49 protein-coding genes and 3 riboswitches (2 of these 52 running past the window's edge) are annotated in these 57,671 nt (G+C 72.2%); of the genes, 37 read left to right on the forward strand and 12 right to left on the reverse strand.

All coding sequences use genetic code 11. The features are described 5' to 3' along the window. The 5 genes from A8711_RS12480 to A8711_RS12495 all read left to right on the forward strand — a co-directional run. Window positions 1–144: the 3' end of a glycosyltransferase gene (locus tag A8711_RS12480; RefSeq protein ID WP_369830113.1), read on the forward strand. It extends 978 nt beyond the left edge of the window; the window shows 144 of its 1,122 coding nt (coding positions 979–1,122); the start codon falls outside the window, past its left edge; the stop codon is at window positions 142–144. A gap of 40 nt (window positions 145–184) precedes the next feature. Beyond that, window positions 185–1,039 (forward strand): DMT family transporter, encoded by an 855-nt coding sequence (locus tag A8711_RS12485; protein ID WP_043322834.1) that lies wholly within the window; start codon window positions 185–187, stop codon window positions 1,037–1,039. Continuing rightward, entirely contained in the window at window positions 1,036–1,170 is a 135-nt protein-coding gene (locus tag A8711_RS32025) for a hypothetical protein (RefSeq protein ID WP_255358557.1), read from the forward strand. Before A8711_RS12485 ends, A8711_RS32025 begins: the two co-directional genes overlap by 4 nt. 45 nt (window positions 1,171–1,215) lie before the next feature. Next, complete coding sequence (locus tag A8711_RS12490; RefSeq protein ID WP_158559977.1) at window positions 1,216–1,752, forward strand: phosphatase PAP2 family protein; 537 nt, start codon at window positions 1,216–1,218, stop codon at window positions 1,750–1,752. Between the two features lie 748 nt (window positions 1,753–2,500). Beyond that, window positions 2,501–2,887: a hypothetical protein gene (locus tag A8711_RS12495; RefSeq protein WP_124778765.1), complete on the forward strand. Its 387-nt coding sequence runs from the start codon at window positions 2,501–2,503 to the stop codon at window positions 2,885–2,887. Between the two features lie 82 nt (window positions 2,888–2,969). On the opposite strand, the gene A8711_RS12500 is transcribed toward A8711_RS12495, so the two are convergent. After that, window positions 2,970–4,607: a hypothetical protein gene (locus A8711_RS12500; protein ID WP_043322839.1), complete on the reverse strand. Its 1,638-nt coding sequence runs from the start codon at window positions 4,605–4,607 to the stop codon at window positions 2,970–2,972. Window positions 4,608–5,362: 755 nt separating this feature from the next. On the opposite strand from A8711_RS12500, the gene A8711_RS12505 reads away from it, so the two are divergent. Genes A8711_RS12505 through A8711_RS12530 form a run of 6 tightly spaced genes read left to right on the forward strand, consistent with a single transcriptional unit; the run spans window position 5,363 to window position 9,916 of the window. After that, a complete protein-coding gene (locus tag A8711_RS12505) occupies window positions 5,363–5,665 on the forward strand; it encodes an urease subunit gamma (RefSeq protein ID WP_043322840.1) in 303 nt (100 codons plus the stop codon). Next, entirely contained in the window at window positions 5,662–6,042 is a 381-nt protein-coding gene (locus A8711_RS12510; protein ID WP_069088292.1) for an urease subunit beta, read from the forward strand. Before A8711_RS12505 ends, A8711_RS12510 begins: the two co-directional genes overlap by 4 nt. Then, window positions 6,039–7,742, forward strand: coding sequence for an urease subunit alpha (locus A8711_RS12515; RefSeq protein ID WP_043322842.1), 1,704 nt, complete (start codon window positions 6,039–6,041; stop codon window positions 7,740–7,742). Before A8711_RS12510 ends, A8711_RS12515 begins: the two co-directional genes overlap by 4 nt. Continuing rightward, window positions 7,742–8,431 (forward strand): urease accessory protein UreF, encoded by a 690-nt coding sequence (locus tag A8711_RS12520; protein WP_064445442.1) that lies wholly within the window; start codon window positions 7,742–7,744, stop codon window positions 8,429–8,431. Before A8711_RS12515 ends, A8711_RS12520 begins: the two co-directional genes overlap by 1 nt. Next, complete coding sequence (ureG, locus tag A8711_RS12525; RefSeq protein ID WP_197494839.1) at window positions 8,421–9,179, forward strand: urease accessory protein UreG; 759 nt, start codon at window positions 8,421–8,423, stop codon at window positions 9,177–9,179. Before A8711_RS12520 ends, ureG begins: the two co-directional genes overlap by 11 nt. Then, complete coding sequence (locus A8711_RS12530) at window positions 9,179–9,916, forward strand: urease accessory protein UreD (protein WP_069088293.1); 738 nt, start codon at window positions 9,179–9,181, stop codon at window positions 9,914–9,916. Before ureG ends, A8711_RS12530 begins: the two co-directional genes overlap by 1 nt. Here the strand turns inward: A8711_RS12530 and A8711_RS12535 are convergent. Then, window positions 9,903–10,379 carry a MarR family winged helix-turn-helix transcriptional regulator gene (locus A8711_RS12535; protein WP_069088294.1) on the reverse strand — a complete coding sequence of 159 codons (477 nt, stop codon included), beginning with the start codon at window positions 10,377–10,379 and terminating at the stop codon, window positions 9,903–9,905. The two genes, A8711_RS12530 and A8711_RS12535, sit on opposite strands and share 14 nt — an antisense overlap. Before the next feature lie 96 nt (window positions 10,380–10,475). On the opposite strand from A8711_RS12535, the gene A8711_RS12540 reads away from it, so the two are divergent. The 8 genes from A8711_RS12540 (at window position 10,476) to A8711_RS12575 (ending at window position 18,681) form a co-directional block, all read left to right on the forward strand. Further along, complete coding sequence (locus A8711_RS12540) at window positions 10,476–11,558, forward strand: substrate-binding domain-containing protein (protein WP_043322855.1); 1,083 nt, start codon at window positions 10,476–10,478, stop codon at window positions 11,556–11,558. A 404-nt stretch (window positions 11,559–11,962) separates the two neighbouring features. Beyond that, entirely contained in the window at window positions 11,963–13,207 is a 1,245-nt protein-coding gene (urtA, locus tag A8711_RS12545) for an urea ABC transporter substrate-binding protein (RefSeq protein ID WP_069088295.1), read from the forward strand. A gap of 65 nt (window positions 13,208–13,272) precedes the next feature. Continuing rightward, window positions 13,273–14,160: an urea ABC transporter permease subunit UrtB gene (gene urtB / locus A8711_RS12550; RefSeq protein WP_069088296.1), complete on the forward strand. Its 888-nt coding sequence runs from the start codon at window positions 13,273–13,275 to the stop codon at window positions 14,158–14,160. Next, window positions 14,157–15,287, forward strand: coding sequence for an urea ABC transporter permease subunit UrtC (gene urtC / locus A8711_RS12555; protein WP_069088297.1), 1,131 nt, complete (start codon window positions 14,157–14,159; stop codon window positions 15,285–15,287). The genes urtB and urtC overlap by 4 nt, the downstream gene beginning before the upstream one ends. Further along, the gene (gene urtD / locus A8711_RS12560) at window positions 15,284–16,060 is read left to right on the forward strand and encodes an urea ABC transporter ATP-binding protein UrtD (protein ID WP_083296996.1); all 777 of its coding nucleotides are present in this window, start codon (window positions 15,284–15,286) and stop codon (window positions 16,058–16,060) included. Before urtC ends, urtD begins: the two co-directional genes overlap by 4 nt. Further along, on the forward strand, window positions 16,060–16,752 hold the full coding sequence (gene urtE / locus A8711_RS12565) for an urea ABC transporter ATP-binding subunit UrtE (protein ID WP_069088657.1): 693 nt from the start codon (window positions 16,060–16,062) through the stop codon (window positions 16,750–16,752). Before urtD ends, urtE begins: the two co-directional genes overlap by 1 nt. Window positions 16,753–16,934: 182 nt before the next feature. Then, window positions 16,935–18,002 carry a lytic polysaccharide monooxygenase gene (locus tag A8711_RS12570; RefSeq protein ID WP_043322864.1) on the forward strand — a complete coding sequence of 356 codons (1,068 nt, stop codon included), beginning with the start codon at window positions 16,935–16,937 and terminating at the stop codon, window positions 18,000–18,002. Between the two features lie 94 nt (window positions 18,003–18,096). After that, the gene (locus A8711_RS12575) at window positions 18,097–18,681 is read left to right on the forward strand and encodes a hypothetical protein (RefSeq protein ID WP_043322868.1); all 585 of its coding nucleotides are present in this window, start codon (window positions 18,097–18,099) and stop codon (window positions 18,679–18,681) included. 109 nt (window positions 18,682–18,790) lie between these two features. On the opposite strand, the gene A8711_RS12580 is transcribed toward A8711_RS12575, so the two are convergent. Continuing rightward, window positions 18,791–19,390: a TetR/AcrR family transcriptional regulator gene (locus A8711_RS12580; RefSeq protein ID WP_069088298.1), complete on the reverse strand. Its 600-nt coding sequence runs from the start codon at window positions 19,388–19,390 to the stop codon at window positions 18,791–18,793. 129 nt (window positions 19,391–19,519) lie between these two features. On the opposite strand from A8711_RS12580, the gene A8711_RS12585 reads away from it, so the two are divergent. Both A8711_RS12585 and A8711_RS12590 read left to right on the forward strand, forming a co-directional pair. Continuing rightward, a complete protein-coding gene (locus A8711_RS12585; RefSeq protein WP_069088299.1) occupies window positions 19,520–20,677 on the forward strand; it encodes an alkane 1-monooxygenase in 1,158 nt (385 codons plus the stop codon). Window positions 20,678–20,904: 227 nt separating this feature from the next. Beyond that, complete coding sequence (locus A8711_RS12590; protein WP_233514680.1) at window positions 20,905–22,620, forward strand: tetratricopeptide repeat protein; 1,716 nt, start codon at window positions 20,905–20,907, stop codon at window positions 22,618–22,620. Between the two features lie 92 nt (window positions 22,621–22,712). Here the strand turns inward: A8711_RS12590 and A8711_RS12595 are convergent, their stop codons facing one another. Then, window positions 22,713–25,052: a lysylphosphatidylglycerol synthase domain-containing protein gene (locus A8711_RS12595; RefSeq protein ID WP_069088301.1), complete on the reverse strand. Its 2,340-nt coding sequence runs from the start codon at window positions 25,050–25,052 to the stop codon at window positions 22,713–22,715. 119 nt (window positions 25,053–25,171) lie between these two features. Here A8711_RS12595 and A8711_RS12600 point away from each other — a divergent pair, with 119 nt between their 5' ends. From A8711_RS12600 to A8711_RS12660, 13 genes are all read left to right on the forward strand, one after another. Then, on the forward strand, window positions 25,172–25,828 hold the full coding sequence (locus tag A8711_RS12600) for a DedA family protein (RefSeq protein WP_051610836.1): 657 nt from the start codon (window positions 25,172–25,174) through the stop codon (window positions 25,826–25,828). A gap of 39 nt (window positions 25,829–25,867) precedes the next feature. Continuing rightward, complete coding sequence (gene mgtA / locus A8711_RS12605; protein ID WP_069088302.1) at window positions 25,868–28,408, forward strand: magnesium-translocating P-type ATPase; 2,541 nt, start codon at window positions 25,868–25,870, stop codon at window positions 28,406–28,408. Window positions 28,409–28,510: 102 nt separating this feature from the next. Then, a complete protein-coding gene (locus tag A8711_RS12610; protein WP_043322876.1) occupies window positions 28,511–30,103 on the forward strand; it encodes a beta-1,3-glucanase family protein in 1,593 nt (530 codons plus the stop codon). A gap of 111 nt (window positions 30,104–30,214) precedes the next feature. Further along, window positions 30,215–30,434, forward strand: a riboswitch (cobalamin riboswitch). A 115-nt stretch (window positions 30,435–30,549) separates the two neighbouring features. Next, the gene (gene metE, locus A8711_RS12615) at window positions 30,550–32,799 is read left to right on the forward strand and encodes a 5-methyltetrahydropteroyltriglutamate--homocysteine S-methyltransferase (protein WP_043322884.1); all 2,250 of its coding nucleotides are present in this window, start codon (window positions 30,550–30,552) and stop codon (window positions 32,797–32,799) included. 121 nt (window positions 32,800–32,920) lie between these two features. Further along, entirely contained in the window at window positions 32,921–34,555 is a 1,635-nt protein-coding gene (locus tag A8711_RS12620; RefSeq protein WP_069088303.1) for an Ig-like domain-containing protein, read from the forward strand. A gap of 214 nt (window positions 34,556–34,769) precedes the next feature. Beyond that, window positions 34,770–35,930 (forward strand): alkaline phosphatase PhoX, encoded by a 1,161-nt coding sequence (locus tag A8711_RS12625; RefSeq protein WP_043322890.1) that lies wholly within the window; start codon window positions 34,770–34,772, stop codon window positions 35,928–35,930. A 201-nt stretch (window positions 35,931–36,131) separates the two neighbouring features. After that, window positions 36,132–36,268, forward strand: a riboswitch (cobalamin riboswitch). 97 nt (window positions 36,269–36,365) lie between these two features. Beyond that, on the forward strand, window positions 36,366–37,409 hold the full coding sequence (locus tag A8711_RS12630) for a peptidase (protein WP_069088304.1): 1,044 nt from the start codon (window positions 36,366–36,368) through the stop codon (window positions 37,407–37,409). A 68-nt stretch (window positions 37,410–37,477) separates the two neighbouring features. After that, the gene (locus A8711_RS12635) at window positions 37,478–37,930 is read left to right on the forward strand and encodes a hypothetical protein (protein ID WP_176722815.1); all 453 of its coding nucleotides are present in this window, start codon (window positions 37,478–37,480) and stop codon (window positions 37,928–37,930) included. A gap of 85 nt (window positions 37,931–38,015) precedes the next feature. Further along, window positions 38,016–38,153, forward strand: a riboswitch (cobalamin riboswitch). A gap of 135 nt (window positions 38,154–38,288) precedes the next feature. Continuing rightward, window positions 38,289–39,743: a prenyltransferase/squalene oxidase repeat-containing protein gene (locus A8711_RS12640; RefSeq protein ID WP_069088306.1), complete on the forward strand. Its 1,455-nt coding sequence runs from the start codon at window positions 38,289–38,291 to the stop codon at window positions 39,741–39,743. Further along, window positions 39,740–40,645 carry a hypothetical protein gene (locus A8711_RS12645; RefSeq protein ID WP_069088307.1) on the forward strand — a complete coding sequence of 302 codons (906 nt, stop codon included), beginning with the start codon at window positions 39,740–39,742 and terminating at the stop codon, window positions 40,643–40,645. The genes A8711_RS12640 and A8711_RS12645 overlap by 4 nt, the downstream gene beginning before the upstream one ends. Next, window positions 40,638–41,882: a CbiQ family ECF transporter T component gene (locus tag A8711_RS12650; RefSeq protein WP_069088659.1), complete on the forward strand. Its 1,245-nt coding sequence runs from the start codon at window positions 40,638–40,640 to the stop codon at window positions 41,880–41,882. The genes A8711_RS12645 and A8711_RS12650 overlap by 8 nt, the downstream gene beginning before the upstream one ends. Beyond that, window positions 41,879–43,510: an ABC transporter ATP-binding protein gene (locus A8711_RS12655; RefSeq protein ID WP_069088308.1), complete on the forward strand. Its 1,632-nt coding sequence runs from the start codon at window positions 41,879–41,881 to the stop codon at window positions 43,508–43,510. The genes A8711_RS12650 and A8711_RS12655 overlap by 4 nt, the downstream gene beginning before the upstream one ends. Then, window positions 43,507–44,361, forward strand: a complete 855-nt coding sequence (locus A8711_RS12660; protein WP_051610840.1) for an ECF transporter S component — start codon at window positions 43,507–43,509, stop codon at window positions 44,359–44,361. The genes A8711_RS12655 and A8711_RS12660 overlap by 4 nt, the downstream gene beginning before the upstream one ends. Before the next feature lie 20 nt (window positions 44,362–44,381). On the opposite strand, the gene A8711_RS12665 is transcribed toward A8711_RS12660, so the two are convergent. After that, the gene (locus A8711_RS12665; protein WP_069088309.1) at window positions 44,382–45,923 is read right to left on the reverse strand and encodes an RICIN domain-containing protein; all 1,542 of its coding nucleotides are present in this window, start codon (window positions 45,921–45,923) and stop codon (window positions 44,382–44,384) included. A 417-nt stretch (window positions 45,924–46,340) separates the two neighbouring features. Here A8711_RS12665 and A8711_RS32440 point away from each other — a divergent pair, with 417 nt between their 5' ends. Further along, window positions 46,341–46,511: a hypothetical protein gene (locus A8711_RS32440; RefSeq protein WP_013287071.1), complete on the forward strand. Its 171-nt coding sequence runs from the start codon at window positions 46,341–46,343 to the stop codon at window positions 46,509–46,511. Window positions 46,512–46,595: 84 nt separating this feature from the next. Beyond that, complete coding sequence (gene manD / locus A8711_RS12670) at window positions 46,596–47,804, forward strand: D-mannonate dehydratase ManD (protein WP_043322904.1); 1,209 nt, start codon at window positions 46,596–46,598, stop codon at window positions 47,802–47,804. Window positions 47,805–47,815: 11 nt separating this feature from the next. Here the strand turns inward: manD and A8711_RS12675 are convergent, their stop codons facing one another. Genes A8711_RS12675 through A8711_RS12700 form a run of 6 tightly spaced genes read right to left on the reverse strand, consistent with a single transcriptional unit; the run spans window position 47,816 to window position 55,671 of the window. Further along, window positions 47,816–49,915 (reverse strand): alpha-glucuronidase, encoded by a 2,100-nt coding sequence (locus A8711_RS12675; protein ID WP_069088310.1) that lies wholly within the window; start codon window positions 49,913–49,915, stop codon window positions 47,816–47,818. Beyond that, the gene (locus A8711_RS12680) at window positions 49,912–50,601 is read right to left on the reverse strand and encodes a DUF624 domain-containing protein (RefSeq protein ID WP_069088311.1); all 690 of its coding nucleotides are present in this window, start codon (window positions 50,599–50,601) and stop codon (window positions 49,912–49,914) included. The genes A8711_RS12675 and A8711_RS12680 overlap by 4 nt, the downstream gene beginning before the upstream one ends. Then, the gene (locus tag A8711_RS12685) at window positions 50,598–52,124 is read right to left on the reverse strand and encodes a xylan 1,4-beta-xylosidase (protein WP_069088312.1); all 1,527 of its coding nucleotides are present in this window, start codon (window positions 52,122–52,124) and stop codon (window positions 50,598–50,600) included. Before A8711_RS12685 ends, A8711_RS12680 begins: the two co-directional genes overlap by 4 nt. Beyond that, on the reverse strand, window positions 52,121–53,764 hold the full coding sequence (locus A8711_RS12690) for an extracellular solute-binding protein (protein ID WP_069088313.1): 1,644 nt from the start codon (window positions 53,762–53,764) through the stop codon (window positions 52,121–52,123). The genes A8711_RS12685 and A8711_RS12690 overlap by 4 nt, the downstream gene beginning before the upstream one ends. A gap of 42 nt (window positions 53,765–53,806) precedes the next feature. Further along, window positions 53,807–54,745 carry a carbohydrate ABC transporter permease gene (locus A8711_RS12695; protein WP_233607833.1) on the reverse strand — a complete coding sequence of 313 codons (939 nt, stop codon included), beginning with the start codon at window positions 54,743–54,745 and terminating at the stop codon, window positions 53,807–53,809. Then, window positions 54,742–55,671 carry a sugar ABC transporter permease gene (locus tag A8711_RS12700; protein ID WP_064445469.1) on the reverse strand — a complete coding sequence of 310 codons (930 nt, stop codon included), beginning with the start codon at window positions 55,669–55,671 and terminating at the stop codon, window positions 54,742–54,744. The genes A8711_RS12695 and A8711_RS12700 overlap by 4 nt, the downstream gene beginning before the upstream one ends. Window positions 55,672–55,738: 67 nt before the next feature. On the opposite strand from A8711_RS12700, the gene A8711_RS12705 reads away from it, so the two are divergent. Then, window positions 55,739–56,764, forward strand: coding sequence for an acetylxylan esterase (locus A8711_RS12705; protein WP_069088314.1), 1,026 nt, complete (start codon window positions 55,739–55,741; stop codon window positions 56,762–56,764). 29 nt (window positions 56,765–56,793) lie between these two features. On the opposite strand, the gene A8711_RS12710 is transcribed toward A8711_RS12705, so the two are convergent. Then, a protein-coding gene (locus A8711_RS12710) for an ABC transporter permease subunit (protein ID WP_064445471.1) crosses the window boundary here: on the reverse strand, window positions 56,794–57,671 show its 3' portion. It continues 88 nt past the right edge of the window; 878 of the gene's 966 nt are visible here — the last part of the coding sequence; its start codon lies beyond the right edge, outside the window — the gene reads right to left on this strand; its stop codon occupies window positions 56,794–56,796.

The following is a 57,671-nucleotide window of genomic DNA, read 5'->3' on the forward strand; positions in this document are numbered from 1 at the left end:
GTCCGAAACCCCGCCGACCTGTGCCAGGAGTTGACCCGCACAGCGGCTTCCGCCCTGCCGGCGTTCACCAGCGCCGACGACATGGCCGCGATCGTGTCCGCGACCCTACGGTCCGGGGCCGGAGTGGATGGGAACCCGCGGTGACGTCCCGGCGCTCACCCGCGGACCACTCCTGCACCCAGCCATGATCTTTTACGCGCTGGCCGGGGCCTTCAGCTTCGCGCTGTCCGCCGCGCTGCATCAGCGCGCCGCGGCCCAGCAGCCGCGCTTCGCAGCGCTCGACCCGCGGCTGTTGCTGCGGCTGTTCCGCAACCGCCTGTGGCTTTCCGGCTGGATCCCGGACACGGCCGGAGTCGTCTTCCAGGTGCTCGCGTTGCGTTCCGGCGCGCTCGCGGTCGTGCAACCCATCATGGCCAGCGGGCTGTTCATGGCAGTGCTGATCGAGGCCGTCATCGCCGGCCAGCGCGTCGCGCGCCGGGACCTGCTCGCGGTTGCGGTGGGCGTGGTGGGCCTGACCGCGTTCCTGCTTCTCGCCGACGTCCGCGCCGGTGTGACCCGCCCTGCGCCGACGGCCTGGACGGTCGCCATGAGCTGCGCGGTGGCGGCCATTACGGCCTGCGTCCTGGCCGCGCGCCGCCGCCATGGCGCCGCGCGGGGCGCGCTGCTGGGCGTGGCCAGCGGCGTCGCGTACAGCTTCGCGGCGGCGCTGGTCAAGGACCTCGCCGGCGGCTCCCCGGGCTCCCTGCTGTCCGCCGTGGTCAGCTGGCGATCCGCGGCGCTGATAGTGGCCGTCGCCATCGGGCTGATCCTGAATCAGGCCGCCTTCCAGCACGGTCGCCTCGCCGCACCCCTGACAGCTCTCACGCTCACCGACCCCGTCGTCAGCGTTCTCGTCGCCATCACCGTCTTCCGGGAAACACTCTCCGACGAGCCCATCCGTATCGTCGGCCTTGTCCTGGCGGCCGTCACGGTCGGCGGCGGCGTGTGGCTCGCTGCTTCCGCCTGCTCGGCGGGATCGGTCGAACACCGCCGACGGTGACCGTCACCCTTCCCGGTGCCTTCGTGGGCGTGCTGCTCGGCGTCGGCGCACCCGTCGAGGCGGTCGCCGTCGCGGTGACCATCGAACTGGTCGCCGACGGGCTGCTTCGCCGACCGGAACGCCGCGGATAACCCGATCTCCCCGAGGTCCCGCCACCGAGTCGGCAGGATGACATGGTGAACTACCGCCTGTTCGAACTCATCAACGATCACGCCGGACGCATCGACGGTATCGACGACGCCATGGAGTTCGCCGCGACCAGGTTGCTGTATCTGATCTTCGCAGTCACCGCGTTGCTTGCCGTGGTGACACTGCGCCGCCGACGAACACGCCCGGTCGTCGAGCTCGGCGCCGCCCTGGTCCTCGCCTTTGCCGCAGCCACCGTCCTGGCGCATTCGAACAGTCAGCAGCGCCCGTTCCAGAGTCATCACGTGCACCAGCTGATCCCTCACGGTGCGGGAGTTTCGCTGCCCAGCGACCACGCCACCGCCGCGTTCGCGCTGGCGTTCGGCGCTTACGCCTTCCTGAGCCGCCGGTGGGGCGTGGTACTGGCCGGAGCGGCGCTTGTCGTCGGGGTCGCCCGCGTCTGGGTCGGCGTGCACTACCCAGGCGACATCCTCGCCGCGGCAGTCATCGCCGGCCTCGCCGTCGTGGCCGTCAGCCTGGCGGGCCACCGCCGGCGTCGACTCGGCGCACCGAGTCGACGAACATAGCGGGGCACCAGTCAGCCGGACCCTGGCTCCGATCATCACATTTACGAGGCGCCACCGCGTGAAGCCTTCGGTAACGACGAGGCCGTCACCAGTGATGACCGGCGTATGTCCCAGGACGTGCCTCATGCCGGGCTGCCGCGAGGCAGACCATGCGTTGGGCGCTCTGCTTGTGACGCCCCTGCCATGGCCGCCGCCCGCGCAGGCGATGTGCGGGGCGGTGGCTGTGCCTCGGGGAGCGGGCTGCCCGTTGGGCCCTACGAGGCGTCCGCTTGGCCTGGGCGGTCAGGGGACCCAGCAGACGGAGGTTGCCGTGGGCCGGGACGCCGGGGTCGGTGGCGCAGAGGAACAGCGTCTGGTCCGGGGTGCCCGGCATGGCGCCTCGTCAGCATGCTCGGTCCGACCGCCGGGTGGCTCATCCGCTTGATGCCGTGCCCGCGCTCGTACACGTGGTGCCTGTTGCGGCAGGTACCGGACTGCGGATTCCTGATCGGCAGCTCGCTGACGAGCTGGTTGTTCGGGTGCACGGGTCGCCCGGCGCGCCTGCACGGCCGGTGCATGTGGTCACGCACCGACCGTTCTCGGCCCGCCGGAGGTCACCCGCAGCGGTGACGCTCCCGCTTCGGTGTCTGGGATCGGCTCGTTTCGGCAAAGATCGGAGGGCGGGGCAGGCGCAGCAAGGGGCCCGAATGGGTGTCTGCCCGCCACATCGACGCTCCGCCAGCAGGGGCGAGTTCCTACGGAGGGTGTGGTGGCCGACGGGAACGCAAGCGACAGGGGCCTGCGGCTGGCGGCTGTCCTGCTGGGCCTGGCCGGGATCTTCGACGCGGTAGCTGGTGCGGCCGACCTGAGCGGCGCCCGCTACGTCTCGGTTGCTGACGGTGCCGTGCACGAGCACGACCTCACCGGCTGGGCTTGGCTGCATCTGGCCGTCGGGGTGTTCACGGCGCTGGCCGGAGCCCTCGGACCGCTCCGCCGCCGTTGGTCGACGTCCCTGGCTCTGGCCGCGGTGGTGATCTTCGTCGGGCTCCACCTGTTCTTCCTCACCTATCACCCGATCCGCACGGTGCTGGTGCTCGGACTGGCACTGGCTGCCGCCCGCTTACTGATCATCAATCGATCTCGCGCTGTCGCTTGAGAGCGTCCGGGCGACGGTTACCCGCACACCTACGCAAGCGAGTGGCCGGCTCCGCGGTGGGCCGGCGACCAACGAGGACGGATCAGTCGGTTGGCTGACACACCTTCCCCGTGAAGGCGGGATCGGGTTGCCGGAACGCGGACCAGGCCGGGTTGGCCGCGATGGGCAGGGGCGGGGCCTGCCAGGCGGCGCCGAGACGTTGCAGGAGTGGGTACTCCTCGCGTTCCTGCTGGATCGGTTCGCCGGAGAGGAAGGTCAGGAGCCGGTCTTCGACCAGGCTGCGGTTGAGAAGACCCCCGTGTACGCCGGGCATCTGGAAGACGGGGATCCCGCTGTAGTCGCCGGGTGGCGCCTCTGCGGCCGTGGTGGTGGGAATGAAGGCGACCATCCGGATCCCGGGCACCGGACACATGAGTTGGTTACGGTAGAACGGCGCGTCGTCGACCAGGGAGCGGATGAACGGTTCGTCGGGCCCGGCATGTGGGCCACCGAACAGGCGCATCACGCCGAACACGATCCGAAGCTGCGATCCCGTCGCCACGCCCCAGCCGTGGTTCTCGCGCGGGGGCGGGTAGTAGGCGCGACCCGCGTTGATCAGAGGACTGAACATGGCCAGCGTGTCGACGGCGGGGTGCGCTCGCTGCTGAAGGTAGGTTCGGGCGACGATCGCGCCTTCGCTTTCCCCGATCAGGGCGATCGGCCGGCCGGTGCGCTGGTGTAGTCGTCGCACCTGTGCGTCGAGGAGTCCCACGCTGTCCGCCACCGAGATCGTGGTGTCGTGCGGCCGGTAGGGCAGGGGTGTGCCGTCCCGGCTCAACCCCCGGTAGGAGAACCTCTCGACACGATTGTCGAGAGGTTGCTCGCCCCCGTACGACGACCCGTAACCTGCGAGGACGATGACTGCCTGCGGCACGTCGGGCGGCAGCGGGTGGTCGAGGACCACCGCCTCAGCCCGCAGGCTCTTGTCCGGCACGGCATCCACCATCGGCGGGATGAGCAACGGCACCGCAAGGGCGAGAACCGCCGCGACGGGAGTCGCCGGCACCCTCACCCACCGTGTCGACGGATTGATCAGCGCGGTACGGACCGTCCGGTTCCACAGCAGCCCGTTGACCACCCCGGCCACGGCGGCCACCGGCACCGACCACCAGCCCGGCAGACTCCAGCACAACGCGCCGGCCACGGTCAGCACCACGAAGTTGAGCATCGACCATCCCACCAGCGAGATCGACGGCAGGCCTCGCCACCACGGCCCTACCACAGCCGCCCGTTGCAGGAATGGCGCCAGCAGGAACAACGGCACCAGGGAGGCCAGCAGGACCCAGGACAGCGCCACCACCGACGCGGCCACCGAGATCAAGGCCCACGGGGCGACGAAGACCGCCACCAACGCGGCGAGCCCGACATTCCGTTTCAACAGCCACCGCGCCGGTGGCCGAGGCACCTCAGCCGGCCATGCCAACATCACCAGCAGCGTGTGAAAGAGCCCTCGGGCCACCACCAGCAAACTGAGCCAGAACACGAATGACGGCCACGAGTCGTGATAGACATACAGCCACCGCAGGTCGTGGTAGGTGTCGTACGGCCACACCGCCGCCGCCTGCGGCGCGAGGCCCCGCGCCGCGACGAAACCCAGCGAGACCAAGACGACGGCCTCGACCGTCGGAGACACCGCGGTCAGCAGCAGCAGGCCCACCAGTCTGCGGTCCGCGACCAGCACGCTGCCTCCCTTGCCGTTGCCCTCTGCATGGAGATTTCCGCACACCACACCCAAACGACGGCGTATCCCGCAAGGCCGTACCCGATAGGAACAGCACCGCCGCGCCTGCCGGGATGGCCGGACCGCGAAGGCCGCGTTGCTGGCGCCGCCGGCTGCCCTTCTGGGAGCGGGTTCGGACCCTTGTCAGCGAATCGACATCCGCGCACTGCGCCGGCTACCCACCACCGGGCGGGCCCTCACCCTCCGGCAACCTGTCCGACATCGACGCCGCCGGCTGCGGCGGCTGCACCTGCGTCCTCGACGTAGGGACGGAGTTCGGCGACGCATCGCGGCAGCGCGTTCGAGCACCGCCTGCCGTCGGATCTCCTCGTCTTCGCACCACAGTTGCAGGAATACCCGACGACGGCTTCCCCGACGTGCGCCCGCGTCAGCTCGCGAATGGGGTACTGCGGGCGTCCCTGGCGTGCCATCCGACCCGGACACCGGCAGGGCTCGATCCCTCACACCGAGCACACTGTTGCCCCCGCCGGTGGCGATCCTCTACGGTCTGCTCAAGCGGTGGGCGGTGCGGTCCGCATCCGACCGACACCGCCGGGTGCCCGTCGAGCGGGCCGGGATGGTGGAGTCCCGGGCCACCCGTAGGCGGCGTCGCGGCGGTCGTGTGACTCCAGCTCGTACTCCGGGTGGTCCTGCCCGGCGCGGCTCCACGCGGAGCCGACGGCGAGCGGGCCACGCCGACCCCACCGGAGAATCCCGTGTTCCTCAGCCCGCACGAGCAGGACCGCCTGCTCGTCCACGTCGCGGCCGACGTCGCTCGCCGCCGCCGCGAGCGCGGCCTGCGACTCAACTATCCCGAAGCCGTCGCGATCATCACCGCTTTCCTTCTCGAAGGGGCCCGCGACGGACGGTCGGTGGTCGACCTCATGTCGGCCGGCCGGAGCGTGCTCGGCCGCGAGGACGTCCAGGACGGCATCCCCGAGCTGCTGAGGGAGGTGCAGGTGGAGGCGACGTTCCCGGACGGTACCAAGCTCGTGACGGTGCACCACCCGATCCCGTGATCCCCGGGGAGATCCTGCCGGCGGCCGGCCCGGTCGAGATCAACGTGGGCCGGCCGGTGACCACTCTGGTCGTGGTCAACACGGCCGACCGTCCGGTGCAGGTCGGCTCGCACTACCACTTCGCCGAGGCCAACCCGGCCCTGATGTTCGACCGGGCGCTCGCCTGGGGTCAGCGTCTCGCCGTTGCGGCGGGCACCTCGGTCCGGTTCGAGCCGGGCGTGAGCCGCACCGTCGAGCTGGTTCCGCTCGGCGGCGCACGCGTCGTGCCCGGCCTGCGCGGCGAGTGCGCCGGGCCGCTGGACGAAGCGCCACCGGCCGCGCCGGGAACAGACGCGCCGACGAGCGGGGCGCCGACGACCGACGGGCCGGCGCGGTGACCGCCGTGCGGCGGGACCGCTACATCGATTTGTACGGGCCGACCACCGGCGACCGCATCCGGCTGGCCGACACGAGCCTCCTGATCGAGGTGGAGACCGACCACTGCGCAGGCGGCGACGAGGCGGTCTTCGGCGGCGGGAAGGTGATCCGCGAGTCGATGGGCCAGTCGCGGGCGACCCGTGCCGAGGGCGCCCTCGACACCGTCATCACCGGCGCGGTGGTGCTCGACCACTGGGGGGTGGTCAAGGCCGACGTGGGTCTGCGCGACGGGCGGATCGTGGCGCTGGGCCGGGCCGGCAACCCGGACACCATGCCCGGCGTCCACCCCGAGCTGGTCATCGGCCCGGCCACCGAGGTCATCGCCGGGAACGGCCGGATCCTCACGGCTGGCGCCGTCGACACGCACGTGCACTTCATCTGCCCGGAGATCGTCACCGAGGCGCTCGCCGGCGGCATCACCACACTCGTCGGCGGCGGCACCGGCCCCGCCGAGGGCACCCGGGCCACCACTGTCACCCCGAACGCCTGGCACCTGGCCCGCATGCACGAGGCGCTGGACACGCTGCCGGTCAACGTGCTGCTGCTCGGCAAGGGCAACACCGTCTCACCGGAGGCGCTGTGGGAGCAGCTGCGCGCCGGCGCGGGCGGTTTCAAGCTGCACGAGGACTGGGGCACCACACCGGCGGCGATCGACGCCTGCCTGCGGGTGGCGGACGCCTCCGGGGTGCAGGTCTCCATTCACACCGACACCCTCAACGAGGCCGGTTTCGTGGCCGACACGCTGCGGGCGATCGCCGGCCGGGCCATCCACTCGTACCACACCGAGGGTGCGGGAGGCGGGCACGCGCCGGACATCATCACAGTGGCCGGCGAGCCGAACGTGCTGCCGTCGTCGACCAACCCGACCCGGCCGTACACCGCCAACACCCTGGCCGAGCACCTGGACATGCTGATGGTCTGCCACCATCTCAACCCGTCCGTGCCGGAGGACCTGGCCTTCGCCGAGAGCCGCATCCGGCCGTCCACCATGGCCGCCGAGGACCTGCTGCACGACCTCGGCGCGATCTCCATCATCGGCTCCGACTCGCAGGCGATGGGCCGGGTGGGCGAGGTGATCCTGCGAACCTGGCAGAGCGCGCACGTCATGAAGGAGCGGGTCGGCGCGCTACCCGGCGACGGCGCTGCCGACAACCACCGGGCCCGCCGGTACGTGGCGAAGTACACCATCTGCGCGGCGATGGCGAACGGGCTGGACCGGGAGATCGGCTCGGTCGAGCCGGGCAAGCTGGCCGACCTGGTGCTGTGGGATCCGGCGTTCTTCGGCGTACGACCGCACCTGGTGCTCAAGGGCGGCATGATCGCGTACGCCCAGATGGGTGACGCCAACGCGTCCATCCCGACGCCGCAGCCGGTGCTGCCGCGCCCGATGTTCGGGGCGTACGGCGCCGCGGCGGCTGCGACCAGCCTGGCGTTCGTCGCGCCGGCCGCCCTCGACGCCGGGCTGCGCCTGGACGTGCGGCGGCGGGTGGTGCCCGTCGCGGACGTGCGCTCGCGGGGCAAGGCCGACCTGCCGGAGAACGACGCGATGCCCCGGATCGAGGTGGACCCGGACACGTTCACCGTGCGGATCGACGGTCAGGTGGTGGAGCCGGACCCGGTGACACGCCTGCCGATGGCCCAGCGGTACTTCCTGTTCTGATGACGACGTCGAGCCTGTTCCTGCTGCTGGCCGACGGTCGCTTCCCGGCCGGCGCGCACGCCCACTCCGGCGGCCTGGAGGCGGCCGTCGCCGCCGGCCGGGTCACCGACCTGGCCACGTTGGAGGCGTTCCTGGCCGGTCGGCTGGCCACCGCCGGGCTGGTCGGTGCGGCGTTCGCAGCGGCGGCGCACCGGGCGGTGACGTCGGGTTCCGCCGTACGCGGGTCCACGCTGGCGTTGCTCGACGCGGAGCTGGACGCCCGGACGGCGGCGCCGGCGCTGCGTACGGTGTCCCGCCGCCAGGGACGGGCCCTGCTGCGCGCGGGCCGGGCCATCTGGCCGGAGGCGTCCTTCGACGACCTGCCCGCCACACCCGGCGGAGCACACCAGCCGCTGGTGCTCGGGCTGCTCTGCGCCGCCGCGGGCCTGAGCCGCGCCGAGACCGCCACGGTCGCCGTCCACGGGACGGTGACCGGTGCGGCCAGCGCTGCCGTACGCCTGCTCGGCCTCGACCCGTACCGGGTCCAGGCCCTGCTTGTGGGTCTCGCCGGCCGGTGTGACGGCATCGCCGCGGCGGCGGCCCGGGCCGCCGACGACCCACCCGAGCGGCTGCCCGCGGCGGCCGCCCCGCTTGCCGACATCCATGCCGAAGCTCATGCCACCTGGGAGGTGCGTCTCTTTGCGTCCTGACACCGTTGCGCCCGAGGCCGACCGGAATCCTGCCCCGCACGACGAGACCGTTCCGCACACCCACCCCGAGCCGGGGGTGGACCCGCATCCGCCGCTGGCCCAAGCCGGCCGGGCGCTGCGCGTCGGCATCGGCGGGCCGGTCGGGTCCGGCAAGACCGCCCTGGTGGCGGCCCTGTGCCGGGCGTTCGCCGGGGAGCTGCGACTCGGCGTGGTCACAAACGACATCTACACGACCGAGGACGCCGACTTCCTCAAGCGGGCCGGTGTGCTGGACCCGGCCCGGATCCGCGCCGTGGAGACCGGTTGCTGCCCGCACACCGCCATCCGGGACGACATCGGGGCCAACCTCGACGCCGTGGACGAGCTGGCCGAGGCGGTCGGCCCGCTGGATCTGGTGCTGGTCGAGAGCGGCGGGGACAACCTGACCGCCACGTTCAGCCGAGGGCTGGTGGACCGGCAGATATTCGTGGTCGACGTGGCTGGTGGGGACAAGGTGCCGCGCAAGGGCGGACCCGGGGTGACGTCCGCCGACCTGCTCGTGATCAACAAGACCGACCTGGCCCCCATGGTGGGCGCGGACCTGGCCGTCATGGACCGGGACGCGCGGGCCCGGCGCGGCGACCTGCCGACCGTGTTCCTGTCGATCGTCGGCGACCCGGCGGCGGGGCGGGTCGCCGACTGGATCCGCCACGAACTGGCCCACCACGCGGCTCTGCACCCGGTCGCCGCGCGGGGCGGCCCGGCCTGATGCGCGCGTACGCCCGGCTGGTGGCCCGGGCCGACGGCCTGGGCGGCACGGTCCTCGCCGAGTTGCGCGGTGAGACACCGCTGCTGCTGCGGCAGACGCCCGGGCGCGGTCGGGCCGTGATGGTGTACGTGGTCGGCGGGGCGGCCGGCCCGCTCGCCGGCGACGACCTGCGGCTGGAGATCGACGTGGGACCGGGGGCGGCGGTGCGGCTGCACACCGTCGCCGCCTCGGTCGCCCTGCCCGGCCGGCCCGGCGTCGTGTCGCGGATGGTGGTGCGTGCCGTGGTGCACGACGGCGGTGCGCTGCACTGGCTGCCCGAGCAACTGGTCGCCGCGGCCGGCTGCGCCCACCTCGCCGAGTCCCGGGTCGAGGTGGCCGCCGGGGCGAGGCTGACCTGGCGCGACGAGGTGATCTGCGGCCGGTACGGCGAGGCGCCGGGCAGCGCGGTCGTGCACACCCGGGTCGACTACGACGGCCGTCCGTTGCTGCGCCAGTCGCTTGCCGTGGGACCGGGCGCGCCCGGCTGGGCCGGCCCCGCGGTGCTCGGCGGCGCGCCGGCCACCGGGTCACTGCTGGTGGTGGACCCGTCGCTTCCCCACGAGCCCGCGACGGTCGAGGGCACCGTCGCCCGGCTGCCCCTGGCGGGCGGTCCGGCGACACTGTGGACCGCCACCGCTGCCGACGCGCACACGCTGCGCGCCCACCTCGAAGGCGATCCGCTGCTCACCGAGGTGTAGTGAGGCGAACGCCGGCCGTCTCAGCGTCATCGCGCCGAGCCGCCGGGTCGAGCCGGGCGATCAGGTCGGCGAGGTGGTCGAGCAGGGGAGTGTCGGCCGGTACGCCCGCCTCGGCGAGGCTGGTGCGGACCCGCTCGTCGAGGCGGGCGTGCTCGCGGCGGCCTCGGGCGGTCAGGTGGGCCCGGATGCGTCGCCGGTCCAGCGGGTCGATCCGCCGGAACACCAGGTTCCGGTCGACGAGCTGGTCGACCAGCTTGGTGAGGGTCCCCGGCGGCAACGACGCCTCGGCGGACACTTCGCTCATCGGATGGCCCTGCCCGTCGGCGAGCAGGCAGAGCACCCGCCACGCCTCGGTGGTCAGGTCGTCGTCGGCCAGCACGGCGGCCAACCGGCGGGAGAGCAGCCGTTCGGCGCGGGTGAGCGAGCGCAGCAGATCGGCTGGCGCCCCGGGCACGTCTGACATGAAACTCCCTGGGCCGGTGGCCCTGCCATGGTAGCGACTCGTCCCGCTCCATGGAGAGCTATGGTTTTCCCACGTCGGCCGGGCAATCATGGGCTCATGTCCGCGCCGGCCCCGCCGTGGCTCACAGTCGATCGGGCCGTGGTCAGCATCGCGCTGGTGTACCCGATGCGCGGGCCGGCGGGAATGTTCGGCCCGACCTGCGAACTCTGCGCCCAGCTCGCGGTCGAGGAGATCAACGCCGGTGGCGGGGTGCTGGGCCGCGAGGTGCGGCTGGTGCCGGTCGACGGTGGCGCGCCGCCGGCCGAGGTGGCCGCCCAGGTGGAGGCGCTGGTGTCGGTGGGCGCCGTGCAGGGCGTGACCGGCTGGCACATCTCCTCGGTGCGGCAGGCGCTCGCGCCCCGGGTCGCGCACCGCGTGCCGTACGTCTACACCGCCCTGTACGAGGGCGGTGAGCGTACCGAAGGGGTCTATCTGACCAGCGAGACGCCGGACGCCCAGCTGTGGCCCGCGATGCGGCTGCTCGCGGGGGAGCAGGGCGCGCGCCGCTGGTTCGTGGTCGGCAACGACTACGTGTGGCCCCGGCGCACCGCGCGGGCGGCCCAGCGGTACGCGCTGCGCGGCGGTGGTCGCGTGGTGGGGCAGGCGTTCCTGCCGTTGGAGACACACGACTTCGACGACGTGTTGCGCCGGATCGAGCGCAGCGAGGCCGACGCGGTGGTGATGCTGCTCGTCGGCGCGGACGCGGTGCGGTTCAACCGGGCGTTCGCGCGTGCCGCGATGGACCAGCGCTGCCTGCGGCTGAGCACCCTGATGGACGAGAACATGCTGCTGGCCAGCGGGGCGGGCGCGACGCGGCGGCTCTACAGCACGGCGGGCTTCTTCGCCGGCCTCGTGACGCCGGAGAACCTCGACTTCCACGGCGAGTTCGCCCGCCGGTTCGGGGTGGAGGCGCCGCCGCTGGGCAGCCTGGGGGAGTCCTGCTACGAGGGCGTGATGCTGCTCGCCGCGCTGATCGGGCAGGCCCGCACCCTGGACGTACGGGCGATCGAGACGGCTGCCGACACGGTGGCGTACCACGGGCCGCGCGGCCGGCTGCAGCTGCGTCGACGGCACGTGCGCCAGCGGATCTACCTCGCCGAGGCAGACGGTCTCGACTTCACAGTGCTCGCCCAGCTCTGACCGCCCGGTACCGGCCCTTGACACGTCCACCCGGCCCGGTCCTAAGATACTTCCTGCGTGAAGTATCTACCCCAGGGGTGGATACCGCGAATGTCTGTCCACCGTCGGCGGAATCTGTCCGCCGACCATTGTGGTGGCGCAATTCCTCACCGAATTCATCACGGCTGGCACCGCCTCGCACAGGGCGGTGTCAGCCGTTGCGGCGTGCGTTCTCTCCGGGTTTCCGGGAAACAGTCAATTAAGGACCGGGAAACGTCCGCGCAATCATGCCGGTCAACGCTTTGCGTGCCCATAGCCGATGCGATGACCACAGGCGACGTCCACCCGTCGACCCCGGCATCGCCAACTCCACCGGACCGCACCGACCGTCCTTTCGCTACTTGAGCGCACCGCAGGGAGATTAGATGGCACTTCTTTGGGGCCGCCGCATCCTGGCGGGGGCCATGACCCTCGTCGCCGCGGTCGCCGTGACCGCGTGCGGCAGCAAGACCAGTGACGAGGGCGGCGCGGCCGGCGTCACCGCCGACGTCTCCGGCGACACCGTCAAGGTGGGCCTGCTCAACTCGCTCTCCGGCACCATGGCGATCAGCGAGGTCACCGTCCGCGACTCCATCATGCTCGCCGTCGAGGAGATCAACGCGGCCGGCGGCGTCCTCGGCAAGAAGATCCAGCCGATCGGGGAGGACGGCGCCTCGGACTGGCCCACCTTCGCGGAGAAGGCCGAGAAGCTGATCTCCGAGGACCGGGTCGCGGCCGTTTTCGGGTGCTGGACGTCGGCCAGCCGCAAGGCGGTCAAGCCGGTGTTCGAGAAGAACAAGGCGCTGCTGTTCTACCCGGTGCAGTACGAGGGCCTGGAACAGTCGCCCTACATCTTCTACACGGGCGCGACGACAAACCAGCAGATCGTCCCCGGGCTCGACTACCTCAAGGCCCAGGGAACGAAATCGGTCTACCTGGTCGGCAGCGACTACGTCTTCCCGCGAACGGCGAACAAAATCATCAAGGCGTACGCGGCGGCGAACGGCATGACTGTGGTCGGTGAGGATTACGCGCCGCTCGGGTCCACCGAATTCGGCACGATCGTCAACAAGGTCAGGTCGTCCGGCGCGAAGGCGGTCTTCAACACCCTCAACGGCGACAGCAACGTGGCGTTCTTCAAGGAGTACAAGTCGGCCGGGCTGACCGCCGCCGCGATGCCTGTGGTGTCGGTGTCCATCGCCGAGGAGGAGGTCAAGAGCATCGGCACCCAGTACCTGGAGGGTCAGCTGACCGCCTGGAACTACTACCAGACCACGCCCGGCGCGGCGAACGGCAAGTTCGTGGCCGCGTACAAGGCGAAGTACGGCGCGGACAAGCCGACGAGCGACCCGATGGAGGCCGCCTACGTCAGCGTCTACCTGTGGAAGGCGATGGTCGAGAAGGCCGGCGCGTTCGACGTCGAGAAGGTCCGTGGCGCCTCCGACGGCATCACCTTCGAGGCGCCGGAGGGCCTGGTCACCGTCGACGGCAAGACCCAGCACATCGCCAAGACCGCCCGCATCGGCAAGGTCGGCGCGGACGGCCTGATCACCGAGGTGTGGAACTCCGGCAAGCCGATCGCGCCGGACCCGTACCTGAAGACCTATCCGTGGGCGAGCGGCCTGAGCTGACGACGCCGGCCCCGGGCGGGGTGGCCCCGCCCGGGGTTTCGACCAGCAGTACGGGAGTACCCACCGTGACAGTCCTCTTCGGTCAACTCTTCACCGGCATCAGCATCGGCGCGGTGCTGCTGCTCATCGCGCTCGGGCTGGCGCTGACCTTCGGCCAGATGAACGTCATCAACATGGCGCACGGCGAGTTCATCATGGCCGGCGCGTACACCACGTACGTGCTGCAACAGAGCATCACCGGCGCCGGCCTGTCGCTGCTGGTCGCGCTGCCGGTGGCGTTCGTGGTCGCCGGCACGATGGGGGTGCTGCTGGAGATCCTGCTGATCCGCCGGCTCTACGCCCGTCCGCTGGACACCCTGCTGGTCACCTGGGGCGTGTCCCTGATGCTGCAACAGCTCGCGCGGGACATCTTCGGCAGTCCGAACGTGCAGACCCGCGCGCCGGATCTGCTCACCGGCAACGTGGCGGTGCCCGGCGGGCTGACGGTCGCCAACAACCGGCTGTTCATCCTGGCCCTGGCCCTGGCCGTCGTCGCCGCCCTCACGCTGGCGCTGCGGTTCACCCCGCTTGGACGCCGGATCCGCGCGGTCGTGCAGAACCGCGACCTCGCCGCGGTGTCCGGCATCCCCACCGCGCGGGTCGACCGGACGACCTTCTTCCTCGGCTCGGGCCTGGCCGGGCTCGCCGGGGTGGCGCTCACCCTTCTCGGCCCGATCGGCCCGACCATGGGCACCAACCTGATCATCGACGCCTTCCTGGTCGTCGTGGTCGGCGGGATCGGCCAGCTCAAGGGCAGCGTGATCGTCGCCTTCGCCCTCGGGGTCCTCCAGGCCACCGGGGAGTACCTCACGACCCTCAGCGTCGCCAAGGTGATCGTCTTCGTGGCGATCGTCGCGTTCCTTCAGTGGCGGCCACAGGGCCTGTTCACCCTGCGGACCAGGAGCCTCGCATGACCGCCGTGACACCCGCGCCGCCGAGCACCGCCGGCGCACCGGCCCCGGCCGACGTCGCGCCTGGGAGCCGGTCCGGTGGCCGGTCCCGGCTGCGCGCGGCGGCGGGGTTCGCGTTCGGCGCGGCGCTGCTGTTCGCCGTCGCGCCGCTGGCGCTGTCGGACTTCCGGCTGGCCCTGCTCGCCAAGTACCTCTGCGTCGCCATGGTGGCCGTCGGCATCGGCATCGCCTGGGGGCGCGGCGGCATGCTCACCCTCGGCCAGGGCGTCTTCTTCGGCCTGGGCGGCTACGCGATGGCCATGCACCTCAAGCTCGCCGACGCGGGTCCCGGTGGGATGCCCGACTTCATGCAGCTGTACGGGCAGCTCGACGAACTACCGGTCTGGTGGCGGCCGTTCGCCAGCCCGTGGTTCGCGCTGCCGGCCACGGTTCTGCTGCCGATGGCCGTCGCGTTCGGGCTCGGCTCACTGGTGTTCCGCCGCCGGGTGCGGGGCGCGTACTTCGCCATCCTCAGCCAGGCGCTCGCCGCCGCCATGGTGATCCTGTTGATCGGCCAGCAGGGGACCACCGGCGGCACCAACGGGCTCACCGACATCCAGGGCTTCTTCGGTTACGACCTGGACGACCCGGTCAACCAGCGGATGGTCTACTTCATCATCGCCGGCGTCCTGCTCGCGCTGCTCGCGCTGGCCCGCCAGATCGTCCACAGCCGCTACGGGGAACTGCTGGTGGCGGTGCGGGACAGCGAGGAGCGGGTCCGCTTCCTCGGCTACGACCCGGCGTCGGTCAAGCTCGTCGCCTACGTGGTGGCGGCGGGTATGGCGGGCCTCGCCGGCGCGCTGTTCGTGCCGGCGGTGGGCATCATCTCGCCCGCCCTCATCGGCATCGTCCCGTCGATCGAGTTCGTCATCGGTGTGGCGGTGGGCGGCCGGGCCACGCTGCTCGGGCCGGTGCTCGGCGCGGTGGCGGTGGCCTGGGCGCGTACCGCCCTCTCCGAACGTTTCCCGGGCACCTGGACGTACCTGCAGGGTCTGCTCTTCGTGGTGGTCGTGGCGTTCCTTCCCGGCGGCCTGGCGTCGCTGTGGGCGCTGGCCCGCCGCCGCGCCGAGCGGGCGGAGGTGCGCCCGTGAGCGACGACCGGCTGGACGGGCTGTCCGTCCGTGACGTGCGGGTCAGCTTCGACGGCTTCACCGCCGTCGACGGCGTCTCGCTGGAGGTGCCCGCCGGTGACATCCGGTTCCTGATCGGGCCGAACGGCGCCGGCAAGACCACCCTTGTCGACGCGATCACCGGTCTGGTGCGGGCCACCGGCTCGGTGCGCTTCGGCGACCAGGAGCTGCTGGGTCGCCCGGTGCACCGGATCAGCCGGCTCGGTGTCGGCCGGACGTTCCAGACGTCGACGGTCTTCGAGGAGCTGTCGGTAGTGCAGAACCTCGACATCGCCGCGGGCGCCCGCCGGAGCTGGGCCACCCTGGCCCGGCGCCGTCGGGGGATCCCCGACGAGGTGGCCGCCGCGCTGGAGACCATCGGGCTGGCCGGCCGGGCCGACCAGCTCGCCGGCACGCTCGCGCACGGCCAGAAGCAGTGGCTGGAGATCGGCATGCTGCTGGTGCAGGACGCGCGGCTGCTGCTGCTCGACGAGCCGGTCGCCGGGATGAGCCACGAGGAGCGCGACGCCACGGGCGTCCTGCTGGAGACGGTGAGCCGGGATCGCACGGTGGTGGTGATCGAGCACGACATGGACTTCCTGCGTCGCTTCGCGCGCAGCGTCACCGTGCTGCACGCGGGGAGGGTGCTCAGCGAGGGCACCGTGGCGCAGGTCCAGGCGGACCCGCGCGTGCAGGAGGTCTACCTCGGCCACCCGGTCGACGCCGGGTCGGTCCCCAGCGGTCTGGAGGCATGATGCTGACCCTGCGTGGGGTGCACGCCGGATACGGGCGTTCCCGGGTGCTGCACGGCGTGGACCTCGCCGTCCCGCCCGACGGGGTGGCCGCGGTGCTCGGGCACAACGGCGCCGGCAAGAGCACCCTGCTGCGGGTCGCGGCGGGCCTGCTGCGCCCGACCGCCGGCACCGTCGAGATGGACGGCGAGGACGTCACCCGTCTCGCGCCGCACGAGCGGGTGGCGCGTGGCATGGCGTACGTCCCGCAGGGCCAGCAGTGCTTCCCGCACCTGACGGCGGCGGAGAACCTGCGCCTCGTCGCCGACGCCCGGCGCGACGGCGCGGTGGCGACGGCGGAGGCGCTGGACCTGTTCCCGGCGCTGCGTCCGCTGCTGCGGCGGCGGGCCGGGCTCCTCTCCGGCGGCCAGCGTCAGCAACTCGCCATCGCCCGCGCGTTGATCACCCGGCCCCGGCTGCTCATGCTCGACGAGCCGACCGAGGGCATCCAGCCGTCGGTGGTCGCCGAGATCCAGGAGCGGATCGTCGAGCTGACCCGGCAGTCCGGCTTCAGCGTGCTGCTCGTCGAGCAGCATCTCGGGTTCGCGCTGCGGGTGGCGAACCGCTATCACGTCCTCGAATCCGGCCGGGTCACCTCGCACGGCGACGGGGGAGTGACGGCGGAGCGGGAGGTACGGGCGGCTCTCGCGGTCTGATCCGGGGCGGGTCCGATTTACATTGACGGCGGTCTTTACTAAGATCGTGGCTGGGAGTCGCCAAGCGCTGCTGGGCAGCAGTGCCGTCCACCTGGTGGGCGGCTTGAATCGATCGGCGTCACCTTCTCCGGGGTGGGCACCCAGCGAGGGCCACTGGGCGTCGGCGCATCCACTGGAGCATCATGAAAATCTCACGGACAGCACGCCGTCTGGGACTGGCCGCGGCCGCAGTTCTCGTCGCCTCGTTCACGATGGTCGTGGTCAACCAGGCCGGTCCGGCCTCGGCGCACGGATCGGTCACCAACCCGCCGTCACGCAACTACGGATGTTACGAGCGCTGGGGTTCCGACCACCTCAACCCCACGATGGCCCAGACCGACCCGATGTGCTGGCAGGCGTGGCAGGCCAACCCGAACACCATGTGGAACTGGAACGGCCTGTACCGCGAGAACGTCGGCGGCAACCACCAGGCCGCCGTGCCGGACGGGCAGCTGTGCAGCGGTGGTCGCACCCAGAACGGCCTGTACGCCTCGCTCGACGCGGTCGGCGCGTGGACCGCGAAGTCGATGCCGAACAACTTCACGCTGACGCTGACCGACGGCGCCAAGCACGGTGCCGACTACATGTTGATCTACATCACCAAGCAGGGTTTCGACCCGACCACCCAGCCCCTCACCTGGAACAGCCTCGAACTGGTGCTGCGCACCGGCAGCTACCCGACCACCGGGCTCTACGAGGCGCAGGTGAACGCGGGCAACCGCACCGGGCGGCACGTCGTCTACACCATCTGGCAGGCGTCCCACCTCGACCAGCCGTACTACCTCTGCAGTGACGTGATCTTCGGCGGCGGCAACAACCCGCCGCCGACGACCCCGCCGCCGACCACGGCGCCGCCCACCACCCCGCCGCCCACCACGGCGCCGCCCACCACGCCGCCGCCGGCCGGCAACGGCGCCTGCACCGCCACCTACCGCAAGACCAGCGAGTGGTCCGGTGGCTTCGGCGCCGATGTCACCGTCCAGGCCGGCAACGCCGCCATCTCCGGATGGACGGTGGCGTGGACCTGGCCCAACGGCCAGAGCATCACCAACGCCTGGAACGCGACGGTCACCTCCAGCGGCTCGTCGGTCTCCGCGTCGAACGTCGCCTACAACGGTTCCCTGAGCGCCAACGCCAGCACCAGCTTCGGCTTCAACGCCTCCTGGAACGGCACCAACTCCGCACCCACCCTCACCTGCACCGCCCGGTAACAGCGTCTGCGGTGGGGTGGCGCGGCACGCGCCACCCCACCGCCGGCAGGGCCCTGCGCCAGCATCAGGAACCGCGACGAGGTGAGGAACGACAATGATTTCCCGGGTAGGCGTCGGCGGCTGGTACCGAAGCGTCTTCGTGTGGATCGAGGTGTGCCTGCTTGCCGCGTCGCTCGGTGTGGCCGCCCTGTTCACCTCGACCACCCCGAGGACGGACCCGGCAGTTCTCCGCCAGGAGATCCTGACCCGGATGCGTACGACCCTCGAGCAGGCGGACCCGAAAGATCATCAGCACGCCGGGCACACCGCCCCACAGGCGCCGGCCGGAGAGCAGGCGCCGCCGGCGATCGTCTGCGGAGTCCATGTCTACGGTTACGAGCCCACAGGGGCCGCCACACTGGCCGACGTCGAGACGGTCTACGGCTTCCACCTCTGCGGCGTCGCCGAACAGAAGCGCCACTGGGACGGGGCGGTCAAGCTCGTCGGCCCGGTGATCATGGACATGACCACCCAACCTCCCGGCATTCAGGTGGTCGAGGCGACCGCCGACGTCAGGTTCGTCGACCGGCTACGGGAGATGTTCCCCGACAAGTACGAGGAACTGGCGCTCAGGGAGGCGTTGCCCGCATCGGAGATGGCCGACCTGCGGCGCCGGTACGACGCCGCCGCCGGCCTCTGACCACGCCGGACGGCCGACACCCGCCGGCGGGCAAGCGGCCTGGCCGGCAGCAGATCGTCACCGGCGGGGATGCTCTCCTTCCGCCGTCTGTGGCAGCTGTTGCGCCGGTTCACGCCCGTGGTGGGTCCAGGAAGCGTTGTGCCAGATCGGCGAGGGTGTCGGCGGTGGCGTCGACGGGCGCGGTCGGCAGCACGATGTGGCTGACGACCAGTCGCGCGAGGGATTCGGCGCCGACGGTGACGTCATCGGCCGGCACCCGGGGCAGGTGCGTGCCCGCCCACTCTCTCAGCACCGTGACGGCGGCGGCCAGGGCCAGGTCGGCGCGGGTGGTCAGGTAGGGGAGCAGGGCGTCGGTGCCTCGGGCGCTGTTGAGGACGGTTTTGACCAGCGGGTCGGTGCCGGCCTGCGTCAACACGAACGTGACCGCGGCATGGACGGCGGCCCGTACGTCGCCGCCGTGTGCGGACAACGCCTCCCGTACGCCGTCCGTGAACCGGTCGATCTCGCGGTGTGCGATGGCTTCGCCGAGTCCGGCCTTGTTGGTGAACTCGTTGTAGAGCGTCTGCCTGCTCACGCCCACGCGGGCCGCCACGTCGGCCATTCGTACCGCGTCCCAGCCGCGGTCGATCGCCAGGTCGCGGCCGGCCTTGAGGACCGCGTCGCGCAGGTGGCGGCGCGCGGTGTGGCGATAAGGCGGAGGGTCGACCATGGTGCGCCGAGTCTATCGACTGGACAAATACGCCTTGCATGCCCACCAAATTTACGCGCGGCCAGATATTGTCAAGCATGGGTATCCGTGTGACAGTCGACGCAGCGCTCGACACTCTGGAGGCGGCACATGCAGACCTCGATCGATGCTCCAGCGGTCGCCGCCGGTTGGCATGACGGCAAGAAGCACCTGTGGCCACTGGCTCTTCTCGTGCCGGTGCTGCCGTTCCTGGCGTACGCGTTGTGGCAGGCCGGCGCGGGACCCGCTGCCTGGTGGCTCACCCCGGCGGTGGTCTTCGGACTCATCCCGGTCATCGACGTGCTGCTCGGTGACGACGGGGAGAACCCGCCCGACGACGTCGCCCGGCGGTTGCAGGAGGTCCGTTACTACCGCTGGATCACGTTCCTGTTCCTGCCGGCGCAGTACGCCGCCCTGCTGCTCGGAGCATGGGTCTGGACGCGTGGCGGCCTCGGTCTCGCCGGCGCCGCCGGCCTGGTCGCCACCATCGGAATCGTCAACGGACTGGCCATCAACACCGCACACGAGCTCGGCCACAAGCGCGAAACGGTCGAGCGGTGGATGTCGAAGATCGCGCTCGCGCCCACCGGGTACGGCCACTTCTACGTCGAGCACAACCGCGGACACCATGTCCGTGTCGCCACACCGGAGGATCCGGCCAGCGCCAGGCTGGGGGAGAGCTTCTACTCGTTCTGGCCACGTACGGTCTGGGGCAGCCTCATCTCGGCGTGGCGGCTGGAGATCGGCCGCTTCCGGCTGCGGCGCAAGAGTCCGTGGACGCTGCGCAACAACCTGCTCAACGCCGGGCTCATGACCGTCGTGCTCTTCGCCCTGCTGATCGCGGTGTTCGGGTGGCGGCTCGTGCCCTTCCTGCTCCTACAGGCGATCGTCGGCTTCTCGCTGCTGGAAGCGGTCAACTATCTCGAGCATTACGGACTGTGCCGCCGGCGCACGGCCACCGGCCGCTTCGAGAAGGTCGACCCACGGCACAGCTGGAACAGCGACCGCGTCGTCACCAACGTGTTCCTCTTCCAGCTGCAACGCCACAGCGACCACCACGCCAACCCGCTGCGCCGCTACCAGACGCTGCGCAGCTTCGACGTCTCGCCGCGGCTGCCCGGAGGCTACGCCTCGATGGTGTTGCTCGCTCTCGTTCCGCCGCTGTGGTACCGGGTGATGAACCCACGGGTTCTGGCGCACTACGGCGGCGACCTGAACCTCGCCAATCGCAACCCCCGCGCCGAGGCCCGACTGCGGCGCCGCTACTAGACCTCGGCCCTGCGCCGCGAATTGCGAGCACCCTTCTTATTTGCATCGACCGGGATTACGCTCTGGGCCAGTCCTGAGGTGGATCACATCGGAGGTTCCTATGAGGAGAATGACCATCCGTCGCACTTCTGCGCTCCGCCTGGTGTCGGGCGCACGCCGGCTGTGGATCGAGTGGTGCTGGTAACTGCCGGTCCGGCGGGCGCTTCCGGGCGCCCGCCCCTGCGGCGGTGGGCCCTGCGGTGACCGGCGGGCCGGAACGTTACGACTGCCACCGCGACCACGGGCCGTACGCCGGGGTCTCGGTCTTTCTGGGTCGGGTCGCCGCCGACCGGCCCCGCCTGGCGGCCCGGCACGCGGTCGAACTGCGCGCGATCGCCCCCCGGCTCGATCCGGCGGCCCGGCCGGCCGCCGAGGAGGAGCCGATCCGCTTCCACCCCGCCCGCCGTACCGCCTGCCTTGCCTACGGCGCGGCGGAGCTGGTGGCGGCCTGGGCCGGCACGCTCCGGCGGCCGGTGACCGTCCGGTTCGATCACGTCGCCAGCGCCGACGAGACGACCACCGAGCTGCTGGACGCGCTGGCCCGCCGGCTCGGGCCTTCCCCGGTGCGCCTCGACCTGCGCGACGAGGGCGCCCCCGACCCGGCGCCCGACGGGCGCACCCCGCAGGCGCTGCGGCGGGCCCTGGGCGACAGCCTGGCCCGCGGCTACTACCACCACGCGGCCCGGGTCGCCCGGCGCGGGCGGGCGACGGTCACCCCCGACGGCGACCTGCGGCACTGGTGGGCGTTCACCACCGGCCTGGCCACCGCCCTGGCAGCCCTGAACCGGGCCGCCGAGGCGCTCGACCTCTACGACGAGGCGCGGGCCGTCACCGACGATCCGAAGATCACGATGTCGGCGGCGTACGCCACCGCCATGCTGCACGCCCGGCACCTGCCGGTGGCCGAGCAGGACCCGGCGCTGGCCCGGCAGTGGCTGGAGCGGGCGCTGTACCTCGCCGCCGAGCTGGCCGACCCACGCCAGCGGCTGTTGTCGACGGTCTTCTACGAGCAGGGCCTGGCGCTGCTGGACAGCCGGGCCGGCCGGCCCGACCGCGCGCTGCGGCTCGTCGACGACGGACTGGCCCGGCTGACGGCCGCTCTCGGGCCCGGCGAACGCCCGCAGGACCTGGCCCGGCTGCGCCACAACCGGGCGCAGGTTCACCTCGCGCTGGGCGACCCGGCGCGGGCGTTGGCCGACCTGGACACCGTGATCGCGCACGACCCGGACAACTGCGAGTACTACGTGGACCGCGCCGCCCTCTACCGGGCGGCGGGCCGGACCCGGGCCGCGATCAGGGACTACGACGCCGCCATCCGGCTGGGACCGCACCTGCCCGAGGCGTACTACAACCGGGCCGTGCTCCACCAGGAGCGGGGCCGCCCCGAGCGAGCGCGCGCCGACCTGGAGCGGGTGCTCGCCATCGAACCCGGGCACCTCGACGCCCGGATCGCCCTGGTCAACCTGCACGTGGAGCGCGGCGAGCTCGACGCCGCCGAGGCCGGCGCACGGGCCGGGCTGGCCGGCGCTCCGCACGAGCCCGCGCTGCTGTGCACCCTGGGCCTGGTTCTCGCCGAGCGCGGCCGGCCCGCCGAGGCCGACGAACTGCTCACCCGGGCCCTGAGCGGGGACCCCGGGCTGGTGGAGGCGTGGACGAACCGGGCCGCCGCCCGGTTCGAGCGCGGCGACGTGGCCGCCGCGCTCGCCGACCTGAACCGGGCGGTGGCGCTGTCGGAGGCCCCCGTGCCGCGCTACAACCGGGGCACGGCCCTGACCCGGCTGGGCCGGTGGGACGAGGCGGCCCGCGACTTCGCCCATGCGCTCGCCCAGCCCGGCCTGGACCGGGCCCTGCGCCGGGATCTGCGCGCGGAACTCGCCCGCTGTCGCCGGGCGCTGGCTGGCTGACCCGGCCGGGCGTAGCTCGGGAGACGGCCGAAGACGCGCGGATCGCCACTGCCGCTCCGGCCTCGCCCACGATCGCCCGCCGTCGCCGGCGTTCACAGCAGCCGGCGCCGGGTCAGGAGCCGGAAGGCCAGATATCCCGGCGGTACCGGGAGCCAGAACGTCGCGAGACGGTAGATCAGGGTGCCCGCGACGGCGGCGTCCAGTGGCACTCCGTAGAGCAGCAGACCGGAGACGAGCGCGGCTTCGGTGGCGCCGAGCCCGCCGGGGGTGGGCGCGGCGGACGAGACACCCTCGCCGACGAGGCAGACCAGGATCACCGGGGGCAGGTGGGCCAGCGGGACCAGGCCGGCGGCGATCAGCGCGACGTAGAGACAGAGGCCATAGGTGAGGGTGAGCGCCGTCGACGCGGCGACGAGCCACCGCAGCCCGTGCTGGTGGCGCAGTTCGCGCAGCGCGGTCACGACCTGGCCGGCCGCGGCGCGTCCACGCCGCCGGACCCGGGGTACGGCGAGCACGCCGGCGAGGACCAGCAGCACGGCCAGGGCGCCCAGTAGCAGCGGCAGTGCCCTGGCCGCGTCGTGGGTGAGGATGCGGGCGGGCTGGCGTGCGAACGGCAGCAGCACCGGCAGCAGCAGCACGACGGACACCACGCCGGCGGCGCGGGAGACGGCCACGGCGGTGCCCGCGTCAGCGGCGACGAGTCCCTTCTGGTGCAGGTAACGCAGGCTGAGCGCGGCGCCGCCGAGGCTGCCGGGCGCCAGCCGGTTGGCGAACGACGCGGCCACCTGCACCAGGGTGGCCTCGCCCAGCGGGACCCGGCCGGCCGTGGCCAACCGGAGCACGAGACCGCTGAGCAGGTAGGTCAGAGCGGAGCCGAGCAGCGTCGCGGCGACCGCTACCGGGTTGGCGTGCACGATCAGCCCCAGGGCGGTGCGGATCTCGCCGAGCTGGGGGAGCAGCAGGTGCACGACCAACCCCAGGACCAGCAGCTCCAGGACGGTGCGGCGGCTGATCCGGACCACCTTCGCCGCCGGGCGGTCGCGGTCCGGGCTGCGTCGCAGGATCTCCTGGCGAAGGCTGTCGAGCATGCCGGGCCGGGCGCGCAGGGCGGTCCGGCCGGCGCGGGACAGCACCGCGGGTTGCAGGAACGGCACGCTGTCCGCGACCGCCGCGACACCCAGGCGGTCGATCGCCGCATCGACCACGCCGGCCGGGTCGACCCGGCCGGCCAGGGCGACCATCAGCTCGACGACGTCGCGGGCCCGCTGCTCGGCCGAGGCGTCGTCGGCGCCGAAGCCCAGGTCCACCAGGTAGACGTGGTCCCGGCCGACGAGCACATTCGCGGCCCGCAGGTCCCGGTGCGCGATGCCCACCCGGTGCAGACGCGCCACCTGGTCCCAGGCGTCGCGTACGGCGGCAAGCGGGACCGGCCCGACGACGGCGTCCAGCGGGGCGGCGTCGATGAACTCCTGCACCAGCACGGCGTCGCCGCCGGGCGCGGCGGCGGTCGTGACGACGGCCGGTATCCGCACGCCGGCACGCGCGGCGAGCAGGGTCAGACAGGTCTCGTGTTCGCTCTGCTGCCGTGCGCTCAGGTACGGCGGCGCGTCGGCCACGTGGCGGTAGCGCATCCGCCGGTAGAGCTTGTAGACCCAGTCCGCGTCGCGTTGCTCGCCACCGGTCACCTTGACGAACAGTCGCCGCCCGCCGGTGGTGACCGCCTGCCACGGCTGCGAGCCACGGGCGTCGCCGTGGATCGGCGCCAACCATGCCACCTCGATCCCGCGCCGCCGCAGCGTCGCCCGCAGTGCGGGCACCGACCGTTGCGGCCCGACCTCGCCGACCACGAGTCGGGCCAGACACACCGCGAGCCAGCCGACGAGGACACCGCCGGCCACATCGATCGGCAGATGCGCTCCGACGTGGATCCGCGCGACGGCGACCAGCCCGATCACCACCCAGGCGGCGCGGCGCCACCGGGGGCCGCCGGCCCGCGCGGCGACGAGCGCCAGGGCGGTGGCGACCGCGACGTGTCCCGACGGGTACCCGAGGCGTCCGGTGATCGTCTCGCGCAGGACCACGTCGGTGAACAGCGCCGCGGGCCGCTGCCGGGCGACCGCGGCCTTGACGGCTGTCGCGAGCCAGTACGCCAGATTCCCGGCCAGCAGGAGAGTCCACGCGGCGCCGATGCGGCGTGCGATGACGGCTGCTGCGGCGGCGACGAACACCGCCGGGTACGAGCCGAGCTGCATGACCAGGACCAGGACCGGGGTCAGCCCGGCCGGAAGGTGGTTGAGCAGGGTGAACAGGTCCTGCTCCCAGCGAGGCACCCGGTGGCTGCGTACGGCGGCGCTGAGCGCCGCCAGAAGGCACGCCGAGACGGTCAGGCTGACCAGCAACGCCGGCGACGGGCGATGCGTACGCGCTCCCACCGGTCCTCGGCCGCCCCTCGTCCGGCACCGTCCCTGCCGTCGACCCGAACCCTACGGTTCGTCCGCCCGCGGGAGGCGCTTCTCTCTCACCGGCCACTCTCCGGGGCGACAATCATCGGGTGGACAGGATCCTGGCGGTGCTCGTGGGGCTGCCGCCGCTGCTCGTCCTGACCCTGGTGATCGTCCTGCCGGCCCTGGAGTCCTCGACGCTGCTCGGGCTGGTCGTACCGGGTGAGACAGCGATCCTGATCGGCGGGCTGGTGGCCCACGGTGGCGCGCTGCCGCTGTGGGCGGTGGTGGCCGCCGGGGCGGCCGGGGCCTGTCTCGGTGACCAGGCCGGGTACGCCCTCGGCCGCCGGTACGGCGCGGGTGTGCTCGCCCGCGCCCCGCGAGTGCTGCGCCGGCGCCTCGACATCGCGCGGGCCCGCCGCCTGGTCGCCCGCCGCGGGGCGTGGGCGGTGCTCATCGGACGCTGGGTGGCGGTGCTGCGCGCCGTGGTTCCCATGATCGCCGGCGCCGGTGGGATGCGGTGGCCGGTGTTCCTGCGGGCGAACCTGGCCGGCGGCCTGGTGTGGGCAGCGGCCGTGGCGCTGCTGGGCTACCTGGGCGCCGCCTCCTACCGCTATCTGGAACGGGAACTGGGCATCGGGGAGTGGGCGCTGCTGGCCCTGATCGGCGTCGGCGTGGCGCTGCGGGCGTGGCAGAGGGCACGGCGCGAACCGGCCGACGGTGAGCGGGCAGGCCAATCACCCGCGCGCGGTGGGGCGGATCGGTAGCGTCACTCGTGGGGGTGGCCGGCGACCGCGGAGTGCGCAGTGGGGCGAGCAGACGACGGGCGCGCGGCGTTCTGGGCCGGGCCGCTGCCGCAGGCCGTGGCCGCCGCCGGAGCCTCCACGGCCGGGCTCACCGGTGAACGCGCCGCCGCCCTGCTGCGCGAGCACGGGCCCAACCGGGTCGACGCGGGCGCCAGGCGGGGCTGGCGGCTCCTGCTGTCGCAGTTCACCAGCCCGATCATCCTGATCCTGATTGCCGCGACCCTGCTGTCGATGGCCGTCGGGGATCTGATCGACGGCACCATCATCCTGGCCATCGTCGCGGCCAGCGGTGGCCTCGGCTTCTGGCAGGAACACGCCGCCGGGCGGGCCGTCGACGCGTTGCAGGCCCGGGTCCGGGTGGACACCGAGGTGATCCGCGACGGGCGTGAGGTGTCCGTACCGGTCGAGGAGGTCGTCGTCGGCGACCTCGTGGTGCTGCGCGCCGGGGACGTCGTCCCGGCGGACTGCCGGATCGTTCAGGCGGAACGTCTGCAGGTCGACCAGGCGGTGCTTACCGGTGAGTCGTTCCCCGTACCCAAGTCGGACGACCCGTCGCCGCCGGACGCGGAGCTGACCGCGCGCGGCAACGCGCTGTGGATGGGTACGCACGTGGCCAGCGGCACCGCGCGCGCGGTGGTGATGCGCACCGGCCGCGACAGCACCTTCGGAGCGGTGTCCCGCCGGGTCGCCTCCCGCCCCGCCAGCACCGGCTTCCAACGCGGGCTGACCCGCTTCGGACTGCTGCTCGTGCGGATCATGGTGGTCCTGCTGGTCGGCATCTTCGTCGCCAACCTGCTGCTGCACCGCCCGGTCATCGACTCCCTGCTGTTCTCGCTCGCCCTCGCCGTCGGGCTGACCCCGCAGATGCTGCCGGCGATCGTCGCGGTCAGCCTCTCCGCCGGCGCCCGTGCGATGGCCGCGCACCGGGTCATCGTCAAGCGCCTCGAGGTCATCGAGGACTTCGGCGCCATGACCGTGCTGCTGACCGACAAGACCGGCACCCTCACCGCCGGCACGGTCACCCTCACCGGCTGCATCTCGGTCGACGGTGAGCCGGACGCCGAGGTGGCCCGGCTCGCGAGGCTCAACGCCGGCCTCCAGCGTGGATTTCCCAACCCTGTCGACACGGCGATCATGAGGGGGCAACCACCCGCCGACCCGGGCACCCGCATCGCCGAGGCGCCCTACGACTTCACCCGCCAGCGCCTGTCCCTGCTGGTGCGCGACGGAGACGAGCCGATCCTGGTCACCAAGGGTGCGCTACGCGCGGTGCTCGACGTCTGCGCCACCGCACGCACCGCCGCGGGCACGGTACCGCTGGACGAGGTACGCGAGCGGGTCCTGCGACGGTTCGCCGCGCTCAGCGACCAGGGCGACCGGGTGCTGGGCCTCGCCGTGCGAGCCATGCCCGGCGCCACCGCCGTCGCCGTCGCCGACGAACGGGAGATGACGCTGGTCGGGCTGCTCGCCTTCCAGGACCCACCCCGCGCAGACGCCGCCGCCGCCATCCGCCGGCTCGCTGACATGGGCGTCACGGTCCGACTGGTCACCGGCGACAACCGGCACGCCGCCCGGCACGTCGCCGCCAGCGTCGACCTAGCCGGCGAACCGCTCGTCGGCGCCGACCTCGCCGCCTGCCCCGACGACCAGTTGCCGGAGCGGATCGCCGACGTCACCGTGTTCGCCGAGGTGGACCCGCTGCAGAAGGAACGCATCCTGACCGCGCTGCGCCAACGCGGCGACGTCGTCGGGTTTCTCGGCGACGGCATCAACGATGCTCCCGCGCTGCACGCCGCCGACGTCGGCATCTCCGTCGACACCGCTGTCGACGTCGCCAAACAGGCCGCGGCGATCGTGCTGCTCGACAAGAACCTCGACGTGATCGCCGACGGCATCCGCCTCGGCCGCCGCACGTTCACCAACACCTTGAAGTACATCCGGGTCAACACCAGCGCGTCCTTCGGCAACGTCGTCAGCATGAGCATCGCCGCGCTCCTGCTGCCCTTCCTGCCGCTGCTGCCCCGTCAGGTCCTGCTGCTCAACTTCCTCTCCGACATCCCCTACACCACCCTGTCCACCGACTACGCCGATCCCGAGCAGATCCAGCATCCGCGTACCGTCGACGTCCGGACCATCCGCAGGTTCATGCTGGTGTACGGCTCGATCAGCATCGCCGTGGACCTCCTCGTACTCGGCGCCCTGCGCTGGTGGTGGCACGTGTCGACCGACGTCTTCCGCGCCGCCTGGTTCGTCCAGTTCACCGCCACCGAGATCATCGCGCTGCTGGTGCTGCGCTCCAATCGGAGTTTCCTGCGCAGCCGCCCCTCCGCCGCGCTCGCCGGCACCGGACTGTTGCTCATCACGGTCACCGTCGCGCTGCCCTTCAGCCCACTGTCCGCGCCACTCGGACTCGCCGCGCTCCCGCCGGTGGTGCTGGCGGCCCTCGCCGCGGTCACCCTGGTCAACGTCGCCACCAACGAGACCGCCAAGCACGTCGTCCCGCCGGACCCGACCGCTGCACGGCGGGTGCCCCGCCCGTGACGGTCTGGCGTCCATCGGTGATCGCCTATTGACAAACAAAATTAACAATTGGACCCTGCTGAGAGAGCGCTCTCCCGTCCCTGTCTCCAGCGAGGTGTCGCCATGCGTCTTCGAAGAAAGCTGCTCGCCGCCGCGTCCGCACTGCTCGCCGGGCTCGCGGGCACCGTCGTCGCCACGCCCGCCCACGCGGTCGGACCGGCGTTGCTACCCGTCACCGTCACCAACACCACCGGTCGCACCGACCCGGTCTACCTCTACGTCATCGGCGTCCAGCTCTCCTCCGGCCGGCTCGGCTACGTCACCGCCGGTGGCGCCTTCGTGCCGTGGAGCGGCGGGCAGATCCCGCCGTCGCCCGCGCCGGACGTCTCCATACCGGGCCCCGGCAACGGCGGTAGCACCACGATCCAGTTCCCCCGGGGCTTCTCCGGCCGGGCCTACTTCGCCCTCGGGCAGAAGCTGAAGTTCTTCCTCACCCCGGACGGGCTGGTGCAGCCCGCGCCCTGGGCGGCCGGTGACGCGAACCGCGACATCCTCTTCGACTGGAGCGAGTTCACCTACAACGACTCCGGGCTGTGGCTCAACAGCTCCCAGGTCGACATGTTCGCGATCCCGCACGCGGTCACGGTGACCGGCGCCAACGGCGTCACCAAGCGCACCGGCGACGTGGTGGCCAACGGACGCAACGCGGTCATCGACGGCATCCGGGCGCAGCCGGGCTGGGCCAACACCGTCCACACCCGCTCCGACGGGACCGTGCTGCGCGTCCTGGCCCCGGGGAAGGCGGCCGGGGCCGGCCTGCTGAGCACCACCTACCTGGACTCCTACATCGCCTCCGCGTGGAACGCGTACACCACGAAGACGCTGACCGTGGCGCCCTTCGCCGACCAGCCGGCCATCCGGTACTACGGCCGTACCTCGGGCAACACCATGACCTTCACAAACGGCAGCGGCCAGGTGGTCGCCTCCTTCAACCGGCCCTCCTCGGCCAGCGTCTGGGGATGCGACGGCGACCTGCCCGCGCCGAACGACCAGGTGGTCGGCCCGATCTCGCGCACGCTCTGCGCGGCCCTCAACCGAGGCACGCTCGGCACCATCGACACCCAGCCCAGCACGAACGCCGCCGACTTCTACCGCAGCAACCCCACCAACCAGTACGCCCGCCTGATCCACGCCAACATGACCGACGGTCGGGCGTACGCGTTCGCCTTCGACGACGTCGGCGGATTCGAGTCACTGGTGCACGACGGCGACCCCCGTTCGGCCGGACTGATCCTCAGCCCGTTCACCGGAGGTGGGGGCGGCAACCCGGCCACCGGGGTGCCCGTGGTCAGCAACTGGAACAACAAATGCATCGACGTGCCGAGCTCCAACTTCGTCGACCGCGCGCCGCTGCAGATGTGGAACTGCAACAACACCAACGCGCAGAAGTGGACGTTCAGCGGCACGGCGCTGAAGAGCCAGAACAACAAGTGCATGGACGTCGACGCCGGGTCCACCGCCAACGGGGCGGTGGTGCAGCTCTACACCTGCAACGGCACCGGCGCCCAGCAGTTCACCCTGAACTCGGCCGGGGACCTGGTCAACCTTCAGGCCGACAAGTGCGTCGACATCAAGGACCGGAACGGCAACGACGGCGCGAGGCTCCAGCTCTGGGACTGCACGGGCACGGCCGGCCAGAAGTGGCGCAAGGGCTGACCGGCCCTGCGACGGGGGGCGGGGGCGACCGCGAGTCGCTCCCGCCACCCGCCGCGACGGCTCGCCGTCCCGCAGGACGGACGCGCCGACCACGTCGGCTCACCGCCCCATACGATGGACAACGGTGCTGGTTCGCCGTGCCCGTGAAGGGTGTGGCGTCGTAAGAGGGAACCCGGTGTGAGTCCGGGACTGCCCCGCAGCGGTGAGTGGGAACGACAGCCGTCATCGAAGCACTGGACCGTGAGGTCTGGGAAGCGACGGCCAGTAGGTGACCGGGTGGATCCGGTCGCGCCCGCGAGTCCGAAGACCTGCCCGCACCGCGCGCACCGTCCGGTGTGCGCCGCCGACGGTCGCTCGGGACGGCCGGTGCGGAAGCCGGTACGCCGTCTGTACCCCTTCCCTCCCCGCCTCGATCGGCCTCGTGTGCTTCGAGGGAAGGGATCTCCATGAGTACCGCATTCGGTCAGAGCACCGTGCTGGGCTATCCGCGTATCGGGGGCAACCGGCAACTCAAGAGGGCCGTCGAGGCCTACTGGGCGGGCCGGATCGACGCCGAGGAGTTGGCGGCGACCTCTGCCGCGCTACGGGCGAAGGTGTGGCGGACGCTACGCGACGCGCGCCTGGACGCGATCCCGTCCAACACGTTCTCCTACTACGACCACGTGCTGGACACGGCCGTCGCCGTCGGCGCGATCCCGCGCCGGTTCGCCCGTCTCGGCCTCGGCGACCTCGGCACCTATTTCGCCATGGCCCGGGGCGTCGATGCCGAGCCGGCGCTCGAACTGACGAAGTGGTTCGACACCAACTACCACTATCTGGTTCCCGAGATCGGCTCCGACACCACCTTCGCGGCGAATCCCGACAAGGCGCTGCGCGAGTACCGCGAGGCCCGCGAGCTGGGAATCGACAGCCGCCCGGTGCTGGTCGGGCCGGCCACATTCCTGCTGCTGGCCAAGCCCACCGAGGCGGGCGGCGAACCGTTCGACCGGCTGACCGACCTGGTCGACGTGTACGCCAGCATCCTGCGATCCCTCGCCGCGGCGGGCGTGCGATGGGTGCAGCTGGACGAACCCGCCTACGTCGCCGACCGGAGCGCCGCCGAGATCGACGCGCTGCGGGAGGCGTACACCCGGCTCGGCGCGGTGGAACAGCGGCCGGCGATCTTCGTCGCCACCTATTTCGGCGAGCTCGGTGACGCGCTGCCCGCCCTGCTCGACACGCCGGTCGAAGCGGTCGGCGTGGATCTGGTGGCCGGGCCCGGCAACCTGCGGCGGCTGGCCGGTGCGGGACCGCTGCGCGGCAAGACGATCGTGGCCGGCCTCGTCGACGGCCGCAACGTCTGGCGTACCGACCTGCGGGCCGCCGTGGCGGCCGGTGCCGCCGTCACCGCCCTCGCCGACCACGTCGCCGTGTCCACCTCGTGCTCGCTGCTGCACGTGCCGGAGGACCTGTCCGCCGAGACCGCTCTCGACCCGGCGCTGCGTCAGCGGCTCGCCTTCGCCCGGCAGAAGGTCGATGAGGTCGTCCGGCTCGGCCGCGCGCTGCGCAACGGCACCACGTCCCTGCCCGAGCCGCTGCCGCCCACCCCTGCCGCCTGGCGCGACGACACCGTACGCGGTCGGCTCGCCGCGCTGCGCGCCACGGATCGGCAGCGCGGCGCGTACCCGGAGCGTGCGGCGGCACAGCAGGCCCGGCTGAACCTGCCGCCCCTCCCGACCACGACCATCGGATCGTTCCCGCAGACCGACGAGCTGCGCCGCGCGCGTGCCGAGCACCGGGCCGGGCGTCTCGACGACGCCGCCTACACGCAGCGGATGCGCGCCGAGGTCGAGCACGTCGTCCGGCTCCAGGAGCGGCTGGGCCTGGACGTGCTCGTGCACGGCGAGCCGGAACGAAACGACATGGTCCAGTACTTCGGCGAGCAGCTGGACGGGTTCGCCGCCACCGAACACGGCTGGGTCCAGTCCTACGGCTCCCGATGCGTGCGTCCGCCCGTCATCTACGGCGACGTGGCACGCAGGGCGCCGATGACCGTCAACTGGTCCACCTACGCGCAGTCGCTGACCGACCGGCCGGTCAAGGGCATGCTCACCGGCCCGGTCACGATCCTGGCCTGGTCGTTCGTCCGCAGCGACCAGCCACTGGCAGACACCGCGGACCAGGTCGCGCTCGCCCTGCGCGACGAGTGCCGTGATCTCGAGGCAGCCGGTATCCGGGTCATCCAGGTCGACGAGCCGGCGCTGCGTGAGACGCTGCCACTGCGCAGGGCGGACCAGAAGGCGTACCTGGACTGGGCAGTCGGGGCGTTCCGCCTGGCCACCTGCGGAGTCGCCGACGACACCCAGATCCACACCCACCTGTGCTACTCGGAGTTCGGGGAGGTGATCACGGCCATCGACGCCCTCGACGCCGACGTCACGAGCATCGAGGCATCCCGCTCCCGGATGGAGGTCCTCGACGACCTCGCCGCTCTCGGATACCGCCGGGGTGTGGGGCCCGGCGTCTGGGACATCCACTCACCCCGGGTGCCGTCCCACGACGAGGTCGTCGGCGCGCTGCGCCGGGCCGTGGCCGCGGTGCCGGCCGAGCGGCTGTGGGTGAACCCCGACTGCGGCCTCAAGACGCGCGGCTATCCCGAGGTCGAGGCGTCCCTCCAGCACCTGGTCGCCGCCGCGGCCGAGCTGCGCGGAAACTGATCCACGCGACCGGGCGGGACGGCTCGTCGTCCCGCCCGGCCCGGGCCCGGTTCAGCCCTTGACAGGCCGTGCCCGGAGCGCCGAGGCTGCATGAAGTGATGTATGTCGATGTTACGGGGGCATGATGCGACGCAGGATCTTCGCGCTGGCTACAGCAGCCGCGGTCGTCGTCGGCGGGGCCATGACGATGGCGCTGCGGCCGGCCTACGCCGCGACGGCGTGCACGGTGGACTACACCATCACCCGGGAGTGGTCCAGCGGCTTCTGGGCCGAGCTCACCGTCACCAACCTGGGCGCTCCCGTCACCGACTGGTGGCTGCGGTTCCGGCAGGCGAACGGTCAGACGATCACCATGGGCCTCGACCGGCTGCCGGACGGATACACGCTGGGCAGCGGCGAGATGTATCCGATGACCATGCTCCGTCCGCCGGCGGGATCCACGCTGCCGACCGGCGCCTCGGTGACGGTGCGGTTCGGCGGCAACTACCAGGGTGCCGACCCCGAGCCGACCGACTGGGTGTTGAGCGGCCAGCCGTGCGACGGGGACGGCGCCGACCCGACCGGCTCGTCGCCGCCGCCGGCCTCGGGGAGCCCGCGGCCCAGCCCACTGCCGGGCGGGCCGTCGGTGGCGCTCACCTCGCCCCTGCCCAATGACTTCTTCGCCGCGCCGGGCGTCATCCCGATCCGTGCCGAGGCCACGGCGGCGCCCGGCCGGCGGATCGAGCGGGTCGAGTTCCGCGAGCGCGGCAGGCTGCTCGCCGTGGACACCACCGCGCCGTACGCGTTCGACTGGCGCGGCGTGCCGCCGAACAGCGGCACCCGCGTCACCGCCACCGCCTACGACAGCAGCGGCGCCCAGGCCACCGCCGAGGTCCGCGGCATCCGGGTGCTCCCGCCGCAGGCGCCCGGCGCCGCGCCTGCGCTGAAGGCGTTCGGCAACCGCATCCTCACGGTCACAGCCAGTCCGAGGCCGTACCGGCCCCGTGGAATCATCCGGTCGGCCGCGCCCGGCGAATGCGCATGGGGACCGATCCACTGGGACGGCCCGGTCGACGACGCGTCGGTAGGCGCGCTGCGGGCCCGCGGCGTCAACGCGGTACGGGTCGTGCTGAGCGACGCCTGCTACGCCTACACCGGCAGCCCTGCCGATCGGCAGAACCGCGTCGGCTACCTCGACGAGGCGGCCCGGTACGTCGACCGGCTCGTCGGGGCCGGCATCACACCCGTCGTGTCGCTGCGGCAGAGCGACATCTCCGCCACCCGCACGTTCTGGAGCGCGGCGGCGGAGGTGTTCGGCGACGACAACGCAGTGGTCTTCGACATCTCGCCGTACGACTTCCCGGCGGCCGGCGGCACCGATCCCGCGGCGGTCTGGACCTGCTGGCGCGACGGCGGATCCGAGTGCGCCGGCGCCGGTCTGCCGAACTTCGGCGTGCAGGAGCAGATCCGCCTGCTTCGCGTCCAGGGCTCGTTCAACCTGGTCCTCGCCGCCGGGATCGACGGCGGCAACGATCTGAGCCGGTGGCTGGAATATCGCCCGGCTGACCCGGACGGCCGCAGCGTGGCCGCCGCCTGGCGCGTCGACGACCGCTCGGCCTGCGCCACGCCGGCCTGCTGGCGGTCCACGCTGCTCCCGGTCGCCGCCCAGGTGCCGCTGGTCGCCACCGACGTCAGCGCCGGCTCGGGGGCGCCGACGTTCGTACCGCGGACTGTCGCCTGGCTCGACCAGCACGGCATCGGCCACCTGCGCCGGTGACCGGGGGAGGGGAGGCCGCGGCCGGAGGGCCGGTCAGACGGCCGCGCGCGCCCACTGCTGGTTGGTGCCGCTGCCTCTCCTACCCGTACGACCCCTCGACCGGGTCGGCGTGGGCGGGACATCGCACATCGAGCCGTCCATCGACGTTCATCCAACAGATCGGCGTGCGTAAGCTCCACACGGTCGGATCCATGGAACCTACGGAGGAGGTTCCATGGATCGTCGAACGATGTTGCGGGCCACCGTTGTCGGTGCGGGCGCCCTCGCCCTGCCGTTCACGGCGTGGTCGGCGGCGTACGGAGCCCCGGCACAGAACGCGGCGGGGCCCTACGGCGGGCTTCAGGCAGCCGACGCCAACGGCATCCAGTTGCCGGCCGGGTTCACCAGCTCGATCGTCGCGCGTTCCCGGCGGACGGTGCCGGGGACGTCGTACACCTGGCACGACGCTCCGGACGGTGGCGCCGTGTTCGCGAACGGCAGCGGCTGGATCTACGTGTCGAACTCCGAGGTGTCGGCCGGTGCGGGTGGCGGCGTCTCGCGACTCGTTTTCAACTCCAGCGGGGCCGTGGTCGGGGCGTCGCGGATCCTCTCCGGCACCAACAACAACTGCGCCGGTGGCAAGACACCGTGGAACACCTGGCTCTCCTGCGAGGAGGTGTCCCTGGGACGTGTCTTCGAGACGTACCCTCTCGGCGGGACCGCGGTGGCGCGTCCCGCGATGGGCCGGTTCAAGCACGAGGCGGCCGCGGCCGACCCGGTCCGCCGCGTGGTCTACCTGACCGAGGACGAGACCGACGGCAAGTTCTACCGCTTCGTGCCGGCCACCTGGGGCGACCTGTCCGCCGGAACCCTCCAGGTCCTCCGCGCCGGTACGGCCACCTCCGGCACGTTCACCTGGGCCACGGTGCCCGATCCGGACGGCTCGCCCACCCCGACCCGGCAGCAGGTGTCCGGCGCGAAGACGTTCAACGGTGGCGAGGGCTGTCACTACGCGGACGACACCGTCTGGTTCACCACGAAGGGCGACAACCGCGTGTGGCAGGTCAACCTGGCCGCCGGCACGTACGAGCTCGCCTACGACGACAACCTGGTCAGTCCGGGCGCCCCTCCGCTGACCGGGGTCGACAACATCACCGGGTCCACGGCCGGGGACCTCTACGTCGCCGAGGACGGCGGGAACATGGAGATCTGCATGATCACGCCGGACGACAAGATCTCGGTCTTCCTGCGGATCACCGGACAGAGCGGTTCGGAGATCACCGGGCCGGCGTTCACCCCGGCGGGGGACCGGCTGTACTTCTCCTCGCAACGCGGCACGACCGGCTCGTCCTCCGGCGGCATCACCTACTGCGTCACCGGTCCGTTCCGCCGTTGACCGGCTCCCGGTCCCGCCGGCAGTGACCACACGGTGAGGGACGCCCGGTCCTCACCGGGCGTCCTTCACCGGCGTGCTCCACGCGGACGCGCCGGGACGACGGCCTCTCGACGTCGGGGTGTGAAACCGCCGATTCCGCCGGCCGTCACGGCACGTGGCCGGTTCCTGGCGCATTGACATCGGCGCACCGGCCACAGCAGACTGTCGCGACAACTCAACCACCGCGTGTACGTGCGGGGGAAGACCGGTCGAAATCCGGCGCTGGCCCGCAACGGTAGGCCGCCCAGAGAACTCTGCGGCGGCGAGCCCGAATACCCGTCGTACGCGTGCAACCGCTCCCCACCCGTCGTGGCCCACGGGTCGGAGTCCCGGACGCCCCCGCGTACTGCGGCCGTCCGGGCTTTCGACGACCGCCGGGCCGGAAAGGCGCTTCCGATGGTCGTCCGCCGAAGCCGGCACCGCCTGCTCGCGCTCCTCTGCGGCGTACTCGCCGCCCTCACCCTCACCACACCGGCCGTCGCCGCCCCCGATCGCGCCGCCCTCACCCGCCCGGAGGCCGCCGCCGGCTGGCTCGCCCGGCAACTCGTCGACGGCGAACGCTTCGAGGCGGTCTTCGACGGTGTCGCCTACCCCGACCAGGGGCTGACCCTCGACGCCGTGTTCGCCTTCGCCGCCGCCGGCGTGGCCGACGACCACGGCGCCGGCGCGCTGGCCTGGGTCACCCGGCCGGACATCCGCGACGGCTATCTCGGCGACGGCGTCTCCGAGGCGTACGCGGGCGCGACCGCCAAGCTCGCCCTCGCCGTGCAGGTGCGCGGCGGCGACCCGGCCGACGTCGCCGGGGTGGACCTGATCGCCCGGCTGCGTTCGCTGCAGACGCCGGCCGGCCGGTTCAGCGACCGGTCCGCGTACGGCGACTACAGCAACGCGTTCAGCCAGTCCTTCGCGCTGCTGGCGCTGGACCGTACGGCGGCCGGGGCGCCACCGGCGGCGGCCGCCTGGCTGGCCGGCACCCGATGCCCGGACGGCGGCTACCCGCTGCTGCCCGCCCAACCGGTCTGCACGTCCGACGTGGACGCCACCGCGCTCGTGACGCAGGCGCTGCGCGCCGCGGACCGTCCGGCCGACGCCGCCGCCGGGCTGCGCTGGCTGGTGTCCGTTCAGCGTGCCGACGGCGGCTTCGCCAACGCGGCCGGCACACCGAACGCCAACAGCACCGGCCTCGCCGCGCAGGCCCTGCGCGACGGTCACCGGCTGCCGGCCTGGGCGCGGTCCCGGGCGTTCCTCGCCGGACTCCAGGTCGGCTGCGCCGGGGCGCCCGCGGACCGGGGCGCCGTCGACTTCGACGGTGGCGGCTTCGACCCGGCCACCGCGCCCCGGGCCACCGCCCAGGCCGTCCTCGGTCTCACCGGGATCGGGTACGCCCGTCTGTCCGCAGCCGGCGCCGACCCCGGCGCACCGGCGCTCGCCTGCCCGTGAACCGCCTCGCCGCTCACCCGATCACAGGAGGACCCGTGTTCCGTCACCGTCCCACCGCCCGCACCTGGATGGCCGGCCTGCTGGCCGCCGTCGTGGCCGGCGTCGCGCTGACCGCAGTCGAACCCGCGCCCCGGTCGGCGCACGCCGCCGCCTGCGTCGGCACCTCGGGAGTCACTGTGGTCGTCGACTTCGCCGCGCTCGGCGGCGGCGTCCAGGTCGCCTGTGCGCCGGGCGATCCGGCCACCGGCCTGGCCGCGCTTCAGGCCGCCGGCTTCACCGTCACCGGCACCGCCCGCTGGGGCCTGGCCTTCGTCTGCCGGATCAACGGCAAGCCCACCGCCGCGACCGAGCCGTGCGTCAACACCCCGCCGGCCACCGCGTACTGGTCGTACTGGCACGCGTCCAGCGGCGGCTCCTGGTCCTACAGCACGTCGGGGGCGACCGGCTACAACCCCGCGCCGGGCAGCGTCGAGGGCTGGTCCTTCGGCGCCGGCGCCCCGCCGAGCATCGCCGCTCCCTGAACCGTCGGCTGCGAACGGTGTGACCAGCGGCGCACCGGGTACCGGCAGCTGCTCTGGCGTCGTCGCGCGCCCGGGCGGTACGGTGTCGGCACCCGGTGCGCCGGGCACAACTGCATACGTCCCGTGTGGGGGGAAGCCGGTTCGAAGCCGGCGCTGACCCGCAACCGTGAGCGAGAGTCCCTTTCGCGAGCCGGAATGCCCCGCCCGGGACGAGCGGCTTCCACTGTCGAGGTCTACAGGGTGAAGTCCGGGCCGCCGAGGTCCGACCACCCCGCCCACCGCAGCACGCGGAGCGGGGTGTCCGTTTCTCGGGGCGCTTCCCGGAGCTTTCACCGACCGCTCCGCGAAAGGCACCCTGATGCCACTGTCCCGGCGTCTCACCATCGGTCTCGGAATCGCCACGGCGACAACTCTCGCCACGATCACCAGCGCCCCGCTCACCGTGGCCGCGGCACCCGCCCCGGCCCACGTCACCGCCGCCCGCGACGCCGCGTCCTGGCTGGCCGGTGAGTTCAAGAACGGTTCGCTGCCCGGACCGTTCACCCCCGAGGACTGGGGGCTGACAATCGACGGTCTGGTCGCGCTGTCCGCCACCGGCGTCGACGCGCAGACCCGGCAGGCGGCAACCGCGCAGGTCGCAAAGCATGTACGGTCCTACAACAGCTACGACGACTGGGGCATCGAGGGCTTCACCGACGGCGGGGCCACCGCCAAACTGCTCTATGCCGCAGCCGCCGCCGACGCGGACCCCACCGACTTCGGCGGCTACGACCTGCGGGCGGAAACCCTGTCGCTGATCGCCACGGCCGACGCCGGGCACCAGCGGGGACGGATCACCAGCCGTACCACCGCCGACAGCGGCCCGGACGCCAGCAACACCTTCGACCAGTCCTTCGCCGTGCTCGGCCTGGCCCGCAGCGGCGACCTGCCACAGGATCCGGTGGACTTCCTGATCCGGCAGCAGTGCGCGGCGGGCGGCTTCCGGCTCTACCCGGACGCCGCCGACGGGCCGTCGCCGTCCTGCGACGACCAGCCCGGCGCCACCCTCGACGTCGACTCGACCGCGATGGCCGTGCAGGCGTTGCTGGCCGCCGCCGAGGACGGCGCCACGGGCGCCGGCGACGCCGCCCGCAAGGGCGCCGACTGGCTGGTCACCCAGCAGCACGCCGACGGTTCCTTCGGCGGCTCGGGACCCACCACCGGCGCGAACTCCAACAGTACCGGCCTGGCCGGGCAGGCCCTCGCCGCCGCCGGCCGCGACGACGAGGCCGCCCGGGCGGCGACGGCCCTGGCCGCGCTGCAGCTCACCGCGGGCAACGGTGGCGCGGCCTCCGCCGACGCCGGCGCGATCGCCTACAACACCGACGGATTCACGGCTGCCGCGGCGGCCGGGATCACCGACACCGACCGGGACCAGTGGCGCCGGGCCACCGCGCAGGCCCTGCTCGGGCTGGCCCAGGTCCCGCTGGGCCGGATCGGCCTCGACCCGCCGCCCCCGTCGACTCCCACCCCGACCGGCACGGCCTCGCCCACCGCGCCGTCCACGCCCTCCGCGTCTCCCACGCTCACCACGTCGCCTCCACCGACCGGCACCGCCGGCCCGACGCCGAGCGTGACCAGCCCTGCGGCGACACCCGCGCCTACGACCGCGGCGCCGGCCACCGCCGCGCCGCCGATCACGACCCCGGCCGCGTCCGGGCCGGGCGGGCTGCCGACGACCGGCGTGGCGATCGGTAGCTACCTGCTGATCGCGCTGCTGCTGATCGGTGGCGGAGTGACACTGCTCGTGCTCGGCCGACGGCGGGCGGGATGAGCCTCCGCGCCGCCCGTGCCGCGCTGGCCGTCGCCCTGGTCACCGCCTGCACCACGATCGGACCGGGCAGTCCTGCGGTGGCCGCCGGGTCGGCCGGCTACTGCCCGGACGCCTCCGGGGTCACAGTCGTGGTGGACTTCAACGAACTCGGCGGCGGGACGGTGGTGCGGTGCGCGTCGGGCACCCAGGCCACCGGCCTCGCGGCGCTCAAGAACGCGGGCTTCCCGATCACCGGAACCCTGCGCTGGGGCGAGGGGTTCATCTGCCGGATCGACGGCAAGCCGTCGGCCGCGACGGAGAAGTGCGTCGACACCCCGCCTGCGAGCGCCTACTGGTCGTACTGGCACGCCCCGAACGGCGGCAGCTGGACGTACAGCGACAAGGGCGTGCTCAACCGCAAGCCGGCGGCCGGCAGCTTCGAGGGCTGGTCGTTCTCCCTCAACCGCAACGCCGACGACGCGCCCCGTCCCGGCGTCGCGCCGAAACGCCCCGCCCCGCCACCGCCACCGCCACCACCGCCGCCGCCGCCCACGGGCGGTGAGCCGGCGGCGCCACCACCGGCGGGAGGAACCGTCGCACCGCCGCCGGTCGCCGGTGGCCGGCCCGGCGAGCCCACCCGGCCGGGCGGCACCTCCGGCCCGCCGGTCTCCGTCGGCCCGCCGACCTCCGCCGGCACGTCACCGACGGCCGGTACGCCGACCCTGACGGCGACGCCGGGCGCCGCCACCGGCACGGCACCGCAGGGCTCCTCCGACGAGCCGGTGGTGACGGATGTCGCCGCGTCCCGTGACGACGACGGCCTGCCACTGGGCACGATCGCCGGGGTGCTTCTGCTCGCCCTGCTCGCCACCGGCGCGCTGGTCGCGGCCCGACGACGCCGTGCCGCCGACCCGGATGACTGACGTCACGGTCACCGGGTCGCGGCCGGCCGACGCCCGTCGTCTGCCGGGCCGGTGGCCGGTGTGGTGGCTGCCCCGGGGGCTGCACCCGGGCGCATGGTGGCTGTGGGCGCTCGGCCTGGCCACCGCGGCCAGCCACACCACGAATCCGCTGCCGCTGGCCCTGCTCGTCGCCGTCGCCGGTCTGGTGGTGGTGCGCCGCCGGGGCGACGCGCCGTGGGCGTTGGCGTTCCGCATGTACGTCTGGCTCGGCGCGGTGATCGTCACGATGCGGGTGGTGTTCCGGATCGTGTTCGGCGGCGGCCAGGGCGACCACATCCTGGTCCGGCTGCCGGAGATCCCGCTGCCCGCGTGGGCGGCGGGCATCCGCCTGTTCGGACCGGTCGCCGCCGAGCAGATCCTCGGTGGCTTCTACGACGGGCTGCGGCTGGCGACGATGCTGATCTGCCTCGGTGCGGCGAACGCCCTGGCCAACCCGAAGCGGCTGCTCAAGGCCGTACCCGGAGCGCTGTACGCGATCGGCACCGCCGTCGTGGTCGCGTTGTCGGTCGCCCCGCAGCTGGTGGAGAGCGTGCTACGGGTCCGCCGGGCCCGGCGGCTGCGCGGCGCGTCCGCCCGCGGGATGAGGGCGCTGCGCGGGATCGCCCTGCCGGTGCTGGCCGACGCGTTGGACCGGTCCCTGGCCCTCGCGGCCGCGATGGACTCCCGTGGTTACGGCCGCACCGCGGCGGTGCCCGCCGGGCAGCGAACCGTCACCGGGGCGCTCGTCCTCGGCGGGCTGGTCGGCGTCTGCGCCGGCACCTACGGGCTGCTCGACACCGCCGCACCCGGCTACCTGGGGCTGCCGATGCTCCTGGCCGGACTGACCGCCGCCGTGACCGGCATGCTGCTGGCCGGCCGCCGGGTCCGCCGTAGCCGGTACCGACCGGACCGCTGGCGCCCGGCCGAGCTGCTCGTGGCCGGCTGCGGGGTGGCCGCCGCGGCACTGACCATGCTCGCCGGCTCGGTGGACCCGGAACTGCTCTACCCGCCGGTCAGCCCGCTCACCTGGCCCCAGCTGACCCCGCTGATGCTTCTCGCCGTCGGCGTCGCGGCGGCACCCGCCTGGCTGGCGCCGCCACCACCGCCGACGGTACGTGCCGGACGCCCGCCGGCGGTGGACCGGCCCATCCCCGTCACGGACGTGCCGGCAGACGGAGTGCGCGCCGCGAGGGCATCGACACCGGGAGACCGCCCATGATCACTTTCGACCGGGTCACCGTCCACTATGCCGAGGGCGGCCCGCCACCGTTGCGGGATGTGACGTTTCGCGTCGAGGAAGGTGAACTCTGCCTGGTCGCGGGCCGTACCGGTGCCGGAAAGTCGACGCTGCTGCGGGCGATCAACGGTCTCGTCCCACACTTCACCGGCGGCACCCTGCACGGCGCCGTCACCGTCGACGGCAGGGACACCCGCACGCATCCGCCGCGCGATCTCGCCGACGTCGTCGGCGTGGTCGGCCAGGACCCGTTGGCCGGCTTCGTCACCGACACCGTCGAGGAGGAACTGGCGTACGGGATGGAGCAGCTCGCCCTGCCACCCGCGGTGATGCGCAAGCGGGTGGAGGAGACGCTGGACCTGCTCGGCATCGCCGACCTGCGCGACCGGCCCCTGCGGACGCTGTCCGGCGGTCAGCAACAGCGGGTCGCCATCGGCGCGGTGCTCACGGCGCACCCCCGGGTGCTGGTGCTCGACGAACCCACCTCCGCGCTGGACCCCACCGCCGCGGAGGACGTGCTCGCCACCGTCACCCGGCTGGTGCACGACCTCGGAGTGACAGTGGTGCTGGCCGAGCACCGGCTGGAGCGCGTCCTGCAGTACGCCGACCGGCTGCTGTACCTGCCCGGCGACGGCCATGTCCACGACGGGACGCCGGCGACCGGGCTGGCCCACATCGACATCGCGCCACCCCTGATCGAGCTGGGTCGCCTCGCCGGCTGGACACCGCTGCCGTTGTCGGTCCGTGACGCCCGCCGACGGGCGTCCGACCTCCGGCACCGGCTCGCCGGCGTGGCGCCGCCGCCGGTCCCGGCGGGCGCGGACACCGGTCCCACGCTGACCGCGCGGAAGATCGTCGTACGGTATCCGGGCACCGTCGCGGTGGCCGGCGTCGACATCGATCTGCGCGCCGGCCGGGTCGTCGCGTTGATGGGCCGCAACGGATCCGGCAAGTCCAGCCTGCTCTGGGCGGTGCAGGGCAGCGGCCCACGCCACGGCGGCACCGTCGCCGTGACCGGGCCGAAGGGCACCGTCGACCCGAAGGCCCTGCCGGCCGGTCAGGCCCGCCGGCACGTCGGCCTCGTCCCGCAGGACTCCGGTGACCTGCTCTACCTGGAGACAGTCGACGCGGAGTGCGCCCAGGCCGACCGGGAGACCGGCGTGCCGGCCGGCACCTGCCGGGCGCTGGTGGACCAGCTCGTCCCCGGACTGCCCGGTGACCGGCACCCCCGGGACCTGTCCGAGGGACAGCGGCTCGCCCTCGCACTCGCCGTGCAGCTCACCGCCGCTCCGCCGGTGGTCCTGCTCGACGAGCCGACCCGCGGCCTGGACTACCATGCCAAGCGGCAGTTCACCGCCGTCGCCCGGATGCTGGCCGGCAGCGGCCGAGCCGTGGTGGTCGCCACCCACGACGTCGAACTCGTCGCCACCCTCGCCGACCGGGTGATCGTGATGGCCGAAGGGGAGATCGTCTCCGACGGCACCACCGCAGAGGTCATGCTCGCCTCGCCGGCGTTCGCGCCGCAGGTGGCCAAGGTCCTCGCCCCTGCCCCCTGGCTGACAGTGGAACAGGTCGCCGCCGCGCTCGACGAGACCAGGGCACCGGCATGAGCGTGCTGCGGGTCGCCCCGCGTACCGCTGTGGTGCTGACCCTCGCCTCGGCCGCCGCGCTGGCCACCTTCACCTGGCCGTTCTTCGTCCCCGCACACCCGGAGAGCACCGCCCGCACCGGCGAGGCGCCGCTGGTCTTCATCGTCATGCTGCCGGTACTCGTGGCGCTCGTCCTCGCCGAACTCACCTCCGGCGGCATCGACAGCAAAGCCCTGGCGATGCTCGGCGTACTCGCCGCCGTCAACGCCGCCCTGCGCCCCCTGGGTGCGGGGACCGCGGGCATCGAGACCGTGTTCTTCCTGCTCGTCCTGGCCGGCCGGGTCTTCGGACCCGGGTTCGGGTTCCTGCTCGGTGCCACGTCGCTGTTCGCCTCCGCCCTGCTCACCGCAGGCGTCGGGCCGTGGCTGCCGTTCCAGATGCTCTGCGCCTCGTGGATCGGCCTCGGCGCCGGCCTGCTTCCGGCCCGGCTGCGCGGCCGCGCCGAGGTCGCCGTCCTGGCCGGGTACGGGATGCTCGCCGCCTACGGCTACGGCCTGCTGATGAACCTGTGGTTCTGGCCGTTCAGCGTCGGCGCGGACACCCAGCTGTCCTACGTCGCCGGTGCCCCCGTACTGGAGAACCTGCACCGTCTCGCCCTGTTCACCGCCGTCACGTCCACCTTCGGCTGGGACACCGGCCGCGCGATCACCACCGCCGTGGCGATAGTCCTCGCCGGTCCTGCCGTCCTCGCCGCGCTGCGCCGCGCCGTCCGGCGGGCCGCGTTCGGCGCGCCGGTCACCTTCGCCGCGGCGTCCGACAGGCCCGCGGCGAAGGTGACCGGCATCCCGCAGTCCTCCTCGCAGGCGACGTAGGGCGCCGGCCGGAGGGTCGGTCAGACGGTCGTACGCGACCACTGCTGGTTGGCGCCGGTGTTGCACGCGTACTGCTTGAGGACCGCACCGTCAGCGGTCGATGCGGCCGGTACGTCCACGCACTTGCCGCTGTGCCGTGCCCGGAGTTGGAAGTAGCTGCCGCCTGTGACCATCTGGAACTGCTGGTTGGTGCCGGTGCCGCAGGTGTACTGGATCAGTTCGGCGCCGTCGGCGGTGGACGCGCTCACGACGTCGAGGCACTTTCCGCTGTTGCGGCTGACGAGTCGCCAGTAGCCGTTGCCGGCGTCCTGGAACTGCCACTGTTGCCACGTGTTGCCGTTGTACGTGTACTGGCCGACGCGCGCGCCGTTGTCGGTGTTCGGTTGCTGGACGTCCATGGCCTTGCCGCTGTGTCGCACGGTGATCCGGTAGAACGTGTCAGTCGACGGCGGGGGCGTCGTGGGGCCGCCGCCGATGGTGTCGCCCCAGGCGTACCGGATCTGGTCGGCGCCGGAGGTGTTGCGGACGGTCAGGTTGAGGTCGGTGCCGCTACCGCTGAGCGAGTACATCGAGTACCAGTCGTAGCCGATGGTGCCGGGCTTGCCGCCGAGCGCGGGCCAGTAGGTGCCGCCCATCCGGTTGTCGCGCATGACCTGGGCCATGGCGCGGATGTGGCGCACGAAGTTGTCGGTGCTGTTCGCGTCGGCGTAGTTGCGGCCGTCGTTCATGGGTGCGCCGAACTCGGTGGCGACCGCCCGCGACGCGCAGTTGCCGAGGCGGGTCTGGATGTGGCTCCGGAAGGCGTCGTAGGTCATCTCGCCGTAGAAGAATGCGTAGTGGTGGAACGACAGCAGCGTCGAGGCGAATCGGCTGTCGTTGCAGATGTCGCGCAGGTCCTGACTGAACCCGGTGCCCCCGATGAGCACCCGGCTGGGCACCGCCGAATAGTGGTAGCTGAGCCAGTTGGCAGCGACGTTGCGCCACTCCGTCGAGCTGTAGCCGTGGGGCTCGTTCATCGGCTCGAAGTAGACGTTGGAGTTCGAGCCGTACGTGTTCGTCACCGTGGACCACATCGCGTTCCAGGCGGCGAGGTTCGTGATCCGGCCGCCGGAGGCGGCGCCGTCCTCCCAGTAGGCGAGGATGACCTTGAACCCGCGGGCGGTGGCGGCGTCGATGGCGCCCCGGTAGGCCTCCCACCACGCCGTTCCCACCGTGTGGGTGTTGATGGGTAGCCGGACGGTGTTGACGCCCATGGTGGAAGCCATGTCGTCGTAGAGGGCGTTGGCCTTGGCCCGCACCGTCGCGTTGCTGTCGGAGGAGATGAGGCCCTGCACGACGAGGGGACCGGTGCTGAAGTTGTCACCCAGCACGGCCCAGTTCATGCCTCGGAACTGGTTCGTGGCGGCGACGGCGGGCGACGACACGACGGCGACGCCGCCGACCATCGCCGTCGTCGCGGCCACCAGTACGATCAGCAGCCGGCGCAGCGACCTGGTGCTCTGTGACGGGCCCGGTGGGCGGCGCCGCGACGAGGTGGTCCGCGTCGGGAAGTGGTCGATCATCTGATCCAGCCTCTCTGGCTCCGGACATCGGGCTGACCGCCGAATCCGCTGCTGCCCGTAGTGGTCCCGGCCGTCGTGAGGTCCCTCTGGAGATGGGCGCTGTTAGCGCTAACGCCGGTGGAGCGGCGTACCTGCGGGCTTCAGCGGCGGGGTGCGTGACACCGAGGCAGGGGTATGCCTTCTGGCTGTTAAATGTGCGTTGCGAACAAGTGTTCGCGATCACATCCGGAGTGTCAAGGCATCGATGTGCGTCGTCCCCTGTGGCGATCGGGGTACTGGGGTGGGGCGTGGCCCTGCGTCGACCTCGTGATCCAATGAGGCGCATGGTTCTCCAGTGGATCGCCGCCGGCCTCCTGTTGCTGGTCGGGCCGGCGCGCTCGGCGGGCGGGCGCGGCCGAGGCGTCGGATACTGGGTCGATGACCAACCCCGACCTCGATCCCGAGGTGTACCCGCCGATCGACCCGCGTGAGGACGTGCCGGACGACCCCGGCGAACTCCTCCCGGACACGCCCGGCGAGCTGCCCGAGGCGCCGGTCGAGCCGATGCCCGACGACGGGGAGCCCGGGGGTGTGCCCGAACCGGCCTGACCGGCCCGGCGCCGGGGTGCCCAATAGATCGACGATGGTGGATAATCTTGCGGTGACCGGCGCGCGGACCGCAGGGGAGACCGGATGAGAATCGTCGACGCCCGGGTGATAGTGACCTGCCCCGGCCGGAACTTCGTGACCCTGAAGGTCGTGACCGACGAGGGAGTCACCGGAGTCGGCGACGCCACCCTCAACGGCCGGGAACTGGCCGTCGCGTCCTACCTGCGCGACCACGTCGTGCCGCTGCTGATCGGGCGCGACCCGGCCCGGATCGAGGACACCTGGCAGTACCTCTACCAGGGGTCGTACTGGCGGCGCGGACCGGTCACGATGAGCGCCGTCGCCGCCGTGGACACCGCGCTGTGGGACATCAAGGGCAAGGTCGCCGGGCTGCCGGTCTACCAGTTGCTCGGCGGCCGGTCCCGCGAGGGCGTGACCGTGTACGGGCACGCCAACGGCGAGACGGTCGACGAGGTGCTGACCGAGGTCGCCCGTTTCGTCGACCTCGGCTACCGCGCGGTGCGGGTGCAGTGCGGCGTGCCCGGCCTGCCCCGGACGTACGGCGTCAGCGCCGACAAGATGTTCTACGAGCCCGCCGACGCCGCGCTGCCGACCGAGACGACCTGGTCCACCGAGGCGTACCTGGCCCACGTGCCGGGCGTGTTCGCCCGGGTCCGCGAGGAGTTCGGGCCCACCCTCCGGCTGCTGCACGACGTGCACCACCGGCTCACCCCGATCGAGGCGGCGCGGCTCGGCAAGAGCCTGGAGCCGTACGCGCTGACCTGGATGGAGGATCCGGTCCCGGCGGACCTGCAGGAGGGCTTCCGGCTCATCCGCTCGCACACCACCACGCCGATCGCCGTCGGCGAGGTCTTCAGCAGCATCTGGGACGCCGCCCAGCTCATCCGGGAACAGCTCATCGACTACGTCCGTACGACTGTGGTCCACGCCGGCGGGATCACCCACCTGCGACGCATCTTCGACCTTGCCGCGCTGCACCACGTCCGCAGCGGCTCGCACGGCGCCACCGATCTCTCCCCGGTCTGCATGGCCGCCGCGCTGCACCTGGACATCGCCATCCCCAACTTCGGTCTGCAGGAGTACATGCGGCACACCGAGGCGACGGACGAGGTGTTCCCGCACGGCTACCACTACGACGGCGGCTACCTGCATCCGGCCGAGACTCCGGGGCTCGGCGTGGACATCGACGAGCAGGCCGCGGCCCGCTACCCGTACGCGCCGGCCTACCTGCCGGTGAACCGGCTGACGGACGGCACCGTGCACCCCTGGTGAAGCGCGCCGGTTCAGTGGATGCGGCGACCGTGCGCGTCCGGCACCCCGGACTTGCGGAAGAAGTAGGTGTTGATCTGGTCGCGCCACTCGACGGCGCTGCGGAGCTGCTCGTCGAGGCGCTCGGCCACCCGGTCGTGGACGGCCGGGGCGAGGGCCCCGGCGAGGAGCCGCCACCGCTCCCGCATCGCCGCCACCTCCTCGACCCCGGCGAAGTGGGTGTCGTAGATGTGCTGGATCACGGTACGGCCGCTGTGCAGCACGTGCCGGTACGGGACGTGATGGAAGAACAGCAACAGCTCGTCGGGGCAGCGGTCGCGGGACTCGTACACCTCCGACCACGGCGGCGGGTACTGGCCGGTGAAGCCGGTTCCGGTCGCCCGGGTCCGGTCCACCCCGACGCCGTCGCGGTCGGCGAAGTGGTAGGTGCCCCACTGGGTGTACTCGTAGCCGTCCACGTCCGGGCCGTAGTGGTGGCCGGGCCGCACCATGAACCCGACGCCGAGCGGGGCGGTGTAGCGCTCGTAGGTGCGCCAGGAATCGTCCATGATCGCGTGCATCGTGCGCCGCAGCGCTTCCGGGTCGCCGGAGGTCACCGGCAGCCACGTCAGGTCGATCCACTCGTCGAGGATCGCGCCGGGATCCAGCAGCGGATCCCAGGCGAGCCGGCCGAAGGCGTACAGGTTCGCCTGAGCCAGCGGGTGCCCGGTCCAGAACGGGTCGTCGCCCACGTTGGACACGGCGACCAGGCCGCCACCGGCGCCCGCCACGTCGGCGATCGTGTCGCCGGCCGCGCCGTGGGGCCGGAACCGCAGCACCTCGCTCCACCAGGGTCCGAGGTAGCAGACGTGCCGCTGCTGGCCGGTGTACTCCTGCGTCGCCTGCACCTCCACCGCCAGCCGGGTAGCAGGCATCGCGGCGAGCACCGGGGACACCGGTTCGCGTGGCTGGAAGTCGATCGGGCCGAACTTCACCTGGACGATCACGTTGTCGGCGAATCGTCCGTCCAGCGGCGCGAAGTGGTCGTGGGCGGCCCGGGCCCGGTCGGTCGACCGGTCCCGCCAGTCCTGGTGGTGGTCGTAGACGAACGCCCGCCAGCGCACCACGCCGCCGTGCGGTGCGAGCGCCTCGGCGAGCAGGTTCGCGCCGTCGGCGTGGTCGCGCCCGTACGCGAACGGGCCGGGCCGGCCCTCGGAGTCGGCTTTCACCAGATAGCCGCCGAAGTCGGGAATCCGCTGATACACCCGCCGGGTGGCGGCGGCCCACCAGTCCCGTACGCGCTCGTCCAGCGGATCGGCGGTGGGCAGGCCGCCGAGGACCACCGGGGCGGCGAAGGTCACCGCCAGATGCACCCGGATGCCGTACGGGCGGAACACCTCGGCGATCTCCGCGACGTCGCCGAGCCGGTCGGTCAGCAGCAGCGCCTCGGTGTCGTGCACGTTGACGTTGTTCACGCAGATCGCGTTGACGCCGCAGGCGGCGAGCAGGCGGGCGTAGTCGCGGAGCCGGGCGGGCTCGTGCCGGGCGGCGCCGTCGCGCCAGAACAGAGAGCCGCCGGCGTAGCCCCGCTCGACCTGGCCCGACACCGGGTGCAGGGCCACGTTGTCCCAGTGGTCGAGCATCCGCCGGTCCAGTGCCGGCCGGTGCCGCCGCGCCGGAAGGTCGTCGTGGAAGGCCGCCGCGCCGAGCCGGACCACGTGGAACATCCCGTACAGCAGGCCGGCCGGCGCGTCGGCGAGGACCACTGTCACGCCGCTGGCCCGCGTCAGCAGGTACCCCTCGTCGCCGAGCGCGCCGTCGCCGGTGCCGTTCACCGCCGGTGTCGCGCCGAGCCGGACCGTCTCCGCCGCCGCGTTCGGCACCGGGCCGGCGCCGCGCAGGGCCAGCACCAGGTCGGCGTCGACAGGCCACGGTGGCCCGTGCCAGAGCCGTCCGCCGTAGCGGGCGCAGGCCCGGCTCACCTCGTCGAGGACGGTGTCGACCAGGAGCCCGTCGCCGTGCACCAGCACCGGCCGGGAACCGAGCTCACGGAACGCCGCAGTCGGTAGCCAGGCGGCGTGCCAGGCCGACTCGCCGCTGTCGGCCGACAAGCGGCCGGTGACCGGGACGCTCACGCGGTGAACTCCGCCCGGATGTCGTCGATCATGGGAGCACCGATCCGCAGCAGCGCCAGCACCAGGAGCGCTGCGAGCAGGGCGAGCACCGCCTCGGAGAACACCGCGGTGACGCCGGCGGCGGCGACCAGCAGCGCGACGTTGCCGATTGTGACGCCGGGCTTGCGCGCCACGTAGTAGACGGCGAGCCGGAGCACGTCGCGGGTGCGGAAGGTGAACAGCGAGACGATCACCAGCGCGTTGACCCCGACCAGGATCACCCCCGCCCCGACCACGACGAGCGGCACGGCCCACCAGCCGGGGACGGCGGCGGCGGGCAGGTTCGCCAGGTTGACCGCGATGACTGCGAGCCACAGCAGCGTCGGCGCCCAGACGCGCAGCACGCCCGCCAGGTTGGCCCGGTAGGCCCGGCGGAACGYGGCGGCGGGACGGAGATCGGTCAGGTCGGGGCGCTGGTGCCGCAGCGTGTACAACGCGGCCGAGACGGCCGGACCGACCGGCAGCGCGGCGGCGGCGACCAGCGGAAGGTTGCTGCTGTCGCGGTCGAGCAGCACGAGCACGGCCAGACCGGGCAGCGTGCTCACCAGGAGCAGCAGTTCGACCACGAGCAGGGTGTGGACCGTCGCGGCGGCCCGCGACAACGGCCCGTCGCCGAACTCCCGCAGCCCGCCGGTCGCGCCGGTCACCGTCGGTCCTCGTGCGGGTCGAGCAACCTGTCGTCCCACCACGGCGGCGTCTCGTCCACCACCGGGGTCAGCTCGGCGAGAGTCACCTCGTGCCGGGCGAGGTCGAGGTCGAGGTCCGCCCGCCCGCCCGCGACCGGCACTGCCCGATGGGTACGGGCCGGCTCGGCGGCCTCCCGCAACGCGTCGAGCTGCCGTGGCCGGGGTGAGTGCGGGCTGCCCATCTCCCGCCAGGCCGCGAAGGTGTTGCCGGCGTCCTCACTCACTGCCGAGCGGAGCAGGAACGCCGACGCGGTGCCCGGCGGGCCGATCGGAACCGACAGCGACAGGGTGTGCCGCTCGGGTACCGGCTCGCGGCCGGTGACGTCCACCGGGGCCCAGGCCAGGACCGCGACCCGGCCGTCGGGGTGCCGGGTGACGAGATGGTCCGGCCCGCGCGCGAGCACCTCGTCGCCGAGCCGGGCCATGAACGCGTACAGATGGTAGGTGGGTTTCTTGATCTGCCGGTGGGTGAGCAGGCCGAAGCCGCCGTGCAGCGGCGCGGTCGGCACCCCCTCCTCCTCGAACACGTCGCTGAAGGTCCAGTAGGAGAAGGAGTCGACCAGATCCCCGCCGCCGGCCAGCACCGGAGCGAGGTAGGCGGCGTGGAAGGCCGTGTCGTGGATCGGGTTGTCCGGCCGGTAGGAGGAGTTGAACTCGGTGATGTGCACCGGGTGGTCGGCCAGCGCGGTGCCGGCCAGGTGCCGGCGGGGCGCGGCGAACTGTTCCAGCAGCTCCGTGGCCGGAGCCAGGGTCTGCCGGGTGCCGAACGGCAGGTGCCGCGCCGGGCCGGAGGTGTAGGCGTGCCGGCTGACGAAGTCGACAGGCACGTCGCGGTCGGTGACGAACTCGGCGAACGGCTTCAGCCACTCGTCGGCGCCGGGGGACAGGGCCGGGCCGCCGACCTGGAGCGCCGCGTCGACGTCCTTGACGGCGTGCGCCGAGACCTCGTACAGGCGGTGGTAGGCGTCCTGGTCGGCGCCCTGCCAGAACGCCGGCAGGTTGGGCTCGTTCCACACCTCGATCGGCCAGCCGCGCACCTCGTCGAGGCCGTACCTGTCGACCAGGTGGGCCACCGTCGCGCGCACCAGGTCACCCCATTCGGTGTACGACTCCGGAGGCGTCACGTTTCCCCGCCACCAGAACACGGTCTGGTCGCCGGAGGCGAGCGCCGAGGGCATGAACCCCAGCTCCACGAAGGGCCGGATGCCCAGCGCGAGGTACGCGTCGACGACCTGGTCCACGTAGGTGAAGGCGTGCCGCACCCGGCGCTCGCCCCGGTATTCGTACGGGCGGTGCACGCCGACGCCGTCGCTGAGCAGCCCGTGGCCGCGGATGTGCCGGAAGCCGATGTCCTGCTGCACCAGCGCCAGCGAGTCCTGATAGTCACGTCGCAGAGCCAGGTCGAACCGGCCGGTGCCCACGCAGGTACGCCAGGCGTCGGTCAGCCGGCCGGCAGGCCGGTCGGGGACGAGGAGCCGCGTCATCCGTGGTTCTTGCGGTACCGGTCGTACGCCTTGTTGACCAGGTCGATGTAGGCCTGCGCGTTCTTGCCCTTCAGCTCCGAGACGTAGGCGTCCCACTCGCTCAGCGGCCGCTGGCCGAGGGCGAACTTCAGCGTGTTCTGGGTGACGTGGTCCTTCAGCGCGGTCGCCCACAGCGTCGTCTGCTCCCGCTCGGAGTCGCTGAGCGGCGCCGGTGGCGGAGTCACCCAGGGCGCGGCCTTGCGGGCGTTCATCTCCTTCTGGAACTCCAGTTCCTCGGGCGAGAAGAACGACTGCACCAGGTCGAGCTTGCCCCCGTAGGCGAAGACGCCGTTGTAGAAGCCGAAGTCCTTCTGGAGGTGCTTGGTGCCCTTGGGGTTGAGGCCGATGACGTTGACGTCCGGGGCGAGGGTGCGCTTGCCCGAGCCGTCCTTGGTGTACGTGGTTCCCTCGACGCCCCACTTGGCGAACTCCTGGCCGGCGTCGGAGTACCAAAGCCAGTCGACGAACTGCATCATGGCCACGAAGTTCTTGCCGTCGCGCGCCTTGCTGGAGATCATCACGCCGTTCTCCAGCCGGGTCGCCGGGTTGACCGCTCCGGCCGGCCCGACCGGGAAGAGGATCTTGCCGAGCCGGGCGTTCGGGTTGATCTTCGCGATGTCCGGGCGGTAGTCGTTCACCAGGGTCTGCGCGTTCGTGCTGATCACGAAGGACTTGCCGCTGGCGAGCTTCTGCCGGGCCTGGTCGTCGGTCTGGGTGAACGTCTCCGGGTCGAGCAGCCCCTCGGCGACCAGCTTGTGGAGGTACTCCACCACCTGCCGGTAGCCGTCCGAGGCGCCGGTGAAGACGTACTTCCCGGCCCCGGAGTCCCAGCTCGTCGGCTGGTAGTTCCAGCCGGCGCCGGGCAGGCCGTGCGCGAGGGCCAGCATGTTCAGCAGGTTGCCGGCCGGGTTGGGCTTGCCGAAACGGTCGGAGAACGGGATGACGTCCGGGTGGGCCGCCTTCATCGCCTTGAGCATGGCGTACACCTCGTCCCAGGTGGTCGGGGACGGGATCTTCAGCTGCTCCAGCACGTCGGTGCGGACCGCGAGCGTGTAGTCCTGCCAGGGCTTCTCGTGCAGGCCGGGCAGCAGGTAGAACTTGCCGTCCTCCTGCCGGAGCGTGTCCATCTCCGGCTGGAGCTTCCACTTCTCGATCTTGTCCTTGAAGTGCGGCATCAGGTCGAGGTAGTCGCTGACCGGCAGGATCGCGCCGGAGGAGACGTACGAGTTCTCCTGCGGGTGGTAGGTCTTCGGGATGATCATCGGGGCGTCACCGGAGCCGACCAGCACGCTGCGCTTCTGCTCGTAGTCGCTCAGCGGCACGGCGACCGGGTCCAGCTTGACGTTCGTCCGCCCGGCCAGCTCGGTCCAGAACAGCCACTCCGGCTTAAGCGGGTAGTTCGGGTGGTTGTTGTAGAGGATCGAGAACGTGACCGGCTCGGTGGCCTTGAACTGGTCGCCGATGCCGTACTTGTCCATCGCGCCCGTACGGTTGCGGTCGAGGTCCTTCTTGTCCGGGGTGTCGTCGCCGCAACCCGCCAGGGCGACGACGGCGGCCGCGCCGCTGGCGAGCAGTACCTGGCGCCGGGACAGCTGGGCCATGGGTTCTTCCTTCCGGTGGTGGGGTGGTGGTGCGGGCGGCGGCTATCCCTTCACGGCGCCGAGCATGATTCCGGAGACGAAATAGCGCTGGATGAAGGGATAGACCGCGAGGATCGGCAGGATCGTCAGCACGATCGTCACGGACTGGATGGTGGCGGCGGACTGGACGACGTCGCCTGCGCTGCCGAGGCCGCCGCCGGTCTGCGTGGCGTCGGTCGCGCCCGCGATGAGGTTGCGCAGATAGACCGTCACCGGGAGCAGGTCCTGCCGGTCCATGTAGAGGAACGCGGCGAACCACGAGTTCCAGAACGAGACGGCGTAGAACAGCACCATCGTGGCGACCATCGCCTTCGACAGCGGCAGGACGATCCGCAGCAGCGTGCCGTACGTGTTCAGCCCGTCGACCGCGGCCGCCTCCTCCAGCTCGACCGGCAGGCTCTCGAAGAACGCCTTCATCACCAGCAGGTTGAACACGTTTATCGCGTTGGGCAGGGCGATCGCCCACACCGTGTTCTTCAGCCCGAGGCTGGTGACCAGGACGTAGTTGGGGATCAGGCCGCCGGTGAAGAACATGGTGAACACGGCGATCCCGACCAGCGCGGTCCGGCCCCGCAGGTGTTTCTTCGACAGCACGTAGGCATAGCAGGTGGTCAGCACGACGGAGACGAGCGTGGCGACCACCGTGTAGAAGACGGTGTTGCGGTAGCTGACCCAAAACGTCGGGTCCGACGTCACCACCCGGTACGCGGTCAGGTTGAACCCCCGCGGCACGAGGTTCACCTCGCCCGCGACGATGTACGCGTTGTCGCTGAGCGAGCGGGCCACGATGGTGAGGAACGGATACAGGGTCACCACCACGACGCCGGTCAGCACGAGGGCGTTCACCACCTGGAAGACCCGGTAGCCGCGGGTGGGCCGGGGGCCACGCGGCCGGGCCGCCGGTTTCCGTGTACGGGCCTGGGCGCGGGCCTGCGTGCTCACCACAGGCTCGTCCCCACCGTGCGCCGGGAGATCGCGTTCGCCGACAGCACCAGCGTCAGCCCGATCACGGACTCGAACAGGCCGATGGCGGCGGCGTAGCTGAGGTTCCCGGAGACGATGCCCACCCGGTACAGGTAGGTCGAGATCACGTCCGCCGTCGGGTAGGTGAGCGGGTTGTACAGCAGCAGGATCTTTTCGAAGCCGACGGCCATGAAGGTGCCGATGTTGAGGATCAGCAGCGTCACCATCGTCGGCCGGATCCCCGGCAGCGTCACGTGCCAGGTCTGCCGCCACCTGTTGGCGCCGTCGATGCGGGCCGCCTCGTACAGGTCGCCGTCGACGGTGGTGAGCGCGGCGAGGTAGAGGATGGTGCCCCAGCCGACGGTCTGCCAGACCTCGGAGGAGACGTAGATCGTCCGGAACCATCCGGCCTGCTGCATGAACGCGACCGGCTCGCCGCCCACGGCGCGCACCATCTGGTTCACCGTGCCGTCCACCGACAGCAGTTGGAGGACCATGGCGGCCACGATCACTATCGACAGGAAGTGCGGCAGGTAGGACACCGACTGGACGAACCGCTTGAGCGCGCGGTTGCGCACCTCGTTGAGCAGCAGCGCGAGCACGATCGGCAGCGGGAAGCAGAACACCAGCGTCAGCGCGCCCAGCACCAGCGTGTTTGTGAACACGCTCCAGAAGGTCGGGTCGGTGAAGAACAACCGGAAGTACCGCAGCCCGGTCCAGTACTCGCCGAAGAGGCTGCCGCCCGGCTGGAAGCGCCGGAACGCGATCACGTTGCCGAGCATCGGCAGGTAGCGGAACGTCAGGAAGAACAGCAGCGGCAGGACTGCGAGCGAGTAGAGCTGCCAGTCCCGGCGCAGGGCCCGCCGCCAGGGCGTACGGCGACTGCGCGGGGTCGGGGCTGCCAAGCTCGTCCTCCCCCTGACCGTCGGCCGGAACGTTTCCGGTAATACGTCGTAAGCCTTTCGGAAATTTATGGGTATCGTTATCTTCGTGTCAAGAGCGTCGATTGATATCTCCCTCGGCCAGCTCCGCCGCTACACGCCGGCTGTCGTCGAGCCCGCCGACTTCGACCGGTTCTGGCGGGCCACCCTCACCGCCGCCGCGGCCAGCCCGGTGCTCGTCGACGTCCGCCCCGAACCCACCGACCTGCGGCTGCTCGACGTGTGGGACGTGACGTTCGCCGGGTTCGCCGGCGAACCGGTGCGCGCCTGGTACACCCGTCCCGCGGGCGTAGCCACGCCGCTGCCGGCAGTGGTGGAGTACCCCGGCTACGGGCGCGGCCGGGGCCTGCCGGGGGAGCGGCTCACCTGGCCGGTGGCGGGTTACGCCCACCTGCTGGTGGACAACCGGGGACAGGCCGGCCTGTACAGCCGCGGTGACACCCCGGACCCGCACGACGCTCCCGGCGGGCCCAGCCCCGCCACGAGGGGGATCCTGTCCCCGGACGACTACCACTACCGCCGCCTGATCACCGACGCGGTCCGCGCGATCGACGCCGTCCGCGTACTGCCCGGGGTGGACCCGGCCCGCGTCGCCGCGGTGGGCAACAGCCAAGGTGGTGGACTCGCGCTCGCGGCGGCGGGCCTCGTCGACGGCCTCGCCGCGCTCCTGGTCACCGCCCCGTTCCTGTGCGACATCCAGCGCGCCATCGAAGTGACCGAGGCGTCCCCCTACGGCGAGATCGCCCGCTACCTCGCGGTGCACCGCGAGGCCGAGGAGCCGGTCCGGCGCACGCTGTCCTACGTCGACGGCGTCAGCTTCGCCCGGCGCGCCACCGCCCCGGCGCACTTCGGGATCGGTCTGCGCGACGAGGTCTGCCCACCGAGCACCGGCTTCGCCGCCTACAACCAGTACGCCGCTGCCGCATCGGCCACTCCGCTACGGGAGATGCACACGTACCCGTTCAACGGCCACGAGGGCGGGGAGGCCGTCCACGTCCGGCGGCAGCTGCGCTGGCTGGACGCGGTGATGCGTTCCGCCGGGACGGCAGCCGGCTGACGGACTCACCGGATGTCCGATGCAGGGCGCTAGATCACCCGGCGGCGTACCCGCCACACCACCACGCCGATCAGGATCGCCGCGACCGCGACGAACACCGCCGCCTCGATGAGCTGGAACGTCCAGAACCGGTCGGCAGGGTGGTAGACCCCGAACCGCTGGATGCCGCGTTCGTGCAGGAACTGGCTGAGGTTCGTGCCGGCCTGGTTGGCCGCGTCCTCCAGTTCGTAGTACTCCGTCGAGCTCAGCCTGCGCCCGGCGGCGTCCGCGTAGCCGCGTTCGATCACCCAGTCGGCGACGCCGGCTCCGGCCTGACCCTTCGTGCCGCCGGCGGGGACCGGCTCCATGGTGGTGAGCGGCGTGGCGTACGCGGGACGGGCCAGCAGCGCCACCGACATCCGGGCGGCGAGGAACGCCCCGAACGCGACGCCGAACGCGGGCAGGCTGCGCCGCAGGATCGCCCCCGCGGCGGTGGCGACGCCGAACGCGAACAGCGCGTACGCCAGCGGAACGAGCCCTTCCAGGTCGAAGGCGTCGTACTGGAACCGCCCTTCCCAGGCATCGAACGGCTGCCGGAACCAGGTGAGCACGGCGGTGAACATGCCGGTGAGCGCGACTGTGACGCCGGCCAGCGCGGCGAGCTTGGCCGCCAGCCAGCGCATCCGCGGCACGGCCTGGGTCCAGGCGAGCTGCCAGGTGCCGTCCTCCAGTTCGCGGGCGAGCAGCGGCGCGCCGAGGAACGCGCCGATGACGACGGGCACCAGGTAGAAGGCCGCGAGGAGGTTCTCGACGTATCCGTACTCCTCGTCGAGCCGGCGGAAGGCGGCCGTGCACGTCTCGCCGGCGCCTGCTGTTCCCGCGCACCGGGCGGGGCCGCCGGGGAACAGGTCGTGGGCCTGCGTCCCGA

It is taken from the genome of Micromonospora sp. II (genome assembly GCF_001709195.1).
GTDB lineage: Bacteria > Actinomycetota > Actinomycetes > Mycobacteriales > Micromonosporaceae > Micromonospora > Micromonospora chalcea.

Excerpts from the sequence above, each read along its gene's own strand:
- A8711_RS12635 (WP_176722815.1), top strand. The coding sequence starts at position 37,478 with ATGGCCGGCCTGCTGGCCGCCGTCGTGGCCGGCGTCGCGCTGACCGCA.
- A8711_RS12575 (WP_043322868.1), top strand. The coding sequence starts at position 18,097 with ATGATTTCCCGGGTAGGCGTCGGCGGCTGGTACCGAAGCGTCTTCGTG.
- A8711_RS32440 (WP_013287071.1), top strand. The coding sequence starts at position 46,341 with ATGACCAACCCCGACCTCGATCCCGAGGTGTACCCGCCGATCGACCCG.
- A8711_RS12620 (WP_069088303.1), top strand. The coding sequence starts at position 32,921 with ATGATGCGACGCAGGATCTTCGCGCTGGCTACAGCAGCCGCGGTCGTC.
- A8711_RS12585 (WP_069088299.1), top strand. The coding sequence starts at position 19,520 with ATGCAGACCTCGATCGATGCTCCAGCGGTCGCCGCCGGTTGGCATGAC.
- A8711_RS12655 (WP_069088308.1), top strand. The coding sequence starts at position 41,879 with ATGATCACTTTCGACCGGGTCACCGTCCACTATGCCGAGGGCGGCCCG.
- A8711_RS12665 (WP_069088309.1), bottom strand. The coding sequence starts at position 45,923 with ATGATCGACCACTTCCCGACGCGGACCACCTCGTCGCGGCGCCGCCCA.
- A8711_RS12540 (WP_043322855.1), top strand. The coding sequence starts at position 10,476 with ATGTCCGCGCCGGCCCCGCCGTGGCTCACAGTCGATCGGGCCGTGGTC.
- A8711_RS12630 (WP_069088304.1), top strand. The coding sequence starts at position 36,366 with ATGGTCGTCCGCCGAAGCCGGCACCGCCTGCTCGCGCTCCTCTGCGGC.
- urtE (WP_069088657.1), top strand. The coding sequence starts at position 16,060 with ATGCTGACCCTGCGTGGGGTGCACGCCGGATACGGGCGTTCCCGGGTG.
- A8711_RS12530 (WP_069088293.1), top strand. The coding sequence starts at position 9,179 with ATGCGCGCGTACGCCCGGCTGGTGGCCCGGGCCGACGGCCTGGGCGGC.
- A8711_RS12580 (WP_069088298.1), bottom strand. The coding sequence starts at position 19,390 with ATGGTCGACCCTCCGCCTTATCGCCACACCGCGCGCCGCCACCTGCGC.
- A8711_RS12650 (WP_069088659.1), top strand. The coding sequence starts at position 40,638 with ATGACTGACGTCACGGTCACCGGGTCGCGGCCGGCCGACGCCCGTCGT.
- A8711_RS12685 (WP_069088312.1), bottom strand. The coding sequence starts at position 52,124 with ATGACGCGGCTCCTCGTCCCCGACCGGCCTGCCGGCCGGCTGACCGAC.
- A8711_RS12640 (WP_069088306.1), top strand. The coding sequence starts at position 38,289 with ATGCCACTGTCCCGGCGTCTCACCATCGGTCTCGGAATCGCCACGGCG.
- A8711_RS12705 (WP_069088314.1), top strand. The coding sequence starts at position 55,739 with ATGGGTATCGTTATCTTCGTGTCAAGAGCGTCGATTGATATCTCCCTC.
- A8711_RS12520 (WP_064445442.1), top strand. The coding sequence starts at position 7,742 with ATGACGACGTCGAGCCTGTTCCTGCTGCTGGCCGACGGTCGCTTCCCG.
- urtA (WP_069088295.1), top strand. The coding sequence starts at position 11,963 with ATGGCACTTCTTTGGGGCCGCCGCATCCTGGCGGGGGCCATGACCCTC.
- A8711_RS12610 (WP_043322876.1), top strand. The coding sequence starts at position 28,511 with ATGCGTCTTCGAAGAAAGCTGCTCGCCGCCGCGTCCGCACTGCTCGCC.
- A8711_RS12660 (WP_051610840.1), top strand. The coding sequence starts at position 43,507 with ATGAGCGTGCTGCGGGTCGCCCCGCGTACCGCTGTGGTGCTGACCCTC.
- urtC (WP_069088297.1), top strand. The coding sequence starts at position 14,157 with ATGACCGCCGTGACACCCGCGCCGCCGAGCACCGCCGGCGCACCGGCC.
- A8711_RS12485 (WP_043322834.1), top strand. The coding sequence starts at position 185 with ATGATCTTTTACGCGCTGGCCGGGGCCTTCAGCTTCGCGCTGTCCGCC.
- metE (WP_043322884.1), top strand. The coding sequence starts at position 30,550 with ATGAGTACCGCATTCGGTCAGAGCACCGTGCTGGGCTATCCGCGTATC.
- A8711_RS12535 (WP_069088294.1), bottom strand. The coding sequence starts at position 10,379 with ATGTCAGACGTGCCCGGGGCGCCAGCCGATCTGCTGCGCTCGCTCACC.
- A8711_RS12645 (WP_069088307.1), top strand. The coding sequence starts at position 39,740 with ATGAGCCTCCGCGCCGCCCGTGCCGCGCTGGCCGTCGCCCTGGTCACC.
- A8711_RS12625 (WP_043322890.1), top strand. The coding sequence starts at position 34,770 with ATGGATCGTCGAACGATGTTGCGGGCCACCGTTGTCGGTGCGGGCGCC.
- A8711_RS12570 (WP_043322864.1), top strand. The coding sequence starts at position 16,935 with ATGAAAATCTCACGGACAGCACGCCGTCTGGGACTGGCCGCGGCCGCA.
- manD (WP_043322904.1), top strand. The coding sequence starts at position 46,596 with ATGAGAATCGTCGACGCCCGGGTGATAGTGACCTGCCCCGGCCGGAAC.
- A8711_RS12690 (WP_069088313.1), bottom strand. The coding sequence starts at position 53,764 with ATGGCCCAGCTGTCCCGGCGCCAGGTACTGCTCGCCAGCGGCGCGGCC.